50 protein-coding genes (1 of these 50 cut by a window edge) are annotated in these 55,897 nt (G+C 75.1%); 34 read left to right on the top strand and 16 right to left on the bottom strand.

Annotated features, from left to right (window positions below; genetic code table 11):
• Both QSK52_RS35975 and QSK52_RS35970 read left to right on the top strand, forming a co-directional pair.
• Nucleotides 1–900, top strand: partial view of an HAD-IIA family hydrolase gene (locus QSK52_RS35975; protein ID WP_285740475.1) — the 3' portion only. Its footprint begins 144 nt before the window's first position; the window shows 900 of its 1,044 coding nt (coding positions 145–1,044); the start codon falls outside the window, past its left edge; its stop codon occupies nt 898–900.
• Nucleotides 901–988: 88 nt separating this feature from the next.
• Nucleotides 989–1,594 carry a hypothetical protein gene (locus QSK52_RS35970; protein WP_285740474.1) on the top strand — a complete coding sequence of 202 codons (606 nt, stop codon included), beginning with the start codon at nt 989–991 and terminating at the stop codon, nt 1,592–1,594.
• 31 nt (nt 1,595–1,625) lie between these two features.
• Here the strand turns inward: QSK52_RS35970 and QSK52_RS35965 are convergent, their stop codons facing one another.
• Complete coding sequence (locus QSK52_RS35965) at nt 1,626–1,973, bottom strand: alkyl sulfatase C-terminal domain-containing protein (RefSeq protein WP_285740473.1); 348 nt, start codon at nt 1,971–1,973, stop codon at nt 1,626–1,628.
• A 143-nt stretch (nt 1,974–2,116) separates the two neighbouring features.
• Here QSK52_RS35965 and QSK52_RS35960 point away from each other — a divergent pair, with 143 nt between their 5' ends.
• The 4 genes from QSK52_RS35960 to QSK52_RS35945 all read left to right on the top strand — a co-directional run bounded on the left by QSK52_RS35960 (nt 2,117) and on the right by QSK52_RS35945 (nt 5,685).
• Nucleotides 2,117–3,700 (top strand): hypothetical protein, encoded by a 1,584-nt coding sequence (locus QSK52_RS35960; RefSeq protein WP_285740472.1) that lies wholly within the window; start codon nt 2,117–2,119, stop codon nt 3,698–3,700.
• Entirely contained in the window at nt 3,693–3,851 is a 159-nt protein-coding gene (locus QSK52_RS35955) for a hypothetical protein (RefSeq protein WP_285740471.1), read from the top strand. The genes QSK52_RS35960 and QSK52_RS35955 overlap by 8 nt, the downstream gene beginning before the upstream one ends.
• A gap of 36 nt (nt 3,852–3,887) precedes the next feature.
• Nucleotides 3,888–4,694, top strand: a complete 807-nt coding sequence (locus QSK52_RS35950) for a TlyA family RNA methyltransferase (protein ID WP_285740470.1) — start codon at nt 3,888–3,890, stop codon at nt 4,692–4,694.
• Nucleotides 4,695–4,785: 91 nt separating this feature from the next.
• Nucleotides 4,786–5,685 carry an NAD kinase gene (locus QSK52_RS35945; RefSeq protein WP_285740469.1) on the top strand — a complete coding sequence of 300 codons (900 nt, stop codon included), beginning with the start codon at nt 4,786–4,788 and terminating at the stop codon, nt 5,683–5,685.
• A 56-nt stretch (nt 5,686–5,741) separates the two neighbouring features.
• On the opposite strand, the gene QSK52_RS35940 is transcribed toward QSK52_RS35945, so the two are convergent.
• Complete coding sequence (locus QSK52_RS35940) at nt 5,742–7,217, bottom strand: PLP-dependent aminotransferase family protein (RefSeq protein WP_285740468.1); 1,476 nt, start codon at nt 7,215–7,217, stop codon at nt 5,742–5,744.
• Nucleotides 7,218–7,330: 113 nt separating this feature from the next.
• On the opposite strand from QSK52_RS35940, the gene QSK52_RS35935 reads away from it, so the two are divergent.
• From QSK52_RS35935 to QSK52_RS35925, 3 genes are all read left to right on the top strand, one after another.
• The gene (locus QSK52_RS35935) at nt 7,331–8,026 is read left to right on the top strand and encodes a YczE/YyaS/YitT family protein (RefSeq protein ID WP_285740467.1); all 696 of its coding nucleotides are present in this window, start codon (nt 7,331–7,333) and stop codon (nt 8,024–8,026) included.
• A 64-nt stretch (nt 8,027–8,090) separates the two neighbouring features.
• Entirely contained in the window at nt 8,091–9,824 is a 1,734-nt protein-coding gene (gene recN, locus QSK52_RS35930; protein ID WP_285740480.1) for a DNA repair protein RecN, read from the top strand.
• A gap of 127 nt (nt 9,825–9,951) precedes the next feature.
• Nucleotides 9,952–11,112, top strand: a complete 1,161-nt coding sequence (locus QSK52_RS35925; protein ID WP_285740466.1) for a glycosyltransferase family 4 protein — start codon at nt 9,952–9,954, stop codon at nt 11,110–11,112.
• Between the two features lie 24 nt (nt 11,113–11,136).
• On the opposite strand, the gene QSK52_RS35920 is transcribed toward QSK52_RS35925, so the two are convergent.
• Nucleotides 11,137–13,062 (bottom strand): glycoside hydrolase family 15 protein, encoded by a 1,926-nt coding sequence (locus tag QSK52_RS35920; protein WP_285740465.1) that lies wholly within the window; start codon nt 13,060–13,062, stop codon nt 11,137–11,139.
• Nucleotides 13,063–13,440: 378 nt separating this feature from the next.
• On the opposite strand from QSK52_RS35920, the gene QSK52_RS35915 reads away from it, so the two are divergent.
• The 10 genes from QSK52_RS35915 (at nt 13,441) to QSK52_RS35870 (ending at nt 25,458) form a co-directional block, all read left to right on the top strand.
• On the top strand, nt 13,441–15,069 hold the full coding sequence (locus QSK52_RS35915; RefSeq protein WP_285740464.1) for a CTP synthase: 1,629 nt from the start codon (nt 13,441–13,443) through the stop codon (nt 15,067–15,069).
• A gap of 116 nt (nt 15,070–15,185) precedes the next feature.
• A complete protein-coding gene (locus QSK52_RS35910; RefSeq protein WP_285740463.1) occupies nt 15,186–15,803 on the top strand; it encodes an NUDIX domain-containing protein in 618 nt (205 codons plus the stop codon).
• A 279-nt stretch (nt 15,804–16,082) separates the two neighbouring features.
• Nucleotides 16,083–17,978: a tetratricopeptide repeat protein gene (locus QSK52_RS35905; protein WP_285740462.1), complete on the top strand. Its 1,896-nt coding sequence runs from the start codon at nt 16,083–16,085 to the stop codon at nt 17,976–17,978.
• A gap of 239 nt (nt 17,979–18,217) precedes the next feature.
• Nucleotides 18,218–19,333 carry an alanine dehydrogenase gene (gene ald / locus QSK52_RS35900; protein WP_285740461.1) on the top strand — a complete coding sequence of 372 codons (1,116 nt, stop codon included), beginning with the start codon at nt 18,218–18,220 and terminating at the stop codon, nt 19,331–19,333.
• A gap of 450 nt (nt 19,334–19,783) precedes the next feature.
• Nucleotides 19,784–20,845 carry a ParA family protein gene (locus QSK52_RS35895; RefSeq protein WP_380276494.1) on the top strand — a complete coding sequence of 354 codons (1,062 nt, stop codon included), beginning with the start codon at nt 19,784–19,786 and terminating at the stop codon, nt 20,843–20,845.
• A 41-nt stretch (nt 20,846–20,886) separates the two neighbouring features.
• A complete protein-coding gene (locus QSK52_RS35890) occupies nt 20,887–21,351 on the top strand; it encodes a hypothetical protein (RefSeq protein ID WP_285740460.1) in 465 nt (154 codons plus the stop codon).
• A 58-nt stretch (nt 21,352–21,409) separates the two neighbouring features.
• On the top strand, nt 21,410–22,207 hold the full coding sequence (locus tag QSK52_RS35885; RefSeq protein WP_285740459.1) for a segregation and condensation protein A: 798 nt from the start codon (nt 21,410–21,412) through the stop codon (nt 22,205–22,207).
• Between the two features lie 185 nt (nt 22,208–22,392).
• A complete protein-coding gene (scpB, locus tag QSK52_RS35880; RefSeq protein WP_285740479.1) occupies nt 22,393–22,989 on the top strand; it encodes an SMC-Scp complex subunit ScpB in 597 nt (198 codons plus the stop codon).
• Nucleotides 22,989–24,263: a pseudouridine synthase gene (locus tag QSK52_RS35875; RefSeq protein WP_285740458.1), complete on the top strand. Its 1,275-nt coding sequence runs from the start codon at nt 22,989–22,991 to the stop codon at nt 24,261–24,263. The genes scpB and QSK52_RS35875 overlap by 1 nt, the downstream gene beginning before the upstream one ends.
• Nucleotides 24,264–24,480: 217 nt before the next feature.
• Nucleotides 24,481–25,458, top strand: coding sequence for a helix-turn-helix domain-containing protein (locus tag QSK52_RS35870; RefSeq protein WP_285740457.1), 978 nt, complete (start codon nt 24,481–24,483; stop codon nt 25,456–25,458).
• 66 nt (nt 25,459–25,524) lie between these two features.
• Here QSK52_RS35870 and QSK52_RS35865 read toward each other — a convergent pair whose 3' ends face one another.
• Genes QSK52_RS35865 through QSK52_RS35855 form a run of 3 tightly spaced genes read right to left on the bottom strand, consistent with a single transcriptional unit; the run spans nt 25,525 to nt 29,544 of the window.
• Complete coding sequence (locus tag QSK52_RS35865; protein ID WP_285740456.1) at nt 25,525–25,887, bottom strand: DUF952 domain-containing protein; 363 nt, start codon at nt 25,885–25,887, stop codon at nt 25,525–25,527.
• A gap of 49 nt (nt 25,888–25,936) precedes the next feature.
• Nucleotides 25,937–27,514: a mucoidy inhibitor MuiA family protein gene (locus QSK52_RS35860; protein WP_285740455.1), complete on the bottom strand. Its 1,578-nt coding sequence runs from the start codon at nt 27,512–27,514 to the stop codon at nt 25,937–25,939.
• Nucleotides 27,511–29,544 (bottom strand): DUF4139 domain-containing protein, encoded by a 2,034-nt coding sequence (locus tag QSK52_RS35855; RefSeq protein ID WP_285740454.1) that lies wholly within the window; start codon nt 29,542–29,544, stop codon nt 27,511–27,513. Before QSK52_RS35855 ends, QSK52_RS35860 begins: the two co-directional genes overlap by 4 nt.
• Before the next feature lie 190 nt (nt 29,545–29,734).
• Between QSK52_RS35855 and QSK52_RS35850 the strand changes: the two genes are divergently transcribed.
• The 3 genes from QSK52_RS35850 (at nt 29,735) to der (ending at nt 33,239) form a co-directional block, all read left to right on the top strand.
• Nucleotides 29,735–30,820: a prephenate dehydrogenase gene (locus QSK52_RS35850; RefSeq protein WP_285740453.1), complete on the top strand. Its 1,086-nt coding sequence runs from the start codon at nt 29,735–29,737 to the stop codon at nt 30,818–30,820.
• 117 nt (nt 30,821–30,937) lie between these two features.
• The gene (gene cmk, locus QSK52_RS35845; protein ID WP_285740452.1) at nt 30,938–31,654 is read left to right on the top strand and encodes a (d)CMP kinase; all 717 of its coding nucleotides are present in this window, start codon (nt 30,938–30,940) and stop codon (nt 31,652–31,654) included.
• A gap of 130 nt (nt 31,655–31,784) precedes the next feature.
• The gene (gene der / locus QSK52_RS35840; RefSeq protein ID WP_285740451.1) at nt 31,785–33,239 is read left to right on the top strand and encodes a ribosome biogenesis GTPase Der; all 1,455 of its coding nucleotides are present in this window, start codon (nt 31,785–31,787) and stop codon (nt 33,237–33,239) included.
• Nucleotides 33,240–33,301: 62 nt separating this feature from the next.
• Here der and QSK52_RS35835 read toward each other — a convergent pair whose 3' ends face one another.
• Nucleotides 33,302–33,919, bottom strand: coding sequence for a hypothetical protein (locus QSK52_RS35835; RefSeq protein ID WP_285740450.1), 618 nt, complete (start codon nt 33,917–33,919; stop codon nt 33,302–33,304).
• Nucleotides 33,920–33,933: 14 nt separating this feature from the next.
• Nucleotides 33,934–34,794: a hypothetical protein gene (locus QSK52_RS35830; protein WP_285740478.1), complete on the bottom strand. Its 861-nt coding sequence runs from the start codon at nt 34,792–34,794 to the stop codon at nt 33,934–33,936.
• Between the two features lie 646 nt (nt 34,795–35,440).
• Between QSK52_RS35830 and QSK52_RS35825 the strand changes: the two genes are divergently transcribed.
• Complete coding sequence (locus tag QSK52_RS35825; protein ID WP_285740449.1) at nt 35,441–36,211, top strand: transglycosylase family protein; 771 nt, start codon at nt 35,441–35,443, stop codon at nt 36,209–36,211.
• A gap of 231 nt (nt 36,212–36,442) precedes the next feature.
• Complete coding sequence (locus tag QSK52_RS35820) at nt 36,443–36,799, top strand: transglycosylase family protein (protein WP_285740448.1); 357 nt, start codon at nt 36,443–36,445, stop codon at nt 36,797–36,799.
• 20 nt (nt 36,800–36,819) lie between these two features.
• Here QSK52_RS35820 and QSK52_RS35815 read toward each other — a convergent pair whose 3' ends face one another.
• The 3 genes from QSK52_RS35815 to QSK52_RS35805 form a co-directional block, all read right to left on the bottom strand.
• A complete protein-coding gene (locus QSK52_RS35815) occupies nt 36,820–37,446 on the bottom strand; it encodes a DUF4865 family protein (RefSeq protein WP_285740447.1) in 627 nt (208 codons plus the stop codon).
• A 52-nt stretch (nt 37,447–37,498) separates the two neighbouring features.
• On the bottom strand, nt 37,499–38,089 hold the full coding sequence (locus QSK52_RS35810) for a TetR/AcrR family transcriptional regulator (protein WP_285740446.1): 591 nt from the start codon (nt 38,087–38,089) through the stop codon (nt 37,499–37,501).
• An 86-nt stretch (nt 38,090–38,175) separates the two neighbouring features.
• On the bottom strand, nt 38,176–38,994 hold the full coding sequence (locus tag QSK52_RS35805) for an MBL fold metallo-hydrolase (RefSeq protein ID WP_285740445.1): 819 nt from the start codon (nt 38,992–38,994) through the stop codon (nt 38,176–38,178).
• Nucleotides 38,995–39,367: 373 nt separating this feature from the next.
• Between QSK52_RS35805 and QSK52_RS35800 the strand changes: the two genes are divergently transcribed.
• From QSK52_RS35800 to QSK52_RS35785, 4 genes are all read left to right on the top strand, one after another.
• Nucleotides 39,368–40,063 carry an alpha-ketoglutarate-dependent dioxygenase AlkB family protein gene (locus QSK52_RS35800; RefSeq protein ID WP_435053454.1) on the top strand — a complete coding sequence of 232 codons (696 nt, stop codon included), beginning with the start codon at nt 39,368–39,370 and terminating at the stop codon, nt 40,061–40,063.
• A gap of 166 nt (nt 40,064–40,229) precedes the next feature.
• Nucleotides 40,230–41,093 carry an acyl-CoA thioesterase gene (locus QSK52_RS35795; RefSeq protein WP_285740443.1) on the top strand — a complete coding sequence of 288 codons (864 nt, stop codon included), beginning with the start codon at nt 40,230–40,232 and terminating at the stop codon, nt 41,091–41,093.
• An 86-nt stretch (nt 41,094–41,179) separates the two neighbouring features.
• Nucleotides 41,180–41,992: a DUF1684 domain-containing protein gene (locus QSK52_RS35790; RefSeq protein WP_285740442.1), complete on the top strand. Its 813-nt coding sequence runs from the start codon at nt 41,180–41,182 to the stop codon at nt 41,990–41,992.
• A gap of 135 nt (nt 41,993–42,127) precedes the next feature.
• Complete coding sequence (locus QSK52_RS35785; protein WP_285740441.1) at nt 42,128–43,168, top strand: LacI family DNA-binding transcriptional regulator; 1,041 nt, start codon at nt 42,128–42,130, stop codon at nt 43,166–43,168.
• Here QSK52_RS35785 and QSK52_RS35780 read toward each other — a convergent pair.
• Nucleotides 43,131–43,607 (bottom strand): winged helix-turn-helix transcriptional regulator, encoded by a 477-nt coding sequence (locus QSK52_RS35780; RefSeq protein ID WP_435053453.1) that lies wholly within the window; start codon nt 43,605–43,607, stop codon nt 43,131–43,133. The genes QSK52_RS35785 and QSK52_RS35780 overlap by 38 nt on opposite strands.
• A gap of 96 nt (nt 43,608–43,703) precedes the next feature.
• Here QSK52_RS35780 and QSK52_RS35775 point away from each other — a divergent pair, with 96 nt between their 5' ends.
• Nucleotides 43,704–44,054, top strand: a complete 351-nt coding sequence (locus tag QSK52_RS35775; protein ID WP_285740440.1) for a DoxX family protein — start codon at nt 43,704–43,706, stop codon at nt 44,052–44,054.
• 59 nt (nt 44,055–44,113) lie between these two features.
• On the opposite strand, the gene QSK52_RS35770 is transcribed toward QSK52_RS35775, so the two are convergent.
• From QSK52_RS35770 to QSK52_RS35760, 3 genes are all read right to left on the bottom strand, one after another.
• Nucleotides 44,114–45,106, bottom strand: coding sequence for an aminoglycoside phosphotransferase family protein (locus QSK52_RS35770; RefSeq protein ID WP_285740439.1), 993 nt, complete (start codon nt 45,104–45,106; stop codon nt 44,114–44,116).
• A 58-nt stretch (nt 45,107–45,164) separates the two neighbouring features.
• Nucleotides 45,165–45,533, bottom strand: a complete 369-nt coding sequence (locus QSK52_RS35765; protein ID WP_285740438.1) for a hypothetical protein — start codon at nt 45,531–45,533, stop codon at nt 45,165–45,167.
• A 202-nt stretch (nt 45,534–45,735) separates the two neighbouring features.
• Nucleotides 45,736–48,633, bottom strand: coding sequence for a glycosyl hydrolase (locus tag QSK52_RS35760; RefSeq protein ID WP_285740437.1), 2,898 nt, complete (start codon nt 48,631–48,633; stop codon nt 45,736–45,738).
• A gap of 308 nt (nt 48,634–48,941) precedes the next feature.
• Here QSK52_RS35760 and QSK52_RS35755 point away from each other — a divergent pair, with 308 nt between their 5' ends.
• From QSK52_RS35755 to QSK52_RS35740, 4 genes are all read left to right on the top strand, one after another.
• Nucleotides 48,942–50,246: an ABC transporter substrate-binding protein gene (locus QSK52_RS35755; RefSeq protein WP_285740436.1), complete on the top strand. Its 1,305-nt coding sequence runs from the start codon at nt 48,942–48,944 to the stop codon at nt 50,244–50,246.
• Between the two features lie 92 nt (nt 50,247–50,338).
• Entirely contained in the window at nt 50,339–51,298 is a 960-nt protein-coding gene (locus QSK52_RS35750) for a carbohydrate ABC transporter permease (protein WP_285740435.1), read from the top strand.
• A gap of 4 nt (nt 51,299–51,302) precedes the next feature.
• On the top strand, nt 51,303–52,193 hold the full coding sequence (locus QSK52_RS35745; RefSeq protein WP_285740434.1) for a carbohydrate ABC transporter permease: 891 nt from the start codon (nt 51,303–51,305) through the stop codon (nt 52,191–52,193).
• Between the two features lie 57 nt (nt 52,194–52,250).
• Complete coding sequence (locus tag QSK52_RS35740; protein WP_435053451.1) at nt 52,251–53,702, top strand: GH1 family beta-glucosidase; 1,452 nt, start codon at nt 52,251–52,253, stop codon at nt 53,700–53,702.
• A gap of 22 nt (nt 53,703–53,724) precedes the next feature.
• Here QSK52_RS35740 and QSK52_RS35735 read toward each other — a convergent pair whose 3' ends face one another.
• A complete protein-coding gene (locus tag QSK52_RS35735; protein WP_285740432.1) occupies nt 53,725–54,600 on the bottom strand; it encodes an NmrA family NAD(P)-binding protein in 876 nt (291 codons plus the stop codon).
• A gap of 204 nt (nt 54,601–54,804) precedes the next feature.
• On the opposite strand from QSK52_RS35735, the gene QSK52_RS35730 reads away from it, so the two are divergent.
• Nucleotides 54,805–55,695: a LysR family transcriptional regulator gene (locus QSK52_RS35730; RefSeq protein ID WP_285740431.1), complete on the top strand. Its 891-nt coding sequence runs from the start codon at nt 54,805–54,807 to the stop codon at nt 55,693–55,695.
• Nucleotides 55,696–55,897 lie beyond the last annotated feature (202 nt).

The following is a 55,897-nucleotide window of genomic DNA, read 5'->3' as shown; positions in this document are numbered from 1 at the left end:
GAGCGGGCGCGGGCGGCCGGGATGCGGCTGGCGTACGTCACGAACAACGCGTCGCGGCCGCCGCGGGTGGTGGCCGGGCACCTGACGGAGCTGGGCGTGCCGGCCGAGCCCGCGGACGTGATCAACTCGGCGCAGGCGGCGGCGCGGCTGGTGGCGGAGAAGGTGCCGGCCGGGTCGCGGGTGCTGGTGGTCGGCGGGGCGGGGCTGGTGGAGGCGCTGGAGGAGCGCGGGCTGGTGCCGGTGCGTTCGCTGGAGGACGACCCGGCGGCGGTGGCGCAGGGCTACGACCCGTCGGTGGGCTGGACGGACCTGGCGGAGGCCGCGTACGCGGTGGGCCGGGGGCTGCCGTGGGTGGCGTCGAACACCGACCTGTCGATCCCGACGGCGCGCGGCGTCGCGCCGGGCAACGGGACGCTGGTGGCGGCGGTGCAGGCGGCGACCGGCGTGGTGCCGGAGGTGGCGGGCAAGCCGCTGCCGCCGATGCACCGGGAGACGGTGCTGCGGACGGGCGCGAAGCGTCCGCTGGTGGTCGGGGACCGGTTGGACACCGACATCGAGGGCGCGTTCAACGGCGGGGTGGACTCGCTGCTGGTGTTCACCGGCATCGCCACGCCCGAGCAGGTGCTGGCCGCCGCGCCCGAGCACCGTCCGACGTACCTGGCGGAGGACCTGCGGGGCCTGCTGGAGGCGCAGCCCGAGGTGGCGGCGTTGGGCGGCGGCCGGTTCGGCTGCGGCGGCTGGACGGCGGCCGCGGACGGCGGCGTGCTGGCGCTGGACGGCGCGGGCACCCGGATCGACGCGCTGCGGGCGCTGTGCGCGGCGGCCTGGACGTGGGCGGACGCGCACGACGCCGCCGCGGACTCGGCGAAGGCGCTGGCGGCTCTGCCCGCGGCGGGCTGACGGCCGGTGGACGGCGGGCCGGAGCGGGTAGGCCCCGGGGCGGCTCGAGTCGTCCTCCGGGGGTGGGACGGTGCGCGGACGGGGAGGCGTGGCGGCAGCGGTCGGCTGCGCGGTGCTGCTGGTGTCGGCGCTGGCGGGGTGCACGTCCGGGCCGAGTCCGGCGTCCGACTCGGCCTCCGGGGAGGCGTCGCTCTCGGTGGACGACGCCGTGCGGCTGATGTCGGAGGAACTGGTGGGCGAGCCGGTGCTGCCGGATTCGGTGCACCAGGCCGGTCTGCTGGGCGGCGCCCGGCTCTTCGCCTGGACGCTGTCGGACGGTCGGCGCTGCCTGGGCGCGCTCCATCAGGGGGCGTTCCTCTGCCTGCACGCGGCTGCCGACCCGCCGGTGTCCGGGCCGCTGGTCCGGATCACCTCCAGCGCGCTGTACGAGCGGCGCTGGCTGCTGGTGCTCGACGTGGACGGGGAGCGGGTGGCGGGCGCCTCCTGCGGCGCGCAGCCGGAGACGCTGTTCGACCTGGGCGCCGACCAGGTGGCGGGCGGCGTCCGCCGCACCTACGTCCTGATGGGCGAGTCCCTGCCGGTGGGCCCGATGACGCCGCGGGTGCTCCGGGACGACGGCACGGCGCAGAGCGTGGAGCCGCTGGAGTGGTCGGGCCCGGCGTCCGCCCCGGGACTGGAGCGGCAGGCCTGCTGACCTGCCGTTCCCGTCCGGCCGGGCCGGGGGTTCAGAGCAGGGTGCGCAGGCGCAGCAGGTCGCGGAAGCTCGCGTCGAGCTTGAGGCGGCCGGTGGCCCAGGCGGTGGGGAAGGAGAGCCGGCCGTCGACCAGGGCGACCAGGTCGTCGCCGGTGGTGGTGAGCCTGATGTCGGCCTTGGCGGCGGGCGGGCCGGGGGCGTCGGTGATGCCGGTGAGCTGCCCGTCGGCGAGGCGGCCGGTGAAGGTCAGGTCGAGGTCGGTGAGGTGGCAGCTGAGGGAGCGGTCGAGGGCGGCCGCCTTGCGGATGTCGCCGCCCGCGGCCGCCAGGTTGCGGCTGAGCTGTTCCAGCGCGGTGCGGCACTCCTCGGTGGTGGCCATGTGTGCGGCTTGCTCCCGTCGGTGGTCGTTCGGCGCTCCACGCTAGCGCAGCACCGTACGGCGACGGCCGGGAACGGGTAGCGTCGGTGCGGGAAGCCGTGCGGACGGCCGGTCGGAGAGCCGGCCGCAGAGGAGGCAGACGGATGCTGCAGGACGCGGTGCGGGGTGTGCGGGGCGTACTGGTGGCGGCGGCGGAGATCGCCGAGGAGGCTGGCCGCCGGGTGCTGGACACGGCCGGGGGGCTGATCCAGCAGGGTGGTGAACTGCCGCCCGGCGTCGAGCAGTTGCGCGTCCTCGCCGGGGAGGTGGTGACGGCCGGACGGGCCGGGGTCGACCTGGTGGCCGGGGTGGCCCGGGGCGAGGTGGAGCGGGTCTTCGAGAAGGTCGGCGACCAGGTGGTGAAGGTCGGCGTCGTCCTGAGCTTCCTGGAGTCCAAGCTCCGGGAGGTCGAGGAGCCGACCACCGCCGGGGAGACCGGGGAGACCGGGAAGCCCGAGGAGGAGCCGGAGGAGCGCCCCGTGGTGCGCCCGGCGGCCCGGGCCCAGGGCCTGTTCGACGCGGGCTGGGACGCGGAACCGGACGCCCCGGAGGAGGGCCCGGTGGAGGGCCTGGCGGAGGGCCTGGTGGAGCCGGAGAGCCTCCTGCAGCCGGAGGGCGCCTCGGCGGCCGCGGAGCGGAAGGCGGCGACGGCCCGCAGGACGGCCGCCCGCAAGCAGGCGGCCGGTTCGGCGTCGGACGTGCAGAAGGCCGCGGCGCGACAGGCCCCGGCGGTGGGCGGCGAGGGCTCGGCGGACGGCGCGCCCGCGGGCCCGCGACGGGCCCCGGCCCGCAAGGCGGCCGCCCGCAAGGGCGCGGCGGCCAAGCAGGCGACGGCGAAGCGCTCGGTGCCGCGCAAGCCCGCGGCCGGGTCGGCTGCGCCCTCGCCGCGGGTGGTGGCGGAGAAGGCGGCTGGGGAGGCGTCGGCTGCTCGGCCGTCGGTTCCGGCCGAGGCGTCTCCGAGTGCGCCGCTGCCCGCGAAGAAGACGGCGGCGAAGAAGTCGGCGGCGAAGAAGGCGGCTGCGGGGGAGTCCGTCGCGCAGTCGACGGTTTCGGCCGAGGCGTTCCCGAGTGCGCCGCTGCCCGCGAAGAAGTCGGCGGCGAAGAAGGCCCCGGCGAAGCGTTCGGCGTCCCGTGGGTCCGTAGCCGGGTCGGCTGCGCCCTCGCCGCGGGTGGTGGCGGAGAAGGCGGCTGGGGAGGCGTCGGCTGCTCGGCCGTCGGTTCCGGGCGAGACGTCTCCGAGTGCGCCGCTGCCCGCGAAGAAGACGGCGGCGAAGAAGTCGGCGGCGAAGAAGGCGGCTGCGGGGGAGTCCGTCGCGCAGTCGTCGGTTCCGGCCGAGGCGCTCCCGAGTGCGCCGCTGCCCGCGAAGAAGTCGGCGGCGAAGCGTTCGGCGTCCCGCAAGTCCGCGGCCGGGTCGGCTGCGCCCTCGCCGCGGGCGGTGGCGAAGAAGGCGGCGGTGAAGAAGGCGGCCGGGGAGTCCGTCGCGCAGCCGTCGGTTCCGGCCGGGGTGTCTCCGAGTGCACCGCTGCCTGCGAAGAAGGCGGCGGCGAAGAAGGCGGCGGCGAAGCGTTCGGCGCCGCGCGGGTCCGCGGCCGGGTCGGCTGCGCCCTCGCCGCGGGCGGTGGCCGAGCGCGCTGCCGCGTCCGCGGAGGGCGGCGTGGAGCCCGGGGCGGGTGGTGGCGGTGAGTGAGGGGGTCGTCCGTACGGGCGTGGCCGAGGTGGACGGGGCGCTGGACCGGCTGGGGGAGGCGGACGGGGTAGGGGCGGAGCGGTGCGCCGAGGTGTACGAAGATGTCCATGCGCGGCTCGCCGCGACGCTCGCGGCGCTGGACCGCGGGTGAGGTCCGTCCGATGTGGGAGCTGACGTAGCAGTGGCAGTGGCACGACGCCGTCTGGACGCGGAGCTGGTGCGCCGCAAGCTGGCCCGTTCGCGGGAGCACGCGAGCGAGTTGATCGCGGCGGGCCGGGTGACGGTGGGCGGGGCGGTGGCGACGAAGCCCGCGACGCAGGTGGAGACCGCGGCGGCGGTGGTGGTCGCCAAGGACGACGCGGACCCGGACTACGTGTCGCGCGGCGGGCACAAGCTGGCGGGCGCGTTCGCGGCGTTCGTGCCGCAGGGCCTGGTGGTGGCGGGCCGCCGGGCGCTGGACGCGGGCGCGTCGACCGGCGGGTTCACCGACGTGCTGCTGCGGGCGGGGGCGGCGCACGTGCTGGCGGTGGACGTCGGCTACGGGCAGTTGGCCTGGTCGTTGCAGAGCGACGAGCGGGTGACGGTGATGGACCGCACCAACGTGCGGGAGTTGACGCCGGAGCTGATCGGCGGGGAGCCGGTCGACCTGGTGGTGGGCGACCTGTCGTTCATCTCGCTGGGCCTGGTGCTGCCCGCGCTGGCGGGCTGCGCGGCGCCGGACGCGGACCTGGTGCTGATGGTGAAGCCGCAGTTCGAGATCGGCAAGGAGCGGCTGGGTTCGGGCGGGGTGGTGCGCTCGCCGGAGCTGCGGGCGGAGACGATCCGGCAGGTCGCGGGGCAGGCCCTGGCGGTGGGCCTGGGGGTGCGGGCGGTGGCGGCGTCGCCGCTGCCGGGGCCGTCGGGGAACGTGGAGTACTTCCTGTGGCTGCGCCGGGATGCGGAACCGCTGGATCCGGCGGCGGCGGACCGGGCCGTGGCCGAGGGGCCCCAGTAGGGTACTTGGCAGGCGTCCGGGCGTTGCGCAGACTGGCAGGTCGTGGCCGGGTCGCGGTGGCCCGGCGGGCGTAGGGAGAGGGCAGCGGGGAATGAGCGATCGTCGAACGGTCTTCCTGATCGCGCACACCGGCCGGGACGCGGCGCTGCGCAGCGTCGAGGGCCTGGTGGACGGCCTGCTGCGGGCGGGGATCCGGATCCGGCTGCTGGAGGCCGAGGCGGTGGGCCTGGACCTGCCGGACGGGGTGGAGCTGGTGCCCGGCGGGCACGGCGCGGCGGACGGTTGCGAGCTGATCCTGGTCGCGGGCGGGGACGGCACGCTGCTGCGCGGTGCGGAGCTGGCCCGCGAGTCGGGGCTGCCGATGCTCGGGATCAACCTGGGCCGGGTGGGTTTCCTCGCCGAGGCGGAGCGCGACGACCTGGCGACGGTGGTCGACCGGGTGGTGGCCGCCGACTACGAGGTCGAGGAGCGGATGACCATCGACGTGCTGGTGCGCACCAACGGTGACGTGCTGCACGAGGACTGGGCGCTGAACGAGGCCTCGGTGGAGAAGGCGGCCCGGGAGCGGATGCTGGAGGTGGTCACCGAGGTGGACGGCCGTCCGGTGTCGAACTTCGGCTGTGACGGGGTGGTGCTGTCCACGCCGACGGGCTCCACGGCGTACGCGTTCTCCGGGGGCGGGCCGGTGGTGTGGCCGGAGGTGGAGGCGCTGCTGATGGTGCCGATCAGCGCGCACGCGCTGTTCGCCCGCCCGCTGGTGACCTCGCCGGACTCGGTGCTGGCGGTGGAGGTGCAGCCGAAGACCCCGCACGGGGTGCTGTGGTGCGACGGCCGCCGCTCGGTCGAACTCCCGGCCGGGGCGCGGGTGGAGGTGCGCCGCGGCAAGACCCCGGTGCGGCTGGCCCGGCTGCACCGGGCGCCGTTCACGGACCGGCTGGTCGCCAAGTTCGCGCTGCCGGTGACGGGTTGGCGCGGCCGCTCGGCGCACTGACGCGGTAGCGGCCGCTCGGAGCGCGGCGGGGGCCGGTCGGAGCGCGGCGCGGCCGGTCAGAGCGCGGCGGGGGCCGGGTCGTCGCCGGAGAGGCGTTCGGTGCGGGCCAGGGCGGCGGCCCCGGCGATCCGCCGCAGCGCGTCGGGGACGTGCGCGGCGGGCAGGGTGAGCGGCAGCCGCAGGTGCTCCTCGAAGGCGCCGTCGACGCCGAAGCGGGCGCCGGAGGCGATCCGGACGCCGGTGCGCTCCCCGGCCCGGGCCAGCGCGGTGGTGGGCAGGCCGGGGGTGGCGGCCCACAGCGCGAGGCCGCCGGGCGGCGGGGTGAACCGCCAGCCGGGGAAGTGCCGGGGCACCTCGCGGGCGAACGCCTCGGCGGTGGCCCGCAGCGCCGCGTGCCGTTCGGCCCGGATCGCGGGCAGGTGGTCGGTCAGCAGCCGGGCCGCGATCAGCTGGTCGAGGACGGGCGTGCCGAGGTCGTACAGCGCCCGGTCGGCGGCCAGCTTCCGCACCAGCGAGGGCTGGGCGCGCAGCCAGCCGATCCGCAGGCCGGGCCAGAGGATCTTGCCGGCCGAGCCGACGGTGATCACCTGGGCGTCCCGGTCGAGCGCGGCCAGCGGCCGGGGCAGGTCGCGTTCCGCGACGCCCCAGCCGAGTTCGGCGCAGGTCTCGTCGGCGATCACGGTGGTGCCCGCGGCCCGGGCGTGGGCGAGCAGGGCGCGGCGCTGCTCCTCGTCGACGAGCGCGCCGGTGGGGTTCTGGAAGTCGGGGATGACGGAGGCCAGCCGGGGCGCGGCGCCGCGCAGCACCCGCTGCCACTGGGCGAGGTCCCACCCGGCGGGCCCGCCCCCGTCGCCGTCGTGCAGCGGGACGGGCACCAGGCGGGCCCCGGCCCGGTCCAGGGCGCGCAGCGTGTTGGCGTAGCTGGGGGCCTCGACGGCGACCCGGTCGCCGCGCGACAGCAGCGCCTGGTGGGCCAGGTGCAGGGCGCTCATCGCGCCGGTGGTGACCAGCACCTGCTCCGGGTTGGTGGGCAGGCCGCGCTCGGTGTAGCGGCGGGCGACGGCCTCGCGCAGCACCGGCAGCCCGGTCGGGTAGTTGCCGTGCCCGCCGGTGTACGCGGGAAGCTGGGCGACGGCGTGCGCGGCGGCCTCGGCGAGCTGGGCGGGGGCGGTGGGCGCGGCCAGGCCGAGGTCGAGGACGGCGCCCTGCTCGGGGGAGACGGGGTGCAGCGCGTCGGCGGGCGGCGCGGTGCCCTCGGGCAGGGCCGTCCAGGAGCCCGCGCCGCGCCGCGAGCGCAGGTAGCCGTCGGCGCGCAGGGCCTCGTACGCGGCGGCGACGGTGGTGCGGGAGAGGTGGAGCTCGGCGGCGAGTTCGCGTTCGGCGGGCAGCCGGGTGCCGACCGGGAGGCGGCCGTCGGCGACCAGCCGGGAGACCTGGGCGGCCAGGGCGCGGTAGGCGGGGCGGCGGCCGTCGGCGGCGGGCAGCTGGCGGGCGAGGGCGTGCGGGGTGAGGGTGCTGTGCCACTCGGACATCGCGAATCGGTCCACCTGGTTCGGATTGGCCCTTTCGGGCCGCGTTTTGGACTGCCCATAGTGGCGTGCAGTGCCGGAGAACGGCAAGCACCACACGAGAAGAGGTCCACCCGATGGCGGTCAGCCTGTCCCCGTCCCCGCTCCCGACCCGCACGGCCCCCGCCGCCGACGCGCCCCGCCGCCTGCCCCGCCGCCTCTCCCAGCTCGCCGTCGGCCTGGTGCTGTACGGGGTCTCGATGGGCCTGGTGCTGCGCTCCTCGCTCGGCGGCAACCCGTGGGACGTCCTCCACCAGGGCCTGGCCCGGCACCTCCACCTCAGCGTCGGCGCCTGGGTGACGCTGGTGGGCGCGCTGGTGCTGCTGCTGTGGATCCCGCTGCGGCAGAGGCCCGGCGTCGGCACGGTCGGCAACGTGCTCGTCCTCGGCGTCGCCATGGACGCCACCCTCTCCGTCGTCCCGCACCTGCACGCCCTCGCCGTCCGCGTCCCGCTGCTGGCCGCCGGGATCCTGCTCAACGCCCTCGCCACCGGCCTGTACATCGGCGCCCGGCTCGGCCCCGGCCCCCGCGACGGCCTGATGACCGGCCTGCACCGGCGCACCGGCCGTTCCGTGCGGCTGATCCGCACCTGCATCGAGTTGACCGTCCTGACCGCGGGCATCGCCCTCGGCGGCACCTTCGGCCTCGGGACGGTCGCGTACGCGCTGGCCATCGGCCCGCTGGTGCAGTTCCTCCTGCCGCGGCTGACGGTGCCCGGCGGGACGGCCCGGCACCGGCCCGGAACCGGGGGCGGGGCCGCCACTCAGGTGTGAAACCGGGGGCGGTCGTCGCAAAGCGACGGTGGAACCTCGTAAGGTCGTCTCCGTGTTGGACGAGATGCGGATACGGGATCTGGGTGTCATCGACGATGCGGTGGTCGAACTGGCCCCCGGCTTCACCGCCGTCACCGGCGAGACCGGCGCGGGCAAGACCATGGTGGTGACCAGCCTGGGCCTGTTGCTCGGCGGCCGGGCCGACCCGGCGCTGGTGCGCAACGGCTCCGAACGGGCCGTGGTGGAGGGGCGGTTGACCCTCGACCCGGACTCGCCGGTGGTCGCGCGGGCGCTGGAGGCCGGTGCGGAGCTGGACGACGGCGAGCTGCTGGTCAGCCGCACCGTCTCCGCCGAGGGCCGCTCCCGGGCGCACGTCGGCGGCCGGTCGGTGCCGGTCGGGCTGCTCGCCGAGCTCGGCGAGGACCTGATCGCCGTGCACGGCCAGACCGACCAGCAGCGCCTGCTGCGCCCCTCCCGGCAGCGCGCCGCGCTGGACCGGTACGCGGGCGAGGCCGTCGCCGAGCCGCTGGCCCGCTACCGCGAGGTGTACCGGCAGCTGCGCGAGGTCTCCGCGACGCTGGAGGAGCTGACCACCCGGGCCCGCGAGCGCGCCCAGGAGGCCGACCTGCTGCGCTTCGGCCTGGAGGAGATCGCCGCCGCCGAGCCGGTCGCCGGGGAGGACGCCGAGCTGGCCGTCGAGGCCGAGCGGCTCGGCCACGCCGACGCGCTCTCCTCCGCCGCCACGCTCGCGCACGCCGCCCTCGCGGGCGACCCGGCCGACCCGGAGGCCGTCGACGCGGGCACCCTGCTCGCCCAGGCCCGCCGCGCCGTCGACGCGGTCCGCCACCACGACGAGCGCCTGGCGTCCCTCGCCGACCGGCTCGGCGAGTGCGGCTACCTGCTCGCCGACGTCGCCGGGGACCTCGCCGGGTACGCCGACGACCTGGACGCCGACCCGGTCCGGCTGGCCGCCGTCGAGGACCGCCGGGCCGTCCTGGCCCACCTGGTGCGCAAGTACGGGGGCAGCGAGGGCACCCTCGCCGAGGTGATCGCCTGGGCCGAGGCCGGCTCGGTGCGGCTGCTGGAGCTCGACGGCGACGACGAGCGGATCGACGAACTCGGCGCCCGGGAGACCGAGTTGCGCACCCAGCTGGCCGACCTGGCGGCCGAGGTCTCGCAGGCCAGGCACGCCGCCGCCGACAAGTTCGCCGCCGCGGTCTCCGACGAGCTCGCCGAACTCGCCATGCCGCACGCCCGGGTGACCTTCGCGATCAGCCAGGTCGACGACCTGGCGGGCATCGAACTGGAGGGCCGCAGCGTCGCCTACGGCCCGCACGGCGTCGACGAGGTCGAGGTGCTGCTGGCCCCGCACCCCGGCGCCCAGCCCCGTCCGATCGCCAAGGGCGCCTCCGGCGGCGAGCTGTCGCGCGTCATGCTGGCCGTCGAGGTGGTGTTCGCGGGCGCGGACCCCGTCCCCACCTACCTGTTCGACGAGGTCGACGCGGGCGTCGGCGGCAAGGCCGCCGTCGAGATCGGCCGCCGCCTGGCCAAACTCGCCCGCAGCGCCCAGGTCGTGGTGGTCACCCACCTCCCGCAGGTCGCCGCGTTCGCGGACCGGCACCTGGTGGTCGAGAAGACCAACGACGGCACCGTCACCCGCAGCGGCGTCAAGACCCTCGACGACGAACAGCGGGTGCGCGAACTGTCGCGGATGCTCGCCGGGTTGGAGGACTCCGAGCTCGGCCGGGCCCACGCCGAGGAGCTGCTGGAAGCCGCCCGCACCGCCCGGGCCCGCTGACCCGCCGCGCGGGGCGGCACCGCCGCGGGCGACGCGCCCGCGGCGGTGCCGACTGTCCAAGAGGCGGACCGACCTGGCATCGTGGCGAGCGGACACCAGCTGACAACGAGTCGGAGCGAGAACAGACGTGGACCATTCCGCCGCCCGGGCCGCCGCGGCCCCCCAGTTGCACGTGGTGCTGGTCCTGGCCGCCGCGACCGGCGGAATCGGCGCCCACGTGCGCTCCCTGACCAGGGGCCTGGTCGCGCACGGCGTCACGGTCACGGTCTGCGCGCCCGAGGGCACCGACCGGCTGTTCGGGTTCTCCGCGGCCGGGGCCCGCCTGCACACCGTCGACATCACCCCCACCTCCGGCGCTCGCAGCGACGCCACCGCGATCGGCGAACTGCGCCGCGCCTTCACCGGCGCCGACGTCGTGCACGCCCACGGCCTGCGGGCCGGGCTGCTGTCCGACCTGGCGCTGCGCACCGCGGGCCGCTTCCCCGGCATCCGGCCCGAGACGCCGCTGGTGGTCACCTCGCACCACGCGCTGCTCACCACCGGGCTCGACCGCCGCCTGCAGCGCCTGATGGAGCGCCGGGTGGTGCGGGCCGCCGACCTGCTCCTCGGCGCCTCCTCCGACCTGGTCGCCCGGGCCCGCGAGCTCGGCGCCACCGACGCCCGCCTCGGCCCGGTCGCCGCCCCGCCGATGCCGCCCGGCACCCTGGACCGGGAGGCCGCCCGCAAGGTGCTGCCCGGCGGCGACGACGGCCGTCCGGTGGTGCTGGCGATCGGCCGGCTCGTCCCGCAGAAGTGCTTCGGGCTGCTGCTCGACGCCGTCCCGCACTTCACCGCGCCCGGCGCCCCCGCCCCGCGCGTCCTGCTGGCCGGGGACGGCCCCGAGCGGCAGGGCCTGCGCGAGCGGGTCGCCGCCGAGCAGCTGCCCGTCGAGCTGCTCGGCTACCGCGCCGACATCCCCGACCTGCTGGCCGCCGCCGACCTGGTGGTGCTCTCCTCCCGCTGGGAGGCCCGCTCGCTGGTCGCCCAGGAGGCGATGCGGGCCGGCGTCCCGGTGGTGGCCACCGCGGTGGGCGGCGTGCCCGAACTGGTCGGCGACGCCGCCGTGCTGGTGCCCTTCGCCGACCCGCGGGCGCTGGGCGGCGCCGTCCGCGGGCTGCTCGCCGACCCGGCCCGGCGGGCCGAGCTCGCCGCGGCCGGCCGGGCCCAGGCCCGCACCTGGCCGGACGAGGCGGCGACCGTCGCCCAGGTGCTGTCCATCTACGACGAGCTGGTGCAGCGCCGGGGCTGAGGCCCCGGGAGCCGGGACCGGAACCTAGGAGAGGTTGAGGCCGCCGGCCGCGGTCAGCCGCAGCGCGGTGTCGATCAGCGGGACGTGGCTGAACGCCTGCGGGAAGTTGCCGACCTGGCGGCGGGCCCGCGGGTCCCACTCCTCGGCGAGCAGGCCCAGGTCGTTGCGGAGCGCCAGCAGCCGTTCGAACAGCTCGCGGGCCTCGCCGACCCGGCCGATCATCGCCAGGTCGTCGGCCAGCCAGAACGAGCAGGCCAGGAACGCCCCCTCGTGCCCGGACAGCCCGTCGACGTTGTTGCCGTCCTCGTCGTGGGTCGGGTAGCGCAGCACGAAGCCGTCCTCGGTGGCGAGTTCGCGCTGGATCGCCTCGATGGTGCCGATGACCCGCTTGTCGTCCGGCGGCAGGAAGCCGACCTGCGGGATCAGCAGCAGCGAGGCGTCCAGCTCCTGGCCGCCGTAGTACTGGGTGAAGGTGTTGCGCTGCGGGTCGTAGCCGCGGGCGCACACGTCGGCGTGGATCTCGGCGCGCAGCTTCGTCCAGCGCTCGACCAGGTCGGACGGCGGGTCCTCGCTCTGGGCCAGCAGCTTGAGGGTGCGGTCGACGGCGACCCAGGCCATCACCTTGGAGTGCACGAAGTGCCGGCGCGGCCCGCGGACCTCCCAGATGCCCTCGTCCGGGTTGCGCCAGTGCTCCTCCAGGTACTCGATCAGGCGCAGCTGCAGGTGGTGGGCGTGGTCGTGCCGGGACAGGCCGGACATGGTGGCCAGGTGCAGCGCCTCGACGACCTCGCCGTACACGTCCAGCTGCAGCTGCCCGGCGGCGCCGTTGCCGACCCGGACGGGGCGGGAGCCCTCGTAGCCGGGCAGCCAGTCGAGTTCGGACTCGGTGAGCTCGCGCTCCCCGGCGATGCCGTACATGATCTGCAGGTTCTCCGGGTCGCCGGCCACCGCGCGCAGCAGCCACTCGCGCCAGGCCCGGGCCTCCTCGCGGTAGCCGGTGCGCAGCAGCGAGGACAGGGTGATCGCGGCGTCGCGCAGCCAGGTGTAGCGGTAGTCCCAGTTGCGCTCGCCGCCGAGGTCCTCGGGCAGCGAGGTGGTGGGGGCGGCGACGATGCCGCCGGTGGGGGCGTAGGTGAGCGCCTTGAGGGTGATCAGCGAGCGGACCACGGCCTCCCGGTAGGGGCCCTGGTAGGTGCACTGGGCGACCCAGTCGCGCCAGAACCGCTCGGTGGAGGCGAGCGCGCCCTCGGCGTCCGGCGGGGCCGGGGCGGGTTCGTGCGAGGCCTTCCAGGTCAGCCCGAAGGCGATCCGCTCGCCCGCGGTGACGGTGAAGTCCGCGTACGTGGTCAGGTCGCGCCCGTAGGTCTCGGCCCGGCCGTCCAGCCACACCGAGTCGGGCCCGGCGACGGCGACGGTGCGGTGCCCGACCTCCGGGTGCTCGACCCGGTGCACCCAGGGGACGATCCGGCCGTAGCTGAAGCGCATCCGCACCGCCGAGCGCATCCGGACGGTGCCGGCCACGCCCTCGACGATCCGGATCATCTGCGGCACGTCGGGCGTGCCGAGCAGGTGGCGCGGCGGCATGAAGTCGATCACCCGGACGGTGCCGCCCTGGGTGTCCCACTCCTGCTCCAGCACCAGCGAGTCGCCCCGGTAGCGGCGCCGGTCGCAGGGCAGTGCGGGCGCGGCGGCGGTGACCGGCGGGACCCGCAGCTCGCCGGTGTCCAGCAGGGCCGAACGGGGCTCGGCGGGGGCGGCGGGCGGCGGCCCGACCGGCGTGGCCGGGCCGATCCGCCAGAAGCCGTGCTCGTCGGTGCCCAGCAGGCCGGCGAACACCGCGGGGGAGTCGAACCGGGGCAGGCACAGCCAGTCGACCGCGCCGTCCCGGCTGACCAGCGCGGCGGTCTGCATGTCCCCGATCAGCGCGTAGTCCTCGATGCGACCGGCCATGGTTCTCCGTTCCGTGCGGGCCCCGCGGCGGACGGTGCGCACAGGGTCGGGCGAGGATGTCGACGTTTGAGCAGAATACGTTGATTCGGGTGGTTGGGTCGTGCGCACGCGCCCCCGGCGCCCGCCCGTGCGCGCCGGGCAGCGCCCGGGGAAACCCCCGTCCGAGCAGCCCCGATGCGCCGTCCGGCCGAGCGGCGCGGGGCCGGGGCACCCGGACGCGGGCGAGCAGTCGCCGGGGCACTGATACGCTGGTATCCCGTGGAACTGGTGGGAACGAGGGCCGGGAGCCCCTCCACCGGCGTCACCCTCCGACACGCGACCCACGGGAGCCCCCTCTTGGCACAGCCCCATTCCGGCAAGTCGGCCAACGGCCGTGCCGTGACGACCAAGCACCTCTTCGTCACCGGGGGTGTCGCCTCTTCGCTCGGCAAGGGCCTCACCGCCTCCAGCCTCGGTGCCCTGCTCAAGGCCCGCGGCCTGCGGGTGACGATGCAGAAGCTCGACCCGTACCTCAACGTGGACCCGGGCACCATGAACCCGTTCCAGCACGGTGAGGTCTTCGTCACCGACGACGGCGCCGAGACCGACCTCGACATCGGCCACTACGAGCGCTTCCTCGACACCAACCTGCACGGCTCGGCGAACGTCACCACCGGCCAGGTCTACTCCACCGTGATCGCCAAGGAGCGGCGCGGCGAGTACCTCGGCGACACCGTCCAGGTCATCCCGCACATCACCAACGAGATCAAGTCCCGGATCCGCCGGATGGCGACCGAGGACGTCGACGTGGTCATCACCGAGGTCGGCGGCACCGTCGGCGACATCGAGTCGCTGCCGTTCCTGGAGGCCGTCCGCCAGGTCCGCCACGAGGTCGGCCGGGACAACGTCTTCTTCGTGCACGTCTCGCTGCTGCCGTACATCGGCCCCTCCGGCGAGCTGAAGACCAAGCCCACCCAGCACTCGGTGGCCGCGCTGCGCAACATCGGCATCCAGCCCGACGCGATCGTGCTGCGCGCCGACCGCGAGGTGCCGCAGGCCATCAAGCGCAAGATCTCGCTGATGTGCGACGTCGACGAGGAGGCCGTGGTCGCCGCGATCGACGCCAAGTCGATCTACGACATCCCCAAGGTGCTGCACGGCGAGGGCCTGGACGCGTACGTGGTGCGCCGCCTGGACCTGCCGTTCCGCGACGTGGACTGGACGGTCTGGGACGACCTGCTGCGCCGCGTCCACGAGCCGCAGCACGAGGTCAAGGTCGCCCTGGTCGGCAAGTACATCGACCTGCCGGACGCCTACCTCTCGGTCACCGAGGCGCTGCGGGCCGGCGGCTTCGCCAACAACGCCCGGGTGCAGATCAAGTGGGTCACCTCGGACGACTGCGTCACCCCCGAGGGCGCGCAGGAGCAGCTCGGCGACGTGGACGCGGTCTGCATCCCCGGCGGCTTCGGCGACCGCGGCGTGGACGGCAAGGTCGCCGCGATCACCTACGCCCGCGAGAACAAGGTGCCGCTGCTGGGCCTGTGCCTGGGCCTGCAGTGCGTGGTCATCGAGGCCGCCCGCAACCTGGCCGGGCTGCCGGAGGCCAACTCCACCGAGTTCGACCCCGCCGCGAAGTACCCGGTCGTCTCGACGATGGCCGAGCAGCTGGCCATCGTCGACGGCAAGGGCGACCTGGGCGGCACCATGCGCCTGGGCCTGTACCCGGCGAAGCTCGCCGAGGGCTCGATCGTGCGCGAGGTCTACGGCGGCGAGCAGTACGTCGAGGAGCGCCACCGCCACCGCTACGAGGTCAACAACGCCTACCGCGCCGACCTGGAGAAGACCGGCCTGCAGTTCTCCGGCCTCTCCCCGAAGGGCGACCTGGTCGAGTACGTCGAGTACCCGCGCGAGGTCCACCCCTACCTGGTCGCCACCCAGGCCCACCCCGAGCTGAAGTCCCGCCCGACCCGCCCGCACCCGCTGTTCGCGGGCCTGGTCGCGGCGGCGATCGACCGCAAGGTCGGCTGACGCCCCTCCTGGAGTGACCGAACGCCCGTCGGGAACCGTCCCGGCGGGCGCTTCGGCGTGTCGCGGGGCGGGCGTCCGGTAGATTGTGTCTATCTGACGAGAAGGGGTGGTGTCCGGTGGCCGGGATTCACGACGTGGCCGAGGAGTGGGACGTCCGGGACGGGAGCACGCCCTTCCGGGGCAAGGTGACCGGCGTGCGCAGCGAGCAGGTCCGGATGCCCGACGGCAACTGGGCCCAGCGCGACTACCAGCTGCACCCCGGGTCGGTCGCGGTGCTCGCGCTCGACGACGAGGGCCGCGTGCTGACCCTGCGCCAGTACCGGCACCCCGTCCGGCACCGGCTCTGGGAGCTCCCGGCGGGGCTGCTGGACGTCCCCGGCGAGAACCCGCTGCACGCGGCGCAGCGGGAGCTCTTCGAGGAGGCCCACTGCAAGGCCGGGCAGTGGCGCGTGCTGGTCGACTTCTACACCTCGCCCGGCGGCAGCGACGAGGCGGTCCGGATCTTCCTCGCGACCGACCTGTCGGAGGCGGACGGCGAACGCTACGAGGCGCACGGCGAGGAGCTGGAGCTGGAGGCGGCCTGGGTGCCGCGGGAGGAACTCGTCCGGCTGGTCCTGGCGGGCGCGCTCCACAACCCGACCCTGGTCACCGGCGTCCTGGCCCTCAGCGCGACCGGCGGGGAGCTGGAGGCGCTGCGGCCCGCGGACGCGCAGTGGCCGGCCCGGCCGTACTGAAGAGGGCTGCGCGCTTCGGGAGTCGCACGTCAGCGAGGTCGCGGGATGGTGCAAGTGATTCTCCTGCTTCGCGATCCGGCTGCGGGGGATCGGTTGGCCGCGCCGTTCCCCGCGCCCCTGTCGGTGCGCTCCCTGGCTTCCCCGGTTGGGCCGGCAAGGTGATTCGGCCATTGGTCATACCGGGGCGTCTCGGCGGGGCGGGGTGGGCGAACTACGCTTCGCGGACAGGGCCCGGTGGGCGGGTCCGGGGCGCTGGGCGACGGGTCGGGAGTGGCGCTGGTGGCGAGGAAGACGGCGGCGGTGGCCGAGGCGGCCGGGATCTTCGACGCGCTGCCCGCGGGTGCCCGGCCGTTCGCCGGGCGGGGCGGGGAGCTGGCCGCGCTGACCGTCGCGGCGGGGCGGCCCGCGCAGGGGCGCGGGCGGTTGCTGGTGCTGGCGGGGCGGCCGGGTTCGGGCCGCACCGCGCTGGCGGTGCGGTGGGCGAGGTCGGTGGCCGGGGACTACCCGGACGGGCTGCTGTACGCGCGGCTGTCGGCGCCGGACGGCGGCCGGGTGGGGGCCGGGCGGGCGGCGCGGGTGCTGCTGGACCAGCTGGGGGAGCGGCCGGGGGCGGCGCTGCTGCCGGGCGCGGCGGAGGAGGACCCGGCGTGCGAGGCGCTGCGCGAGGCGCTGGGGCAGCGCAAGGCGCTGGTGCTGCTGGACGACGTCAAGGACGCCGGGCAGGTGTGGCCGCTGCTGGCGGAGAAGACCTCCTCGCTGCTGCTGGCGACCACCGCGGGGCCGCTGATGGGCATCGACGGGATCGACCCGGTCATCCTCGGCGGGATGGACCACCGGGCGGCGGTGGAGCTGCTGGGCGAGCTGGTCGGCGGGACGCGGATCTCCTGCGACCCGGTCGGCGCCGCGGACCTCGCCGAGGCGTGCGCCAACCGCCCGGCCGCGCTGCGGCTGGTCGCGGGCTGGCTGCGCACCGAGCCCCGGCTGGCGGTGACCGACGCGGCGGCCCGGCTGCACGCCGTCCCACCGCCCGCGCCGGTGGTGGTGGAGGGGCCGGTGCGGCCGACCGACCCGCAGCGGGAGACGGTGCCGGTGGTGGAGGGCGACCCGCTGCGCGGGGCGTTCGAGCTGGCGTACCGGCGGCTGCCCGCGGCCCGGGCCCGGCTGCTGCGGCTGTGCACGCTGGCGCCCGGCCAGCAGGTGGACCTGCGCACCGCCTCGGCGCTGGTGGGCTGCCCGGCCCCGGAGGCGGGGGCCTCGCTGGCGGCGCTGGCCGAGCTGGAGCTGCTGGAGCGCGAGCCGGACGCCGCGGACGGCACCGAGCGCTACCGCGTCCCGGGGCGGCTGTACGGGCGGCTGGTGGAGCTGCGCGGCGAGAGCGACCGGCCCTCCGAGGTGGAGCTGGCCCGGGCCCGGCTGCTGGAGCGGCTGGTGCGGCTGGTCGACTCGGCGCGGCTGCTGCTGGACCCGGCGGCCGGACCCAACCCGGACCCGCTGCCGGGGCCGCTGCGGCTGCGCACCGCCGCGCACGCCGAGGGCTGGCTGCTGGGGGAGCGCGAGCAGCTGCTGGCCGCGGTCGCCGACGCGGTCGGGCAGGGCGACCTGGACGGGACGGCGGGCCGCCTGGTGACCGCGCTGCTGCGCACGCTGCCGCTGACCGGCGGGGCCGCGCCCGCGGACCTGCACGCCCTGCACGAGTCGGTGCTGAAGGTCGCCGAGCGGCAGGGCAACCCGCGCCGGGCCGCGGCCGCGCTGCTGAACCTGGGCGACCTGCAGGCCGCCGCCGGGCGGTGGGAGCAGGCGGGCGAGCGCTACCGCCGCGCGGTGGACCTGGCCCGGCGGGCGGGCGACGAGGCGGGCTGCGCCCGGGCGCTGGAGGGCGTGGGGCACGGCCACCGGGCGCTCGGCGACCCGCTGCGCGCCGCCGACGCGTACGGGCGGGCGCTGGCGCTGCGGCAGGAGCTGGGCGACCAGGCGGCCGAGGCCCGGCTGCTGGTGCGCCTGGCCGAGGCGCACACCGGGCTGCGGCGCTTCGAGGAGGCGCTGCGGGAGTACCGCTCGGCGGCCGCGGTGCTGCGCCGGGCGGGCGACGGGGCGGGCGAGCGGGAGGTCGCGGCGCTGGCGGCGAGGCTGCAGCAGCACCTCGGCCGGGAGGGCCTCCGTCCGCTTTCGGAGTAGTGTCGTATCTGCGGAGTTCGCCCCGCAATGTGGCCCCGGAGCGCGTGCAAGCCTACGAACCTGCCAATGGGTCCGACTGATTTGGTCACTTTGGAAGGCTGACACGCCGACTGGGCTTCATTACACTCGAACTCAGTCGCGCATAGATCTATGCACCGGCCTGTCCGTTGTGCCCTCCGTGTGCGTCGCCGCCGGTCTTCCCCGGTAGGTATTCCCCATGGCAAGAGGACGTGTTAGCCGTGAAGGTCGGCATCCCCCGCGAGGTCAAGAACCACGAGTACCGCGTGGCCATCACGCCCGCCGGCGTGCATGAGCTGGTCCGCAACGGACACGAGGTCGTCATCGAGGACAACGCCGGTGTCGGCTCCTCGATCCCCAACGAGGAGTACGTGGCCGCCGGTGCCACCATCCTCCCCACCGCCGACGAGGTGTGGGCCGCGGCCGACATGATCCTCAAGGTGAAGGAGCCCATCGCCTCCGAGTACCACCGGCTGCGCAAGGGCCAGACCCTCTTCACCTACCTGCACCTGGCCGCCGACCGGGCCGGCACCGACGCGCTGCTGGCCTCCGGCACCACCGCCATCGCCTACGAGACGGTGCAGCTGCCCAACGGCGCGCTGCCGCTGCTGGCCCCGATGTCCGAGGTCGCGGGCCGGCTGGCCCCGCAGGTCGGCTCCTACCACCTGATGCGCCCGGCCGGCGGCCGCGGCGTGCTGCCCGGCGGCGTGCCCGGCACCCACCCGGCCAAGGCGGTCGTCATCGGCGGCGGCGTCTCCGGCTGGCACGCGGCCACCATCGCCATCGGCATGGGCTACGACGTGACCCTGCTCGACCGCGACATCAACAAGCTGCGCGAGGCCGACAAGGTCTTCGGCACCAAGGTCAAGGCGATCGTCTCCAACTCCTTCGAGCTGGAGAAGGCCGTCGTCGAGGCCGACCTGGTGATCGGCGCCGTGCTGATCCCGGGCGCCAAGGCCCCCAAGCTGGTCACCAACGAGCTGGTCGCCAAGATGAAGCCGGGCTCCGTGCTCGTCGACATCGCCATCGACCAGGGCGGCTGCTTCGAGGACTCGCACCCGACCACGCACGCCGAGCCGACCTTCCAGGTCCACAACTCGGTCTTCTACTGCGTGGCCAACATGCCGGGCGCCGTCCCGAACACCTCCACCTACGCGCTCACCAACGCGACCCTGCCGTACGTGGTCGAGCTGGCGAACCGGGGCTGGAAGGAGGCGCTGCGCCGCGACGCCGCGCTCGCCAAGGGCCTGAACGTGCACGAGGGCCAGATCACCTTCCCGGCCGTCGCCGAGGCCTTCGGCCTGGAGTCGGTCTCCCTGGAGAGCGTGCTCGCCTGACGTCGCCTCACCCGCTGTCGCCCCCGGCCGTCCTTCCCCTTGGCGCCGGGGGCTTCGGCATGCCCGCGCGGACGGGCGGGTACCTCCCGGGTGACCGCCGCCGGTCAATTCCGGTGCGGTTTGTCACCCGCTCTGTCGACAAGGACACCTGACGGGTCCTCACGGCCCGGTGCCCGCGCGGAAACGTTAGGGTCGTGTCTTGACACGGGGTGGGTGAACGGCCGACACAAGCGGCCCACTACCGTGGATTGTGTTGCTGCCAATGCCCGAAACGGCCTAGAGTCGCAAAACGTTGGCATGCTGCCACGCTGACGAATCGACATAGAGTCCTGGATGTCCAAGGAGGTAAGACGACTTGTGAATGAGTCGACATTTGCTCCCGGGGGTGGTCAGCCAGGACTGGCGGAGCTCTCCGCCGGGCAGCCGAACGAGGAGGCCCGGCAGGCCACGGTGGGCGCGCAGGAGGTCGGCTCGGTCGCGGTCCGCACCTTCGAGGCGCGCCAGAGCGCGGCAGCCGCCGCCACCGACTACGACGCCGACTTCGCGGCGTACGGACTGGCCTACAACGAGCTCGGCTACGGGCCCTACGACGACCCGGACGCCGAGTACGAGCCCGACCCCGAGTACGCCGCCACCCTGGCCCCCGACGCGGCCCGCCAGCGCCGCGAGCGGGTCGGCCCGACCGGCCGCCCGCTGCCGTACTTCCCGATCCCCGCGCCGCTCGCCGAGCACGGCCCCGCGCAGATCATCGCGATGTGCAACCAGAAGGGCGGCGTCGGCAAGACCACCTCCACCATCAACCTGGGCGCGGCGCTCGCCGAGTACGGCCGCCGGGTGCTGCTGGTGGACTTCGACCCGCAGGGCGCGCTCTCGGTCGGCCTCGGCGTCAACCCGATGGAGCTGGACGTCACCGTCTACAACCTGCTCATGGAGCGGGGCCTGACGGCCGACGAGGTGCTGCTGAAGACCGCCATCCCCGGCATGGACCTGCTGCCGTCCAACATCGACCTGTCGGCCGCCGAGGTGCAGCTGGTCAGCGAGGTCGCCCGCGAGTCGGCGCTGGCCCGCGCGCTGAAGCCGCTGCTGCCCGACTACGACTACGTCATCATCGACTGCCAGCCCTCGCTGGGCCTGCTCACCGTCAACGCGCTGACCGCCGCGCACAGCGTGATCGTCCCGCTGGAGTGCGAGTTCTTCGCGCTGCGCGGCGTCGCGCTGCTCACCGAGACCATCGAGAAGGTCTGCGAGCGGCTCAACCCCGACCTGCGCCTGGACGGCATCCTGGCGACCATGTACGACTCCCGCACGGTGCACTCGCGCGAGGTCCTCGCCCGGGTCGTCGAGGCGTTCGGCGAGCACGTCTTCCACACCGTCATCGGCCGGACCGTCCGGTTCCCGGAGACCACCGTGGCCGGTGAGCCGATCACCACCTACGCCACCAACTCGGTCGGCGCCGCCGCCTACCGCCAGCTCGCCAGGGAGGTGCTCGACCGGTGCCGCCCCGCCGAGTGAGCCTTCCGGGGGCCGACGAACTGTTCCGGGCAACCGGCGGAATGGCCCTGTCGCCCTCGCTCGCGCGCAACGGCAACGGCAACGGCTCCGGCAGCGTCCCCGGCTCCGCCCCCACCGGGCAGGAGCCCCCCGGGGACGGCCCGGGCGCCGCCCCCGCGCCGCGCACCGTCGACGTGCCGGCCGCCAGGCCGGAGGCCGCCCCGGCGGCCCCTGCGGGGCGCGCGGAGGACCCCGCAGAGGCCCGCCGACCGGCCCCGGCCACGGTGCGCGGCCGCGGACGGGCCCGGCGGCCCTCCGGGCGGGAGCGGCACGACGAGAAGATCACCGTGTACGTGTCCGCCGAGGAACTGATGGACCTGGAGCACGCCCGCCTGGTGCTGCGCGGCGAGCACGGCCTGGCCGTCGACCGCGGGCGGGTCGTCCGCGAGGCGATCTCGGTGGTCCTGGCGGACCTGGAGCAGCGCGGCGAGGCGTCGATCCTCGTCCGGAGGCTGCGCGGGCGCTGAGCCGCGGGGCGCGGTTCCTCGCGCCCCCGGCCGCGCCGGTCTGCCACAATGGTCCGTTATGGCGTTCCAGGTCCGGTTGGAGAACTTCGAGGGACCGTTCGACCTGCTGCTCGGGCTGATCGCCAAGCACAAGCTGGACGTCACCGAGGTGGCGCTGTCGAGGGTCACCGACGAGTTCGTCGCGCACATCAGGGCGATGGGACCGGAGTGGGACCTGGACGCGGCGACCGAGTTCCTGGTGGTCGCGGCCACCCTGCTGGACCTCAAGGCGGCCCGGTTGCTGCCGGTCGCCGAGGTCGAGGACGAGGAGGACCTGGCGCTGCTGGAGGCGCGCGACCTGCTGTTCGCGCGGCTGCTGCAGTACCGGGCGTACAAGAAGGTCGCGGCGCTGTTCGCGGAGCGCTGGGAGGCCGAGGCGCTGCGGCGGCCGCGGACCGTCGCGCTGGAGCCGCAGCACGCGCTGCTGCTGCCCGAGGTGGTGCTGTCGATCGGCCCGGAGCGGTTCGCGCAGCTCGCCGCCCGGGCGTTCGCGCCCAAGCCGAAGCCGGTGGTGTACGTGGACCACATCCACACGCCGCCGGTGAGTGTGCGCGAGCAGGCCGAGCTGGTGGCGCGGCGCCTGGGCGAGCTCGGCGAGGCCACCTTCGGGCAGCTGGTCGCGGACGCCGAGAACGCGCTGGTGGTGGTGGCCCGGTTCCTGGCGCTCCTGGAGCTGTACCGCGAGCGGGCGCTGGACTTCGAGCAGCCGCAGGCCCTGGAGGAGCTGGTGGTGCGCTGGACCGCCGCCTCGGGGCAGCGGGTCGAGGTGACCGACGAGTTCGACCGCCCGGCGGGCGGGGAAGGCGGTGCGCGATGACGGAGCGGCCCGCGCGCAGGGCCCTGGGCCTGCCGGGCGCCCCCCGGCCCGGCGAGTGGCAGGAGTCGGCGTACCCGGACGGTGCGCGCGTCGAACCGGTGGAGCGCGTCCTGGCGCTGCCCGACGGGCCCCCGGGCGAACCGTCGGACGGGCTGCCGCTGCGGGCGGCGCTGGAGGCGGTGCTGATGGTCGCCGACGAGCCGGTCGCGGAGGCCAGGCTGGCCGGGGTGCTGGACGCCTCCAAGGACGAAGTGGCCGCAGTGCTGAGGGAGTTGGCGGGCGAGTACACCGCGCAGGGGCGCGGTTTCGAGCTCCGGCAGGTGGCCGGGGGGTGGCGGTTCTACAGCCGCGCGGAGTGCGCGGCGGCGGTCGAGCGCTTCGTCCTGGACGGGCAGCAGGCCCGGCTGACGCAGGCCGCGCTGGAGACGCTGGCGGTGGTCGCGTACCGGCAGCCGGTGTCGCGCGGGAGGGTTTCCGCGGTCCGTGGTGTGAACTGCGACGGCGTGATGCGTACCCTGGTACAGCGAGGACTGGTCGAAGAAGCCGGCACCGAGCCCGAGACCGGAGCGATCCTGTATCGGACGACGAACTACTTCCTGGAACGGATGGGGCTGCGCGGCCTGGACGAGCTGCCGGAGCTCGCGCCCTTCCTGCCCGAGGTCGACGACGTGGAAGCGGAGTCCCTGGAGGGCACGATGATCGCGCAGGCGGTCGCCGCCGCACAGGAAGGGCCGAGGCCGAACCAGGCCGACCAGACGGATATCGACGTACGGACATTTTGATGCGTAGCAGTGGCAACGGTGGCAACGGCAGGAACAGCGGCAGCCAGGGCCGGGGCGGGCAGGGCGGCCGAGGCGGCCAGCAGGGCGGGGGCCGGGGCGGATCGTCGTCCTACGGCAGCGGCGGCGGCCAGGGCGGCCGCGGCGGGCAGTCCTCGCGCGGCGGCTCGGGCTCGTACGGCGGCGGGCAGGGCGGCCGCGGCGGCTCCGGCCGCGGCGGGGCGGGCTCCTCGTACGGCGGCGGCTCCTCGCGCGGCGGGTCGGGCTCCGGCTCGGGCTCGTACGGGCGCGGCGGCGAGCGGCGCGAGGAGCGGCGGCAGCCGCGTCCGGAGGAGCGCCGCTACGACCGCCCCGAGTACGGCGGCGGGCCGAACGCGACGCCCGGGCGCGGGGCGTACGACTCCCGCAAGCCCGGGGCGGCGCCCCGGCCGCGGCGGGAGGGGCAGGGCGCGCCCGGCGACCCGCGGCGCCAGCCGCAGCGCTCCCGGGAGCTGCAGGGCCGGATCGAGGACCGGGTGCTGGCCCGGCACGAGGGCCCCGGCAAGGAGGTCGGCGAGGACGGCGAGCGCCTGCAGAAGGTGCTGGCGCGGGCCGGCATGGGCAGCCGCCGGGCCTGCGAGGAGCTGATCGCGCAGGGCCGGGTCGACGTCAACGGCGAGACCGTGCTGGAGCAGGGCCGCCGGGTCGACCCGGTGAAGGACGAGATCAAGGTGGACGGCCTGACCGTCGCCACCCAGTCGTACCTGTTCTTCGCGCTGAACAAGCCGGCCGGCGTGGTCTCCACCATGGAGGACCCCGAGGGGCGGCAGTGCCTGGGCGACTACGTGACCAACCGGGAGACCCGGCTGTTCCACGTCGGCCGCCTGGACACCGAGACCGAGGGCATCATCCTGCTCACCAACCACGGCGAGCTGGCCCACCGCCTCACCCACCCCCGGTACGGCGTCACCAAGACCTACCTGGCCGCGATCCAGGGCCCGCTGCCGCGCGACCTCGGCCGGACCCTGGCCAAGGGCGTCGAGCTGGAGGACGGCTGGGCCCGGGCCGACAGCTTCAAGGTGGTCTCCAACCTCGGCAAGAACTACCTGGTCGAGGTGACCCTGCACGAGGGCCGCAAGCACATCGTGCGCCGCCTGCTGGCCGAGGTCGGCTTCCCGGTCGACAAGCTGGTGCGCACCGCGTTCGGCCCGATCACGCTGGGCGACCAGAAGTCGGGCTGGCTGCGCCGCCTGACCAACCCCGAGGTCGGCACCCTGATGCGCGAGGTCGGCCTGTAGCAGCCGCCCCCCGGAGCCCGTCCGCCGCACCCGGCGGGCGGGCTCCGGCGCGCGTGCGGACGGTCCGGCAGGGGCTTGACATGTGAGGCACACCGCACGGCCTTGCTATCGTTCCGCCCGGTGGCAGAAGATTGCCACCGAAGTTCGCTCCGGCGCGTGGCGGAAGTGCGCCACCGGGTCAGGCCACCGGGCGGCGGCGGGGGAAGGAACCACCACCATGCTGGACGCATTCACCGTGCTCGGCCTCGGGCTCTCCGACGGCCAGGTGTACGCCGCGCTGGTCGTCGCGCCGCAGTCCACCGCCGAGGAGCTGGCGGAGCACTGCGGGCTGACCCTGGAGCAGTGCCGCGAGGCCCTGGACCGGCTCGCCGAGCAGGGCATGGCCACCCGCGCCCCGGTCGACCGGGAGCGCTACCTGTCGGTCGCCCCCGACGTCGCCATCGGCACCCTGATCGGCCACCGCGAGGCCGAGCTGCGCTCCGCCCGCGCCGAGATGCACCGGCTGATGGACGCCTTCCGCGAAGCCTCCCGGTACACCGACCCGGCGCACTCGGTCGAGGTCCTCACCGGCGGCGAGGCCATCGCCCAGCGGCTGGAGCACCTGATCGAGTCCAGCCAGTACCAGATCCGCGGCTTCGACTGCCCGCCCTACGTGCAGGACCCCACCGTCGAGCAGCCCCGGCAGCGGGCCAAGCTCAAGTCCGGGGTGCGCATCCGCACCGTCTTCGACAAGGAGGCGATCGCCTGGCCCGGGCGGCTGGAGCAGGAGATCCTCACCGGCGTCGAGGACGGCGAGGAGGCCCGGGTCCGCCCGGTGCTGCCGATGAAGATGATGATGGCCGACGACAAGATGGCGATCATCCCGATCAGCGTCGGCGACAGCGTCCTGGACGCCGCCTACGTGATCCACCCCTCCGCGCTGCTGCAGGCCCTGGACGCGCTGTTCGAGGCCGAGTGGGAGCGCGCCGTGCCGCTGCAGACCGTCCTCGGCGACGGCGAGGGCCCCGGGCCGGACGCCGACCACCTCAAGCTGATCGGCCTGCTCGCCGCCGGGCTCACCGACGAGTCGATCGCCCGCTCGCTCGGCTGGAGCGCCCGCACCACCCAGCGCCGCCTGCAGGGCCTGATGCGCGAACTCGGCGCCACCACCCGCTTCCAGGCCGGGATGGCCGCCCGCGAGCGCGGCTGGCTCTGAGCGGCCCCCGGCCCCGGCCCCGACGGGCCGCCACGGGCCCCGGGGCGCCCCCGGGGCCCCGCGGGGTCAGCTCCAGGGCCGCAGGGCCGCCCAGCGCCCGTCCGGGCCGCGCTCCAGCTTCTCCAGGCCCAGCACGGCCGTCCGGTTCAGCCGCCCGTAGATGTGCGGGAACAGCACCCCCTCGGTGGCGCCCGGGGGCGGCCCGCCGGTGGCCGCCTCCCACTTCACCATCGGCTCGACCAGGCGCTCCTCGATCAGCAGCGCCATCAGCGGGTCCGGCGCGTCCCGGAAGAACAGGTTGGCCACCGCCAGCGCCGTCGGCTCGTCCGGCGAGCAGTGCAGGAAGCCCTCGGTCAGCAGGGACGCGGCGGTGTACGGCCGACCCGGGTCGCGCAGCCAGTCGTCCAGCGGGGCGAGATGGTAGATCATGGCTCTTTTGTACCCTCCGTGGACCGGGCGGCGGGGCCAAGGGCGCGGCTCACAGGCCCGCCACCTTCGCCGTCGCCGCGATCTCGTACACCAGCGTCACCGTCCGGCGGCCGCCCGGCGGCAGCGGGACCTCCCAGCGGGCGATGCCCTCCGCGTCCAGTTCGTCCGGGGGCGGGGAGCAGTGCTCCTTGCGCAGCCGGACCTGGACCGCCGACACCTCCGAGACCGGGATGCGCTCGCGGACCGTCACGACCCGCTCGGCGTCCTCGCCCGGGGCGGAGAAGCGCGACAGGTGCAGGCGCACCGTGCGGGTCACCAGCGTCCGCTGGCCGGCCAGGCCCGCGCCCTCGCGGCGCTCGTCCGACTCCCGGACCACCCGCAGGCCGTCCGAGGAGCCGAAGGCCAGGCGCACCGGGGCGCCCGCCGCCGTGAACTCCAGGGCGCCCCGGCCGGTGTAGCCCGAGCCGCGGACCAGGTCCACCGGGCCCGCCAGCAGCGCGTGGCCCGCCGCGTTGCGGAAGTGCACCACCTCCGTCACCGCCTCGGACAGCTCCGGCGCCGCCGCGAACTCGCTGCGCGCCGCCGCCTCGAACGCGCTCACCGGCACCCGGTGCGCCCGGCCGTCCGCGGCCACCGACACCGGGCCGTCCACCCGCAGCACCCGCACCTCGCCGCCGTCGTCCACGCCCGGCAGGCCCGGCTCCAGCGGGCCGGCGTCGGAGACCGCCTGCTCGCGCAGCTCCACCTCCACCGTCCGCTTCTCCTGCGCCGAGCGCTCCCGCAGCACCAGCCGGTCCTCGACCAGCACCGGGGGCTCGCCCGCCAGCGCCGACCGCGCCGTCGACAGCGTCAGCCGCACCCCCGACCAGTCCTCGCCGGTGCGCTGCCACACCACCGCGTCGCTCTCCAGCCGCAGCGTGCCGCCGACCAGCTCCGCCCGGTACGCCGGACGCCACAGCGCGCACGCCGTCAGGTGGCCCACCCGGGCCAGGAACCGGCCCGCGCGGGTGCACTGCACCGACAGCTCCACGAACGCCAGCAGCTCGGCCGGCTCCCGCTCCGCGAGGTCCAGCGCCTCCTCGGCCCGCGCCAGCTCCTGCGCCAGCTCCGCCGAACGCCGCCGCGAGGCCCGCAGCCGCTCGCCGCACGACTCGCGCTCCGCGTCCACCCGGTCCAGCTCGCGCGACCAGCGGGCCTGCTCCAGCTCGCCGCAGCCCGCGCCCTCGCCGATCTCCCGCAGCAGGTCCGCCGCCAACTGGCCCAGCAGCGCCAGCCTGGCCTGCAGCCGCTCCTGGCGGGCCGACTCGGCCAGGTGCTCGCGCTCCAGGCCGTGCACCCGGCGGCGCAGCTCCGAGTCGTCCGGCCCCGGCGGCAGCGGCGCCGCCGGCTGCCAGGACCGCACCAGCCGCACGTCCAGCACCTTCGCCGCGTCCGTCGGCGCGCCCTCCCCGTCCAGCACCGCCGCGTGCAGCGTGCGGTCCACCGCCAGCGCCGTCACCGGGCCCAGCCGCAGCCGGTGCACGCCCGGCGCCAGCTCCAGCTCCGCCGTCCGCTCCAGCTGCGCCCGGTCCTCCAGGCACGTCACCGCGGTCACCGGGAGGGGAAAAGTCTCCTCGTACACGTTCAACTCCTCCGATTCCCGCCGACCACGGCCTTGGCGGCCGGGATGCGGATCACGTAACCGCCCGTCAGCTCCACCGAACCACCCGGCGGCACCACCACCCGCCGCAGCCGCGCCGAGGACGGCACCTGCGCGGACGGCTCCGCGGGCGGCGACCAGCCCGGCCGCTCCTCGATCCGCACCTCCGGGTCGCCCGACACCGGGACCCGCTCGCGGACCTCCACCGACGCCTCGTGCGGCAGCCGGTTCACCAGCTCGATCCGCACCGCGTGGTCCAGCACCGTCGTCGAGTTCAGCACCCCCGACGTCGACTCCCGCACCTCGACGTGCCGCGCCACCCGCAGCTCCTCCGCCCGGCCCAGGCCCAACTCCCGCACCCCGCCCGGCGCCAGCGTCGGCAGCCCCGCCGTCAGCAGGAAGTCACCGTCCACCGTCACCTCCACCGGGCCGGCCAGCAGCGCGTGCGCCGTCGCGTTCGACAGCTCCAGCACCGCGTACACCGCCTCCTCCACCGACGGGACGCACACGTAGCTCGTGCGCACCCCCACCGGCAGCTCCGCCACCGTCACCGTGTGCCACACCCCGTCCGAGGGGACGTGCGCGGGCGCCTGCGCGTCGAAGCGGTGGTCGAACGAACCCGCCGACGCCCGCGGCCAGGACCCGTACCGCGGCAGCGGCAGCCGGCTCACCTCCTCCGCCCCGCGCAGCGCACCGCCCGGGCGGGACGGCGACGGCTCCGGGAACAGCCGGCCCCGGCGCAGCGGCTCCTGCTCCGGGCCCGCCAGCACCAGCGCCGCGTAGTCCAACTGCTCGGACGACGGGCGCGGGTCCGGCACGGCGGCCTCCGCGGGCGGGGGCGGCACGGCGCCCGGCGGCGGGGCGAACGCCGCGCTGCGCGGCGCGGCCGAACCGTACGCGGCGCCCGGCGGCACCGGGCCCGACGGCGCGGGCGGCGGAGCGGCGGCGGCCACCGGCATCGGCATCGGCGCGGCCGCCATCGGCGGGGCCTGCGGCACGAAGGACGCACCCGGGGCCGCCGGGGCGCCGCCCGCGCGGGCCGCGCGGGCGACGGGCCGCGGCGGGCCCGCGGACACCGCCACCGGGAGCGGCGGCGGCTCCGGTTTCGAGCGCTGCGCGTCCTCCCAACCGTCGAACAGCCCCGCCAGGCCCGCCGGTTGCGCCCGCCACCCCGAGGGCGCGGGCGCCGCCTGGCGGCGGCCGATCCGCAGCGAGGCCAGCTCCGGCAGGCCGCCCCCGCCCACCAGGCTCGCCGTCGACAGCGCCAAGCGCACCCCCGACCAGTCCTCGCCCGTCCGCTGCGCCACCGACGCCCGCAGCACCAGCCGCGCCGAACGCTCGCCCCGGTGGTGCGCCAACCGGTACGTCGGCACCCACACCGCGCCCGGCACCGCGTACTCCACCTCCAGCTCCACCGGGCCCTCGCCGCGCACCGTCAACTCCGCGCAGGCACCCGTCTCCACCCCGCCCGGCTGCTCGGCGCTCGACCCGGCCCGCACCCGCGCCGCCGCCACCTCGAAGGCGTGCTCCGCCAGCCGCAACTGCTGGGCCAGCTCCACCGAGCGCTCCTGCAGCACCTCCAGCCGGGCGTCCACGAACTCCGCCAGCGCCAGCACCGCGTCCGCCGGGGCCCGCCGGTGCCCGTCCTCCCGGCGCCGCTGCGGCGGTACCGCGCGCAGCGCCGCCACCTCGGCGATCCGCGCCCGCAGGCGGTCCCGGCGCTCCTCCAGCCGCTCGACCTCGGCCTGCAGCTCGGTCAACTCCCGATCCCAGGACGGGCGTTCGTCCGGAGTGCGGACCCGCGCCGGGTAGCCCAGCCGGGCCTCGGCGACCCGCCCCGCACCCGACAGCACCCGCACCCGCAGCGAGCCCTCCGCGGCCAGCCGCGGCAGCCCCGCCACCCGCACCCGGCCGTCCGCCGGGAGCACGCCCGACGCCCGGCGGCGGCACACCGCGCCCACCGCGTGCACCACCACCGAGTCCAACCTCGACTCCCACACCGCCCGCTGCCCCGCCACCTGGCCCCCTTCGCCACCGGCCCGCTCCCCGGACCCGGGCGCCCAGTCTGCACCCAACCCCCGTCACCGCACCCGGATTTCCGCTGCGCGTCGGCCCCGCGGCCCGCCCGGGCGGTGTGCGCGGGAGCGCACGCGTACGAGAGGATGAGCCCAGCAGACGCGAACCGCACCCGGGAGACGAGAAGCCGCCATGCGCACAGCCGCCGTCATCGGCACCGGACTGATCGGCACCTCCGCCGCGCTCGCCCTCACCCGCCGCGGGATAAGCGTCCACCTGGAGGACGCCGACGCCGACGCCGCCCGCACCGCCGCCTCCCTCGGCGCGGGCACCACCGAACCCGCCGACGCCCCCGTCGACCTCGCCGTCATCGCCGTCCCCCCGGCCCTGGTCGGCAAGGTCCTCGCGGACTGCCAGCGGCGCGGCCTCGCCCGCTGCTACACCGACGTCGCCAGCGTCAAGGCCGGACCGCGCAGCGAGATCACCGCGCTCGGGCTCGACACCGTGCACTACATCGGCTCCCACCCGATGGCCGGACGCGAGCGCTCCGGGCCGCTCGCCGCCACCGCCGACCTCTTCGAGGGGCGGCCCTGGGTGCTCACCCCCACCGCCGACACCGACACGGAGACGCTCAACGCCGCGCTCGAACTCGTCGCGCTGTGCGGGGCCATGCCGATCGTGATGGACGCCGCCGACCACGACCGGGCCGTCGCCCTCGTCTCGCACGCCCCGCAACTGCTCTCCTCGCTCGTCGCCGCCCGGCTGGAGCACGCCGAGGAGACCGCCGTCCGGCTCTCCGGGCAGGGCGTGCGCGACGTCACCCGCATCGCCGCCTCCAACCCCGCGATGTGGATCGACATCCTCTCCGCCAACGCGGGCGTCGTCGCCGACGTCCTGGACGACCTCGCCACCGACCTCGCCGCGACGGTCGCCGCGCTGCGGGCCCTGCAGGCGGCCGACGAGGGCACCCGCCGCGAGGGCGCGGCGGGCATCGAAGCGGTCATGCGACGCGGCAACACCGGCCAGGCCCGCATCCCCGGCAAGCACGGGGCCCCGCCCACCCGCTACGAGACGGTCACCGTCGTCCTCGGCGACCAGCCCGGCGAGCTCGGCCGCCTCTTCGGCGAGGTCGGCGCGCTCGGGGTGAACATCGAGGACGTGACGATCGAGCACTCGACGGGGCAGCAGGTCGGTCACGTGCAGCTCGCGGTCGCTCCGGTGGCGGCGCGGGGGTTGGCGGCGGGGTTGCGGGAGCGCGGGTGGGGGGTTCGGGAGTAGGCGGGGGGTCCGCTGCGCGGGGCTCGGGGGAGGGGCGGTGGCGGGGGGAACGGGGGCGGGCGGGCGTCCATTAACCTTGAGGGTGAGTCGTTGTGCCCTGAGAGAGAGGTTCGCCCCGTGGACAGTGTCGACCGAGCGTCGAGCGGCCCGGTCGTCGTCGCCATCGACGGACCTTCGGGGTCCGGGAAGTCGACCGTGTCGCGGGCGGTGGCCGCGCGGCTGGGGCTGAGCTTCCTGGACACCGGTGCGATGTACCGGGCGATGACCTGGTGGATGCTCGCCAACGGGGTGGACGTCGAGGACGCGGAGGCGGTGGCCATCGCCTGCGGGAAGCCGGTGATCGTGTCCGGGACGGACGCCGAGGGGCCGACCATAACGGTGGACGGGCAGGACGTGTCCGGCCCGATCCGCGGACCCGAGGTGACCGCCAAGGTGAGCGCCGTGGCGGCCGTTCCGGCGGTGCGGGCGCGGCTGGTGGAGCTGCAGCGCGGCTGCGCCTCGCACGCCGGGCGCGGCATCGTCGCCGAGGGCCGGGACATGGGCTCCGTGGTGTTCCCGGACGCCACCGTGAAGGTGTTCCTGACCGCCTCCGAGCTGGCCCGGTCCGAGCGCCGCGCCGCGGAGCTGCGGGCGAAGGGCGTGGACGAGGCGACCATCACCGCGATGGCCGCCGACCTGGCCCGCCGGGACGCCGCGGACTCCTCGCGGGCGACCGCCCCGCTGACCCGGGCCGCCGACGCGGCCCTGGTGGACACCAGCGAACTCACCCTCGACCAGGTGATCGACACGATCGCCGCCCTGGTGGAGGAGAAGGCCGGTCTGACCGCCGCCTGAGGCGGGCGGGAACGGAACGGCGACGACGCACGTCCGACCGCGCGAGATCCGCGCGGTCCGCGCTGCCCTCCGGGCAGGTACGCACGGCACGCCCCTGGGAAGGGCCGGGCCGGGAAACGGAAAACGGAACATGAGCAACGACACCACCGCCCACCACGGCGAGCTGGGTGACGCCGAGTACGCCGAGTTCATGGCGCTGGCCGCCGAGGAGGGCTTCGACGGCGACGAGGTCGACGCCGAGCTGGAGGGCCACGGCCCGCTGCCGGTGCTGGCCGTCGTCGGCCGCCCGAACGTCGGCAAGTCGACCCTGGTCAACCGCATCATCGGCCGCCGCGAGGCGGTCGTCGAGGACCGGCCGGGCGTGACCCGCGACCGGGTCAGCTACGAGGCGATGTGGGCCGGGCGCCGGTTCAAGGTCCTCGACACCGGTGGCTGGGAGATCGACGTCCTCGGCCTCGACGCGATGGTCGCCGGGCAGGCCGAGCTCGGCATCGAGCAGGCCGACGCGGTGCTGTTCGTGGTGGACGCCAAGGTCGGCGCCACCGACACCGACGACGCCCTGGTCCGGCTGATCCGCCGCTCCGGCAAGCCCGTGGTGCTGTGCGCCAACAAGGTCGACGGCCCGTCCACCGAGGCCGAGGCCGCGTACCTGTGGTCGCTCGGCCTGGGCGAGCCGTACCCCGTCTCGGCGCTGCACGGCCGCGGCTCCGGCGACCTGCTGGACGCGGTGCTGAAGGTGCTGCCGGAGGCGCCGCCGCAGCTGTTCGGCGACGGGCAGGCGCCCGGCGGGCCGCGCCGCGTCGCGCTGATCGGCCGGCCGAACGTCGGCAAGTCGAGCCTGCTGAACAAGGTCGCCGGCGAGGACCGGGTGGTCGTCAACGAGCTGGCCGGCACCACCCGCGACCCGGTCGACGAGCTGATCGAACTCGGCGGCAAGACCTGGAAGTTCATCGACACCGCCGGTATCCGCCGCCGCGTCCACCTGACCGCGGGCGCGGACTTCTACGCCTCGCTGCGGACCTCCGCGGCGCTGGACAAGGCCGAGGTCGCGGTCGTCCTGATCGACGCCAGCGAGACCCTCGCCGAGCAGGACACCCGGATCATCTCGATGGCCGTCGAGGCCGGGCGCGCCGTGGTCATCGCCTACAACAAGTGGGACCAGCTGGACGAGGAGCGCCGCTTCTACCTGGAGCGCGAGATCGAGCGCGACCTGGTGCAGGTGCAGTGGGCGCCCCGGGTGAACGTCTCGGCGAAGACCGGGCGGCACATGGAGAAGCTCGTCCCGGCGATCGAGACCGCGCTGGCCGGGTGGGAGACCCGCATCCCGACCGCCCGGCTGAACGCCTTCCTGGGCGAGCTGGTGGCGGCGCACCCGCACCCGATCCGCGGCGGCAAGCAGCCGCGCATCCTGTTCGGCACCCAGGCGGGCACCCGTCCGCCGCGGTTCGTGCTGTTCGCGTCCGGCTTCCTGGAGGCGGGCTACCGCCGCTTCGTCGAGCGCCGCCTGCGCGAGGAGTTCGGCTTCGTGGGCACCCCGATCTCGATCTCGGTCCGGGTCCGCGAGAAGCGCGCCAAGAAGAAGTAGCGGGGAAGTGACGAGGAGGGGCCGCGGACACCGTCCGCGGCCCCTCCTCGTCACTTCTGCCGTCAGGCGTCCCGGCCCGGGGGCAGTGACAGCACCGAGCGGTGCCGGCCGCCCGCGGTGCCGCCGGCGGCCGGGACGCCCAGGTAGCCGGTGGCGACCCAGCCCTGGCCGTTGGCCTGGGCGGCGGAGGTCTGCGCGGGCATGAACTGGGGCGCGCCCGGGGCCTGTCCGGCGTGCGTCTCGAAGGACTGCTGCTGCGGGGACCCGGACGGCTGGGGCTGCGGTTCGCGGACCGCGAAGCCGGTGAACCTCATCCCCTCCTCGCCGGAGCGGTCGCCGGGCAGCGCCCGGAACATCCGGCGGTACTCGGAGTACAGCGTGTCGTAGATCGGCGTGGTCGACACCGGGTGCTCGGCGTCGTAGGACGGGCGCATGTTCGGGATCGACCGGCCGGCGCCGCCGGGGCCGGACTGGACGGAGGGACGGCCGGGGGACGCGAGCTCGTAGCTGTACACGTAGGAGCCAACGAGCGAGACCGGCTTGGGATGCGGGGGCGCGGCCCCCAGTCCTATGCCGGTGGTGGTGCTGGTGTCCTGGTCAACGGCCGTCCGGGCGGGCGGGACGGTGGGCGGGGCGGGGGCGTGTCCGGCGGCGGCCGGGTCGTTCACGGGGTCGGTCATCGGCGCGTCCCCGCTCAGGTGCCGGCCAGCGGGAGCATCCCGGCGGCGAGCAGGCCGCGGGCCGCGGCCCGGTCCATGGCGATCCGCAGCAGGTCCTCGCGGGGCTGGCGGCCGATGGTGCCGGCCGGCACCGCGTACATGATCACCTCGGACTTGCGGGCCGCCGCGGCCCGCCAGCCCGGGGTGACCTGGAGCGGCTGGTGGGCCTGCCACCAGGCGGCCGAGCCGCCGGTCGCCGAGGGCTGCAGGATCGCGTGCAGCTGCCCCATCGCCATCAGCACCGACCAGCCCGCCCGCGGGCGGGCCGGGGGCTGGTTGACGTCCTGGACGATCTGGAAGCCGTGCTCGGTCAGCAGCGAGAGGAACTCGTCCTCGCCGAGGGCGCTGCCCGGTCGGCCGACCGGCCCGGTCGGCTCGACCACCAGCGCGGCGTGCTGGGTGTCGCCGCACAGCACGATCCCGCAGGTCACGCCGAGGACCGCGGGCTGCGGCTGACCGGGCGGGGCGGTCGGCGGGGCGGTGATCGGCTCCGGGATGCTCACCTCCACCGCCGGTTCCGGCGCGGTCGGCGCGGGCGCCACGGCCCCGGCGGGCAGCGCGGCGTCCGCGCCCTGGCTGATCGACTCCACGGCGCCGCGCAGCTGCTGCTCGTCCACCGGCACCACCTGGGACGGCACGCAGCGGGCGTGCGCGAAGGCCAGCACCGCGGTCTCCTCGCCGACGAACAGGACGGTGCTGGTCGGCTCGTGCAGCGAGTCGCCCGGTTGTCGGCAGGAGGTGCAGTCGTACGCGTCGGGCGCGTGGGCGCCCGCGAGCAGGCTCTCGGCCTCGTCGTCGCCGATCTCGGCGCGTACGTCCTCGCTCACCTCAAGCATGCGCGGCACTGATGACTCCTCGTTCGCCCTGACGTTCCAGGTGCTGGTTCCGGTGCCCCCGGGCGGGACGTCCCGGGCGCGCGGCGCGGGGAGCGCCGACCGCCATTACCAACGGGAGGTTGTGGCTGGGGTCACGGGTGAGCGGCCGGGCGACGGGATTTGCACGGCTCCTGATCGCCGTGTGTGCGCGGAGGATCACATTCTGTCGACGCTGTGCCCGACCTCACACGGGTCAAACTGTGGCCGGGGTCATATTCCCATATGGTTTGATCTTGGAAGAAGCGGATGAAACGGACATTTCTCTTCGATTGCCGTGATCGATACCGCCGGTAACGCCGCTTTGACCTGGGATGACCGGAAAGTGTTTGGCGCTGCGGAGCCCGAATCGTAGGTTTTTGCCCGGTGCAACGAGCACCTCCCGGGTTCACCCCCGACGCACGGCCCGCCTCCGGCTCACCCCGGAACACGGGCCCGGCGCCCACGGCGCGACGGCAGCCAGCCGCCGCCGGGGATGCGGACAGGTGGCCGGGGCGGCAAGCGGCACGTCCGACACGTGCACGGCCCGCCCACCGGACTTGGCGAGCGAACACGGCCCAGCTGGGGCCTGGTTCCGCCTGCCCATCCCGGGAATGTCGAGAGGAATCTCATGACCTTCCGTAACGAGACCGCCGCTGCCACCACCGCCACCAAGCGCAACCGCGTCCGCGCGGCCGTCGTCGGCGGCGCCCTGCTCGCCGTCCCGGTGGCCGGCCTCGTCACGGCCAACTCGGCCTCCGCCGCGGACGTCTCCACCTGGGACAAGGTCGCGATGTGCGAGTCGACCGGCAACTGGTCGATCAACACGGGCAACGGCTTCTACGGCGGCCTGCAGTTCACCTCCTCCACCTGGGCCGCCTTCGGCGGCACCGCCTACGCCCCGCAGGCCAACCTGGCCACCAAGGCGCAGCAGATCGCGATCGCCGAGAAGGTGCTCGCCTCCCAGGGCCCCGGCGCCTGGCCCGTCTGCTCCGTCCAGGCCGGTCTGACCAAGGGCGGCGCCCCGGCGCAGGTCGACACCTCCTCGTCGTCCAGCAGCTCGACCTCCTCGAAGTCGACCTCCTCCTCCTCGAAGTCGACCTCCTCGAAGTCGAACACCGCCACCTCGGACGACACCGCCAAGGCGTCCCGCTCCGAGTCCCGCGCCCAGGCCCCCAAGGCCGCCGCGCAGGAGGCCCCGAAGCAGACCTGGAAGAACAAGTCCGCTGCGGCGACCGGCACCAACACCTCCGGTGGCAGCTACACCGTGAAGTCCGGCGACACCCTGTCCAAGATCGCGGACAGCCTGGGCGTCGACTGGCACACCCTGTACAGCAACAACTCCGGTGTCGTCGGCGGCAACCCGGACCTGATCTACCCGGGCCAGGTCCTGTCGGTCTGACCCACCCCCGGAAGCACCGCTTCCACCGGGACCGCCCGCCGGTCCCACCCTGTCGGCGTGAAGCCGCCACCCCCGGCCGTGGGGTGGCGGCTTCCGCCGTTCCCGGGACGAGGCGGTGCCGGGGCCGTCGCGGGGCCGGTGCCGTCGTGGGTCCGGGGCGGTGCCGGGGGCGCCACCCGCTCGGCGGTGTCCGGAGGGTGGGGCGGCGGGTGCCGTGCGTAGCGTCGGGGGATGCGGATACCTCGCTCGTACGGACGGGGGCTGGCCGTGCTAGGCCTGCTGCTCCCCGCCGCCGTCGCCCTGACCGCCGGTACGCCCGCCGCCGCCCGCCAGAGCACGCCCGACCTGGTGTGGGACCGGCTCGCCGACTGCGAGAGCGACGGCGACTGGCAGGCCGACACCGGCAACGGCTACTACGGCGGCCTGCAGATCTGGCCGCCCACCTGGCGCGAGGCCGGGGGCCTGCGCTACGCCGACCGGCCCGACCACGCCGGTCGGCGCCAGCAGATCGCCGTCGGCGAGGAGATCCTGCGCCTCCAGGGCTGGCAGGCCTGGGGCGGGTGCGCGCGGGAGATCGGGATGCTGTAGCCGGCCGCCCCGGCCGCCGGCTACCAGGCGCGGCCCTCGGGGAGGGCGGACAGCTCCGGGGCGGAGAGGTGCGGGACGCGGAAGACCGCCGTCGAGCCGTCCGGGGCGGCGGGGTCGTCCGGGGCGGCGGGGACGGCGGTCCGGAGGACGAAGCGCAGCAGCTCCCAGCGGTCCGGGTCGAGGGCGAGGACGGCGGTGTGCACCTCCGGGTGGCGGGCCAGCTCGCGCACCTCCTCGGTGGCGCGCTCCACGTGCGCGGCGAGGGCCAGCGGGTCCGGGTCGGTCGGGACGGTGCTCAGGCGGCGGGTCGCGACGGGCGGGACGGGGACGGCGGCGCGGGCCGGGCCGGAGAAGTGCGCCAGCACCGTCCAGTGCCGGACGGTCGGTCGGCCGAAGTCCCGGACGATGTTCTCGAAGCCGCCGCCGCCGACCAGGAAGCGGGCCGCCGCGCCGTCCGAGCGCCACACGTAGAACGGCGCGTACTGGTTGACCGGCGAGCCGTCCGCGCCGCGCTCGCGCAGCAGCCACGCCTTGAGGCCGAGCCCCGGGCGGTCGTCCAGGAGCGGGGCGCCCGCCTCGATCCGGCGGCGGATCACGGCGAGGTCGTAGTCGGCGGGCAGGGTGATCTCGTACTGCTTGGCGAGCACGGGCCGTCCTTCGGGGAGGGGCGGGGAGGGGGCGGGGAGGGGGCTGGGAGGGTCAGCGGGTCGGGGAGAGCAGGGCGAGCAGGCCGCTGACGGCCTGGTCGAACGGGCCGGGGTCGCCCGCCGCGCGGGCCAGCACGTAGCCGCCCTGCAGGACGGCGACCACGGTCGCGGCCGTGCCGGACGGGTCGAGGGAGGGCGGCAGCTCCCCGTTCGCCCGCCCCTCCGCCAGGACCTCCGCGAGCCGCCCGCGCAGCCAGCCGAGGGTCTCCTCGACCGGGGCGCGCAGCACCGGGTCGGCCATCACCTCCGGGTCCTGGGTCAGCCGCCCGACCGGGCAGCCGCGCAGCACGTCGCGCTCGCGGTGCAGGTACGCGGCGACCCGCTCGACCGCCGTGCCCGGGCCGGACAGCAGTCCGTCGGCGAGGGCCCGCAGCTCCCCGGCGGTGCGGGTGATCGCGGCGAGGGCGAGGTCGGGCTTGCCCGCGAAGTGGTGGTACATGCTGCCCTGCCCGGCGCCCGCGCGCTGCTGGATGGCCCTCGGGCTGGTGCCGGTGTAGCCGCGCTCCCAGAGCAGTTCGCGGGTGGCTTCGACGAGGCGGTCGGCGGTGGTGGGCGCTTCCTGGGTCACGACGGCACTGTACATACCAGTAGGTACAGTCGGGAAGGGGGTGACGCGCGGTCAGGAGGCTCCGGGTGCGGGGCCGGGGGCGGAGGCGGGGCCGGGGGCGTTCAGGCGGCGGCGGGTTCGCCGCGGGCGGCCCGGACGGCCGGGGGGACGGCGGAGGGCAGCGCGGCGGACGGGTAGCGGTGCAGCAGGGCGGCGGTGACCGCGTCCGGGTCGACCGGCTTGCCGAGTTCGGTGGTGAACGCCCGCAGGTAGTCGCCGGTCCAGGCGATCGGGTCGGGGACCGCGGCGTCCGCGGGTACGGGGGTGGTCAGGTGGCGGTGGCCCGGGACGGTGCGCAGCGGCTCCAGCGCCGTCATCTCGTCCAGCAGGTCGATCCACGCCTCGCGCTGCGAGGCCAGCGGGGTCGCGGCCAGCCACGGGTGCACGTTCAGCCAGAGCAGCGGGCCGCCGAGCAGCGTCCGGCTGCGGTGCTCCCACAGGTAGTGCAGGTCGGGCAGTCCCAGGGACGCCCCGCGCAGCTCCAGCCGGTGGTCCTCCAGCTCGACGGCGTCACCCTCCAGCGGCTCCAACGCGACCAGGCGGGACGGGAGTTCGTCCCCGAGACCGGCCCAGGCGGCGCGGACCGCGAGGTGCTCGCGCTCGATCCGGTCGCGGACCGGGGGCGGGGCGAGGAAACGGGCCTCCGGGAACGCGTCGCGCAGCACCTCCGCCGCCAGCCAGCAGTCCGGCGCGTGGTGGGGCACCAGGACGGTGCTCAGCCGACGGCCCGAACGCTCCACCTCCCGGGCCAACCGTCGCCCGTCCGAGAGCCGCAACCCCGTGTCGACCAGGACCGAGCGGTGCTGACCGAGGACCAGCACCGCGGTCTTGTGCAGGGAGGGCGCGGGAAGGTCGACCACGCGGAACTCCAGCGGATGCATCGTGCAACCTCCTCCGGGCGGGGACGGCCCCCACACCAGGGTCCGACGGGAGGGCGGTGGGCGCATGCGGGGGGTGGAAGTGCCTGCGGCGGGCTGGGGAGGGGATCGCCTGCGGCGGGCTGAGGGGGGAGCGGCTGGGTTGGGAGGGCGGTGGGCGCATGCGGGGGGCGGGGATCGCCTGCGGCGGGCTGAGGGGGGAGCGGCTGGGTTGGGAGGGGCGGTGGGCGCATGCGGAGGTGGAAGTGCCTGCGGCGGGCTGGGGCGGGGATCGCCTCAGGCAGGTTGGGGGGCGCCTGCGGCGGGTTGGGAGGGGGCCGGTGGGCTGCGGGGGTGGGGTTGCGGTGGGCCGGGGGTGTGGGTGGTGGGTGGCAGCATGGGGGGCATGCGCGGTGGCGGGGTGTTCGTCGGGGAGCTGTTCGGGCGCGGGCGCGAGGAGCCTGCGGACGGCGTCGTGCTGCTGCCGGGGTGGCTGACGGCCGAGGAGCAGCGGGAACTGGTCGCGGCTTGCCGGGAGTGGGCGCGTCCCCCCGCCGGGATGCGCACGGTGGTGCTGCCCGGCGGCGGGGTGATGTCGGTGCGGACGGTCTGCCTGGGCTGGCACTGGTACCCGTACGGCTACGCGCGGACGGTGGTGGACGGGGACGGGGCGCCGGTGAAGCCCTTCCCGGAGCGGCTGGGGGCGCTGGCCCGGCGGGCGGTGGCCGAGGCGTACGGGGAGCGGGCGGGCGCGGTCGCGGGGGCGGCGGGGTTCGCGCCGGACGTCGCGCTGGTGAACCACTACCCGCACGGGGCGCGGATGGGACTGCACCAGGACCGGGAGGAGCGGGTGGACGCCCCCGTGGTGTCGCTGTCGCTGGGGGACGAGTGCGTGTTCCGGCTGGGGAACCCGGAGGGGCGGGGCCGGCCCTGGACGGACCTGCGGCTGTGCAGCGGCGACCTGCTGGTGTTCGGCGGGGCCAGCCGCTTCGCGTACCACGGCGTGGTGCGGACGCTGCCGGGCACCGCCGACCCGGCGCTGGGCCTGACCGGGCGGCTGAACATCACCGTCCGGCAGTCCGGGCTGGAGTAGCCCCCCGCGTGCCGTCCGGCGGTCCGGGCGGGGCGGCCGGGCGCCCGCGCGCCGGGGAGCGGGAATGCCCGGCGGGCGCGGAGACTTGTGCTGGACGGACGAGGCGTTCGGCGGCACACCCCTGCCCGTCGGCCGTCCGTCCGGACGTCCGGAGAGGGAGCGATACATGGGAACCCCCGTCGACCAGCTCGTCGACCTGCTCGACTTGGAGCGGATCGAGCTGAACATCTTCCGCGGCCGCAGTCCGGAGGAGTCGCTGCAGCGCACCTTCGGCGGGCAGGTGGCCGGGCAGGCGCTGGTCGCCGCGGGCCGGACGGTCGAGGAGGACCGGCCGGTGCACTCGCTGCACGCGTACTTCCTGCGCCCCGGCGTGCCCGGCGTGCCGATCGTCTACCAGGTCGAACGGACCAGGGACGGGCGCTCGTTCACCACCCGCCGGGTGCTCGCCATCCAGGGCGGGCGGACGATCTTCGCGCTCACCGCCGACTTCCACCGGCCCGAACCCGGCGGCATCGAGCACCAGTTCCCGATGCCGGACGTCCCCGACCCGGAGAGCCTGCCCAGCGCCCTGGACGAGGTCGGGGCCCGGCTCGGCGAACTGCCCCCGTTCATCAGCCGCCGCCAGCCCTTCGACATCCGCTACGTGAACCGGCTGAAGTGGACGCGAGAGGAGCTCGACGGCGTCGAGGCCCGCAGCGGCGTGTGGCTGCGCACCAACGGCGCGCTGCCCGACGACCCGCTGATCCACGTCTGCGCGCTCACCTACGCCAGCGACATGACGCTGCTGGACGCCGTCCGCGCCCCCGTCGAACCGCTGTGGGGCGAACGGAACTTCGACATGGCCTCGCTGGACCACGCGATGTGGTTCCACCGCCCGTTCCGCGCCGACGACTGGCTGCTGTACCGGCAGGAGTCGCCGATCGCGCACGGCGCCCGCGGCCTGGCCCGCGGCGAGATCTACGACCGCCAGGGGCAGTTGGTGGTCTCGGTGATGCAGGAGGGATTGTTCCGCCCGCTCGCCCGACCCTGAACGGGCCCGCGGGGCACGGGGGTGGTGACCTGACCGAGCTACCGGCGGAAGCGGCCGGGGAGCAGAGCGACTTGGGAGGCAGTCCGATGACCGACACCGCAGCCGAAGCCTGGCAGCGCTGGACGGAGGCCCGGAGCGCCGCGGCCGGCGCGCCGCACGGGCCGCTGGCCCTGACCGGCACCCACTGGCTGGAGCCCGCCCCCGCGGAGGTCCCCGGCCTGCCCGGCCGCTGGTGGGCCGAGGACGGCGCGGTCTGCGCCGAACTGCGCGCCGGGGACGGCGTCCACGTCGAGGGCGAGGGGGCGGGCCGCGAGGCGACCGGCCGCCTCGCGCTGCGCCCCGACACCGACCGGCACCCGCAGAACGCCGTCCTGGGCGACAAGCGGCTGGTCCCGATCGAGCGGGAGGGCGAGCTCGCCCTGCGGGTCTTCGACCCGGACGCCCCCGCCCGGGCCGCGTTCGCGGGCATCTCGGTCTACCCGTACGCCCCCGACTGGGCGGTGCCCGCCGTGTTCACCCCCTTCGCGGACGGCGCGCAGGCCCTGCTGGTGGAGAACGCCGACGGCAGGGCCCGCCCGCTCACCGTCGCCGGGCAGGTCGCGTTCACCCTGGCCGGGCGGCCGCACACGCTCACCGTCAGCGGCACCGGTGCGCCCGACGGCTCGGCCGGGCGGCTCAGCGCCGTCATCGCGGACGGCACCAGCGGCCGGGAGACGTACCGCTTCCGCTTCCTCACGCTGCCCGCGCCCGACGCCGACGGGCACACCGTGCTCGACTTCAACCGGGCGTTCCTGCCGCCCTGCGCGTTCGCCGACCACTTCATCTGCCCGTTCCCGCCGCCCGGCAACCGGCTGGAGGTCGCCGTGGAGGCGGGGGAGCGGCAGGTGGTCACGGTGTGAGCCGGGGCGGGAGCGCGGCCGTCCCGGTTTCTGAGAGCGCTCTCCGGGCGGGACAGCGGGCGGCTAGGCTGCTCGCAGCAGGAACGCGATCACGTGCGTGCGGCTGTGCGCGCGGAGGGTGGAGAGGAGCCCCGGGTGACCGAGTCCGAAGCGGGAGCGGGCGGGCGTCCGACCCTGGAGTCGGTGGCCGAACTGGCCGGCGTCTCCCGGGCCACCGCCTCCCGGGTGGTCAACGGCGGCGCGGGCGTACGGGCGGCGCTGCGCGAGAAGGTCGAACGGGCCGTCGCCGAACTCGGCTACGTGCCCAACCTGGCCGCCCGCACCCTGGTCACCCGGCGCAACCGGGCGATCGCCGTGGTCATCGCCGAACCCGAGGCGCGGTTCTTCTCCGACCCGTTCTTCGCCCAGCACCTGCGCGGCATCAGCCGCGAACTGGCCGCCGCCGACAACCAGATGGTGCTGCTGCTGGCCGAGGACGAACGGGACCACGAGCGGATCGGTCGCTACCTGTCCGGCGGCCACGTCGACGGCGTCCTGCTGTTCTCCCTGCACCGCTCCGACCCCACCCCCGAGACGGTGCACCGCCTCGGCCTGCCCTTCGTCATCGGCGGCCGCCCCGGCTGGCCCGGCGCCGAGTCCGCCCGCGACCTGGTCTACGTCGACAACGACAACCGCGGCGGCGCCCGGCTCGCCGTCCAGCACCTGCGCTCCATCGGCCGCGAGCGCATCGCCACCATCACCGGCCCGCTCGACCAGACCTCCTCCGTCGACCGCCTCGACGGCTACCGCGACCTGCTCCCCGACGGGGACGAGGACCTGATCGCGGTCGGCGACTTCACCGCCGACGGCGGCATCCGCGGCATGAGCGAACTCCTCTCCAGGCGACCCGACCTGGACGCGGTGTTCGTGGCCTCCGACGTGATGGCCTCCGGCGCGATCCGGGTGCTGCGGGCGGCCGGGCGGCGGGTGCCGGAGGACGTCGCGGTGGTGGGCTTCGACGACGTCGAGTCGATCGCGGCCTGGACGGAACCGAGGCTCACCACGATCCGGCAGGAGATCGAGGAGATGGGGCGGCTGATGACGCGGCTGCTGCTGCGACGGCTCAACGACCCGGGGGCGTCGGCGCCGTCGTCGGTGATCATTCCGACGCACCTGGTGGTGCGGGAGTCGGCCTGAGCGGCTGTCGCTCGATCGAGTTCGGTGTCCGCGGGCCCGCGTCCGCTCTCCCGGTCGCCCCGGTCGCCCCGGTCGCCTCGGTCGCCCCGGCCGCCTCCCGGAAGCTGACGACCGCCTCGCCGTTCTCCCGCGCCCATGCGGTGAGCATCCTGATGGGCTCCTCCAGGGTGCGCCCGAGATCGGTCAGGCAGTACTCCACGCGCGGCGGCGCCTCGGCGTACGCGTGCCGCTCGACGAGCCCGTTCGCCTGGAGCCGGCGCAGCGTCTGGGTCAGCACCTTGCGCGAGATGCCGCCGCTCAGCTCGACCAGCTCGCCGTGGCGCAGCGGCCCGTCGGTCAGCGCGAAGAGCGTGACCACGGACCACTTGCTGGCGATGATCTCCATGGCCAGGAGAGCGGGGCAGTCGGCGAGGAAGACTGTTCCGGGGCGCAGGCTCATGGTCCCGAAGGTTACCTGGAGGTACCTGACGGCCGCCTATCGTCGTCGAGGTGCGCACGTCTTCTGCCCGCATCTCGCATGATGGAGGTTCCAGCCGTGTTCGTCTCCCTCGTCGCCGTCACCGTGTTCATGTCGGTGCTCCTCCTGGTGTCGGCCGGGGCCAAGTCCCTGCGGACGCGTCACATCACCGAGCAGATGTCGACGCTCGGAGTGCCGCAGGGCATGATGGCCCTCCTGATCGGCGCTCAGGTCGCGGGCGCGGCAGGTGCGGTCGCCGGACTCCGGTGGGGGCCCGTCGGGATCGCCGCCGCGATCGGCCTGACGCTCTACTTCGCCGGGGCGGTCGCCTCCCACCTGCGCGTCGGCGACCTCAAGGGCGCGCCGCCGGCAGCGGTCCTCACCGTGGTCTCCGTCGCCCTGATCGTGCTGCGCGCCGCCACCCTCTGACGGCGGGTGGCGTCGGCCGGGGCCGGGCCGGTCGGGAGGGGCGGCCGCGGTGGGCGCCGTCAGCCGTCGGGGTGCCGGAAGTGGGCCAGTACGGTGTCCAGGGCGGCCCGTCCGGCCGGGCCCCAGGTGGGTTTGCCGCCCGGGAGGCCGTGCAGGCCCGCGTGGCCGATGCCGAGCAGGACCAGGGCGCGCAGGACGGCCCAGCCGCGGGCGCGGCGGACGGTGGCGGCGGTGGCCTCCGACCGTCCGGCGGGCTGGGCGGCGCGCCAGCGGGCGAGGCAGCGGCGGTCGGCGCCGGGCGGGAGGAGCAGCCAGGCGGCGGAGAGGTCGCAGGCGGGGTCGCCGGTGCCGAGGGAGTCGAAGTCGACGATCCCGCCGAGCGCGCCGTCGACCACCACGACGTTCGCCGGGTGCAGGTCGGAGTGCAGCCACACCGGCGGGCCGGTCCAGGCGGGGGCGGCCAGCGCGTCCGCCCAGAGCGTGCGCAGGTCGTCGGCGCGGACGCCGGGGGCGAGTCCGTGCAGGGTCTGCTCGAACTCGGCGATCCGGCGCTCGACGTCGGCGGCGAGCGGGGCGAGCGGGCCGCAGCGCGGGGTGGTGGCGGGCGCGTCGGCGGGGGCCGGGCGGTGCAGCGCCAGCAGGAAGTCGGCGAGGGCCTCGGCGGAGCGCGGCCCGTGCTCGGGGGCGATCGGGGCGTGGTCGGCGGGCTCGCCCGGCACCCAGGAGAACACCGCCCACGGGTACGGGTACCCGGCGCCCGGCAGGCCGTCGCGCCGCGGCACCGGGACGGGCAGCGGCAGGCGCGGCGCCAGCTCGGGCAGCCAGCGGGTCTCGTTGGCCAGGCAGGCGGGCGTGTGCCTGTCCCGGGGGAGCCGGACGGCGTGCTCCTCGCCGAGCCGCCACATCCGGTTGCCCCAGCCGCCCTCGACCCGGCGCAGCGTCAACTCGGCCAGGTCCGGGTGCTGTTCGCGGAGCAGGGCGCGCACGGTGTCGGCGTCGACGTCGAGTCGGCCGTCGGTGCCGGGTGCCGGGGCGGGCGGTGGCGTGTCCATCGGGGACGACCCTACGCCCCTGCGGTGCGGCGGTTCCCGGGGGGCGTTCCGCCGGTCGTCAGCCGACGACGCGGTAGCTGACCGCCGGGTAGGGGAAGTTGGCCCAGTGCAGGCTGCCGAGGGCGTAGGACAGGTCGTCGGACCGGCCGGGTCGGCCGGTGGTGCAGTCGGCGTTGAAGAAGACCTGGATGTTCGCGGTGGTGAGGTCGACGGCCGAGGCCGCGGCGGTCGGGAGGTCGTGGCAGCCGGTGTCGGTGGTGTCCACGGCGTACTGGGTGCCCGTCAGGTTGCTGCCGGTGGCGAAGTAGGCGACGGCGGCGTGCGGGAGTTCGACGGCCGCCGCGGGCTGGGCGAGGGCGGCGCCGAGCAGCAGGGCCGCTCCGGTGGCGGCGGTCGCGGTGAGGGTCGTGGTGCGGAGGGCGGCCATCGGGGCTCCTTCGTCGCGGGCGTGGGGGCGCGGGTGCTCGGCGCGGTGGCGGTGGGGCCGTGGCGCGAGCAGGTCAGTTACATCTTCAACAACCTCTGGTGGTCCCCGCAAGGCCCCGGCCGGGACGTGCACGGGCCCGCCCGGCCCGCGGCGGACGTGTCGGGTCCGCTGCGGGCCGGGCGGGGTGGTGGGAGGGACGGGATCAGTCGAAGGGGATCCGCAGTACGGAGGCGCTGCCCTGGGACTGCGTGGCACCGGTGCGCAGTTGGGCCGGGGCGTTGCCGAGGGCGGGCCAGACCTCGACCTTGACGGTGCCGTTGCTCAGGTTGGCGAGCGGGGCGCCGGTACTGGACTGCAGGCCCGCGGCGGCCGCGCCGTAGCGCTCCCAGCCGGGGACGGGGTCGGTGGCGAAGTAGCGGTAGGTCTCGGTCCGGTCGACGGTTCCGTTGCCGTCGAAGTCGTAGGAGACGCGGGCCTGTTGGGCGAGGGCGACGGTGGTGCCCGCGTCCACGTACAGGTCGAAGTCGGTGCTGCCGCCGGGTCGGACGGTGCCGGTGAGGTGGTCGATGGTGTACGTCAGCGGCTGGTAGGGCGTGCCGTCGTGGTTGGCGCCGCCGCCGGAGGCGATGGTGCTGCTGGTCGCGCCGGTGCCGTAGGCGGTGGTGAGGGTGCCGCCGGGCTGCAGGTAGAGCGTGTTGGCGCGGGTCTGCGGGGCGGTGGAGGAGGCCGAGGGGGAGGGGGACGGGGAGGCGGACGCGGAGGTGGACGGGGAGGCGGACGGGGACGGGGAGCCGGTGGCGCCGCCGGTGCCGCCGTCGGGCTTGGTGCCGCGTTCGGAGGCGGTGGAGCGGGCCGGGACGGTCAGGGTGTAGCCGTCCGAGAAGCGCACGGTGCGGGCGGCGGTGGTGTAGTTGTGCGCCACGTGGGTGCGGGTGGTGCCGTTGACGAAGACCGCGGCGGTGGGGGTGTCGGCGGTGGTCGCCGGGTCCAGGGTGCCGAGGGTCGCCAGGTTGTAGATCCAGTGGTAGGTGTGGGCCCTGGACTCGCCCTCCTCCGGGGTGTAGCCGCCCTTCCCGGCGTCCCAGTCGGCCTTGGCCGCGGCCGGGTCGGTCAGCGCCTCGGCCTCCCACAGCAGGTCGCGCCAGTCGGTGAACGCGCCGCCGTTGTTGCTCCTCAACTCGGCCAGGTTGGCGGCCAGGTCGTCCTTGCGGCGGGCCAGGTAGAGCGAACCCGAGGTGACGGGGAGGAAGTTGATGCCGTGGATCATGCCGGGCGCGGCCGTCCACCAGGTGGAGTAGGCGGCGCCGGAGCCCCAGACCATGCCGACGGTGGAGTGCTGGAAGGAGGACGGGAAGACCTGGTGGTCGGCGTCGAACCAGTACTGCTGAACGGAGTTGGCCTCGGTGGTGTACAGGTAGACGCCGAGGTCGCGCAGCGAGGTGTCGCCGGTCGCGGCGCCGAACAGCAGCAGTCCGGCGCTGAAGTTCAGCGACTCGGAGGAGGACTCCTCGTTGTTGCCCGCGGCGAACCCGGCGTGGCCGGAGGCCCAGCCGTGGCCCTCGTACGGGTCGAAGTTGCGCAGCCAGGGGAAGCGGGCGTCGGTGCGGTCGGTGTTGGCGGCGTCCTTGGCCAGCAGCTTGACCATGCCGCCCCACTGGCTGTCCGCCGCCCAGGCGGTGTCGTAGCGGGCGACGGTGGCGGCGGCCTGCACGAAGTAGCCGTAGTGGAAGTGGTGGTCGTTGAGTTCGGCGTCGGTGCCGTAGGAGGCCGGGTAGCCGATCAGGGTCTTCCAGGTGGAGTCGTACGCGAAGCCGGGTGACCCGGTGCCCGCGAACCAGGTCTGCAGCTTGCCCTTCATCAGTCCGAGCAGCTTGTCGCGGGCCGCGGTGTCGCCCAGCTGGTCGGCGATCGGCACCAGTTGGGCCATCCGGCCGAGCGCCTTGCCGACCCAGTAGGTGTCGGTGGCGCCGCTGAACGGGTCGCCCGCGTCGGAGACCTGGTGCAGGTAGGCGTCCAGCGCGGTGCGGTCGTACGCGCCGACGTCGGGCAGCGAGGGCAGCACGCCGGTGACGGTCTGCACGGTGGAGAAGGACGAGCCCTGGCGGACCTTCATGGGGCCGCGCGGCGAGACGTAGCCCAGCGTCGTGAGGGCGTCCGGGGTGGCCTGCCACTGCTGCGGGTAGAGCGCGAGCAGGGTGCCGGTGCCGGTGCCCTCCTGGGCGGTGGTGGTGGCGGTGAAGGTGGTGGTGAGCCTGCCCGCGGCCTGGTCGTAGTTCCAGCCGACCCTGGTGTCGGTGACGAAGTTGTAGGCGTAGCTGCGGAACTGCGCGAGGTCGGCGGCGGAGGGCAGCAGCGCGACCGAGTAGTAGTCCTTGCTGCCGAGGTTCGCGGTCAGGGTGGTGCCGTTGACGCTCCAGCTGCTGCCGGTGGGCGCGAACAGGCCGTAGTGGTGGCCGCCCACGGTGATGCCGAGCACGCTGCCCTGGTTGCTGAAGACGGTGGGCGCCGAGGCGGTGGTGACCTGCGCGGCGCCGCCGGTGGCGTGCGCGTACACGTACGGCAGGCCGTGGCCGACGGTGGCGCTGAAGGTGTGCGCGCCGTCCGCCCAGTACGGGGTGACCGTCCAGTCGGACCAGCCGTCGACCTTGGTGTCGGGGGAGTTCAGGCCGGCCACGCCGAGGGTGAGGTCCCGGGTGTGGGTGTAGTCGTACTGGCGGCTGTCGGAGGTGACGGTCGGCACGGTCGGGTAGCCGACCTCCAGGCCCGCGGCCTGGGCCTTGAAGGTCATCGGGTGGGCGTACAGGTTCTCCGAGTACGGGTTGCCCGCGTAGCGCTGGTAGATCAGCGAGGACCACCAGTCGTTGGTCGGGGCAGCCTGCCCGGCCATCCGGGCGGTGACCTTCGGGGCGACGGGCGCGCCGTCGGAGTTGCTCGGGCCGACCGTGCCGGCCGGGCGGGTGTCGGTGTAGCCGCCGAGTCCGACCCGGACGGTGGCGGCGGAGGCGCTGCCGGCGCCCAGGGCCGCCGTCAGCGTGGCCGCGGCGGCCAGCGCCAGGGTGGTCAGGGCGGCCGTGGGGCCGCGCAGGGAGCGGAGCTTCATGATCGTGTCCACCTTGAGTGGGGGCGGGGTGGTGCCTTATGAGAGCGCTCTCAGCCAGCGGACCGTATTGGCGGCCCCGAAGGGGTGTCAACCGCTCCGACACACACTGATGCGTTCAGAAAACGAATGCCCAGGTCGGCGTCCTCCGGAGATTACGTTCAGGTTTCGAGGGCTTGACGGGCGAACTTCCGTCCCGGCAGTCTCTCGGCATCGGTTGAGAGCGCTCTCAGGAACGGGGCGTCCGCCGATCGGCACAGCTCCCTCTTCTGCACTCCACCCACGCTCCCGCCCCGCCTGGAGGCATTCGCATGGCTACCCCGAGAGTCCGCCGCTCCACCGCTGTCCTGGGCAGCACCGTCCTGGCCACCGCGCTCCTGCTCAGCGCCTGCAGCTCCGGCGGCAGCGGGTCCAAGGACTCCGCCGACGGCAAGGTGACCATCACGGTGGACCTGTTCGGCACCTTCGGGTTCAAGGAGGCCGGGCTCTACGACGAGTACATGAAGCTCCACCCGAACGTCACCATCAAGCAGACCGACACCCAGGACGAGGGCCAGTACTGGCAGGCGCTGCAGACCAAGCTCGCGGGCGGCGGCGGCCTCGCCGACATCCAGGGCCTGGAGGTCGGCCGGGTGGCCAGCGTGGTGCAGAAGCAGGCCGACAAGTTCACCGACCTCAAGACCCTCGGCCTCGGCGACGTCAACGACGGCCTGGTCCCCTGGAAGGGCGCCGCGGTCAAGACCGCGGACGGCAAGGTGCTCGGCGCGGGCACCGACATCGGCCCCGAGGCGATCTGCTACCGCACCGACCTGTTCAAGGCCGCCGGACTGCCCACCGACCGCACCGAGCTCGCGCAGAAGTGGTCCACCTGGCAGGGCTACCTCGACCTCGGCAAGCAGTACGCCGCCAAGGCCGAGGCGGGCAACGCCTGGACCGACAGCGCCGCGGGCATGTTCACCGCCGAGGTCGGCCAGCAGAAGGTCCGCTACTCCGACGAGTCCGGCAAGGCCGTCTACGACAGCAGCCCGGCCGTGAAGACCGCGTGGAGCGACGCCACCGCGCTGGTCGCCGACGGCCTGTCCGCCAAGCTCGCCCAGTGGACCCCCGAGTGGAACAAGGCGTTCTCCACCGGCAAGTTCGCCACCCTCTCCTGCCCCGCCTGGATGATCGGCTACATCAAGGGCCAGGCGGGCGACACCGGCGCGGGCAAGTGGGACATCGCCCCCGGCCCCGGCAAGACCGGCAACTGGGGCGGCTCCTACCTGGCCGTCCCGCGCACCGCCAAGCACCCCAAGGAGGCCGCCGAGCTGATCAAGTGGCTGACCGCCAAGGAGCAGCAGGCCACCCTGTTCACCAAGCAGGGCTCCTTCCCCTCCTCGACGGGCGCGCAGCAGGCCATCAAGGACGTCACCGACCCGTACTTCAACAACGCGCCGATCGGCCAGATCTTCAGCGAGTCGGCCAACGCCATGCCCGCCCAGGTGCTCGGCACCGACGACGGCGTGATCGGCAAGGCGTTCACCGACGCCCTCGGCGAGGTCGAGCGCACCGGCACCGCGCCCGACACCGCCTGGAAGCACGCCCTGGACAACGTCAAGAAGGCCAACGGCAACTGACGGTACGTCAGCTCAGGTAGTCACCTCGGGCAGCCCGCCCCGCCGCCCCCGTGGCGGCGGGGCCGGGCGGCCCCCGTCGAAGGACCCCGCCCATGGCCCTCAGCTCCACCGCCCGGCTGCCCGCCGCGAAGCCCGGCGAGCCCGCCCGGCCCGCCAGGCGGCCCGGCCGACTGCGCCGCCGGATCGCCCCGTACGGCTTCCTCGCCCCGTTCTTCGGGCTGTTCGCCGCGTTCGGGCTCTTCCCGCTGCTGTACACCGCCTGGGTGTCGCTGCACCGGGTCGAGCTGCAGACCTCCGACCGGATGGACTGGCTCGGCCTCCAGAACTACAGCCGACTGCTCTCCGACCCGTTCTTCTGGAACGCGCTGCGCAACACCTTCACCATCGGCGTGCTCTCCACCGTCCCGCAGCTGCTGATGGCCCTGGGCCTGGCCCACCTGCTCAACTACAAGCTCCGCGGCCGCACCTTCTTCCGCGTCGCGATGCTGATGCCGTACGCCACCTCGGTCGCCGCCGCGACCCTGGTCTTCGCCCAACTCTTCGGCCGCGACTACGGGTTGATCAACTGGGTGCTCAGCAGCACCGGGCTGAACCCGGTCGACTGGCAGGCCGACACCTGGGCCTCCCAGTTCGGCGTCTCGGCGATCGTCACCTGGCGCTGGACCGGCTACAACGCACTGATCTACCTGGCCGGCATGCAGTCCATCCCCGGCGAACTCTACGAGTCCGCGGCCGTCGACGGCGCCTCGCGCTGGCAGCAGTTCCGGCACGTCACCGTCCCCGGGCTGCGCCCCACCATCGTCTTCACCGTGGTCGTCTCCACCATCGGCGCGACCCAGCTGTTCGGCGAACCCCTGCTGTACGAGGGCAACTCCGGCGGCGGCATCTCGCACCAGTACCAGACCCTCGGCCTGTACCTGTACGAGCAGGGCTGGACGTTCTTCCACCTCGGCCGGGCCGCCGCCGTGGCCTGGGTGATGTTCCTGCTGATCGTGCTGCTCGCCCTGCTCAACGCGGCGATCGCCGCCCGCCGCAACCGTACGGACCGGTGACCCGATGACCCACGCGACCACTCAGGTACTCGACAAGTCCGTTGCCGCGCCGCGCAGTTCCGCGCGCAAGGCGCGCTCGCCGCTGCACGGCGGGCCGCTCGCCTACGCGGTGCTGATCGGCGCCACCCTGCTGGCCGTCTTCCCGTTCTACTGGACGCTGGTCGCCGCCAGCCGCTCCAACTCCGAACTCAGCTCCGCCACGCCTGCGTTGACCCCCGGACCGAACCTGTTCCACAACATCGGCGAGGCCCTGCAGCAGGCCGAGATCGGCAAGGCGTTGCTCAACTCGCTGATCGTGGCGAGCGTGGTCACCGCCGGAGTGGTGCTCTCCTCCACCCTCGCCGGGTTCGCCTTCGCCAAGCTGCGCTTCCGCGGCCGCGGCGCCCTGCTCGCGCTCACCGTGGGCACCATGATGATCCCGCCGCAGCTCGGCGTGATCCCGCTGTTCATGGTGATCGTCAAGCTCGACCTGCAGAACAAGCTGCCCTCGGTGATCCTGCCCTCGCTGGTCTCCGCGTTCGGCGTCTTCTTCATGCGCCAGTACCTGGTGCAGGCCCTGCCGGACGAACTCGTCGAGGCCGGGCGGATGGACGGCGCCTCGCTGCTGCGGATCTTCCGCTCGATCGTGCTGCCCGTCGCCCGCCCCGGCATGGCCGTGCTCGGCATGCTCACCTTCATGGCCACCTGGAACGACTTCTTCTGGCCGATCGTCGCCCTCAGCTCCCAGAACCCCACCGTCCAGGTCGCGTTGAAGTCGCTCGGCCAGGGCTACGTCCCCGACCAGTCCGTGGTGATGGCCGGCACCCTGATCGGCACCCTGCCCGTCCTGGTGGTGTTCGGCCTGCTCGGCCGGCAGATCGTCGGCGGCATCATGCAGGGCGCCGTCAAGGGCTGACCCGTCGTGGCGCCCGATGGGACGACACACCCTCAACTCCTTTGGATGGAACGCGACATGACCGTCGAGACTCTTCCCGTGACCACTGCCTCCACTGCCTCCGCCGCCCCCGCCCGCTTCCCGGCCGGATTCGTCTGGGGCGCCGCCACCGCCGCGTACCAGATCGAGGGCGCCGCCGACCAGGACGGCCGCACCCCGTCCATCTGGGACACCTTCTCCCGCCGCCCCGGCGCCGTCCGCAACGGCGACACCGGCGACATCGCCGCCGACCACTACCACCGCTACCGCGACGACGTCGCCCTGATGTCCGAACTCGGGCTGCGCGCCTACCGGTTCTCGCTCGCCTGGCCGCGCGTCCAGCCCGGCGGCCGCGGCCCCGCCAACGAGGCCGGACTCGACTTCTACGACCGCCTGGTCGACGAACTCCTCGGCGCCGGGATCACCCCCGTCGCCACCCTCTACCACTGGGACCTGCCCCAGGAGCTGGAGGACGCGGGCGGCTGGACCGACCGCGGCACCGCGTACCGCTTCGCCGAGTACGCGGGCATCGCGGCCCGCCGCCTCGGCGACCGCATCCCCACCTGGACCACCCTCAACGAGCCCTGGTGCAGCGCCTTCCTCGGCTACGGCAACGGCGTCCACGCCCCCGGCCGCACCGACCACGCCGCCGCCCTGGCCGCCCACCACCACCTGCTGCTCGCCCACGGCCTCGGCGCCGCCGCGCTGCGCGCCGAACTCCCCGACACCGCCCAGGTCTCGCTCACCCTCAACCTGGCCGCCGTCCGCCCGCTGTCCACCGACCCCGCCGACCTCGACGCCGCCCGCCGGATCGACGGCCTCGCCAACCGGATCTTCCTCGACCCGGTGTTCCGCGGCAGCTACCCCGAGGACGTCCTCGCCGACACCGCGCACGTCACCGACTGGTCCTTCGTCCGCGACGGCGACCTCGCCGAGATCTCCCGCCCCATCGACTCGCTGGGCATCAACTACTACACGCCCACCGTCGTCGCCGCCGAGGAGCACTCGGAGACCGCCGCGGACGGCCCGCGCGGCGACGGCCACCAGGGCGGCAGCCCCTGGCCCGCCGACCAGGGCATCCGCTTCCTGCCCGCCCCCGGCACCCGCACCGCCATGGGCTGGCCGGTCGACGCCGACGGCCTGTACGAACTCCTCACCCGGCTGCGCGACGACCTGCCCGGCGTCCCGCTGCTGGTCACCGAGAACGGCGCCGCCTACGAGGACTACACCGACCCCACCGGAGCCGTCCACGACCCCGAGCGGATCGACTACCTGCACAGCCACCTCGCCGCCGTGCACCGCGCCATCACCGACGGCGCCCCCGTCCGCGGCTACTTCCTGTGGTCGCTGCTCGACAACTACGAATGGGCGTACGGCTACAGCAAGCGCTTCGGCATCGTGCACGTGGACTTCGCCAGCCAGCGCCGCACCCCCAAGGACAGCGCGCACTGGTACGCCCGGGTGATCCGGGACGGGGCGCTGCCGCAGTAGCGGCGGCGGGGCGCGGGGCGGCTCAGGCCCCGGGCGGCGGGGTCGTGAACGTGGTGGCGAACTCCGCGGCGAACGCGGCGAACGAGCGGGCCGGGCGGCCGGTCAGCTTCTCCACGTCCGGGCTGACGTCCGCGGCCCGGCCCGCCGCGTAGTAGCCGTACAGCTCGACCAGGCCCTCCGCGTTCCACCGCGGGTACCCGGCGCCGACCAGCGACTCCAGCGCCTGCTCCGGGCTCGGCGACACGTACCGCACCGGGTGGCCGACCGTCTCCGCCAGGACCTCCGCCAGCGCGTCGTGGGTCAGCGAGTCGGGCCCGGTCAGCGTGTACACCGCGCCCTGGTGGCCGTCCTCGACCAGGACCGCCACCGCGGCCGCCGCCACGTCCCGGGCGTCCACGTACGAGACCGCGCCCCGGCCGCCCGGGACCGCGAGGACGCCCGTGCGGACCGAGGCCGCCATGCCCAGGAAGTTCTGGAAGAAACCGTTCGGCGTCAGCACCGTCCACGGCAGGCCGCTGGCCCGCAGGTGCGCGAAACCGGCCACGTGCGCGTCCACGAAGCGCGCCCCGGTCGGACCGCCGTCCGCGCCCGCCGCCGCGTGCAGCACCACCCGCGGCCGACCGCCCGAACGCACCGCCGCGTCGATCACGTTCCGCTCGTGCTCCACCATCGCCGACTGCGCGGCCACCAGCAGGTACACCGTCTCCGCGCCCGCCAGCGCCGCGTCCAGCGAGGCCGGGTCGGCGAAGTCCGCGACCACCGCCTCGACCCCGGCGTCCCACCCGGCCGGCACCGAGGCCGCGTCCCGGACCAGCGCCCGCACCGGCACCCCGCGCTCCCGCAGGCCGCCGACCACCGCCGAGCCCACCGTCCCGGTCGCACCCGTCACCACGATCATGACTTCTCCCTGGTTCCTCCGTCCCGTCCGCTGACGTGACGTCAGATCAAAGATCCGGTCAACCCGCCCTGTGATCAAGGCCGTTCCGGCACACAATCCAGTAGCCGTACTCATCGATTAGCCGCGGCCGAGCCGGGCCCGGACGGGGTGGACCCGGTCGGACCCGGCTCGGCCGGACCGAACGAACCCGGGGGTGCAACGCCGGTGGACCTCACCGAGATCGAGACCTTCCTCGCCCTGGCCGAGGAACTCCACTTCGGGCGCACCGCCGAGCGGCTGCACCTGTCCCAGTCCCGGGTCAGCCAGCTCATCCGCTCCCTGGAACGGCGCATCGGCGCACCCCTGTTCACCCGCACCAGCCGCCGCGTCGCGCTCACCCCGCTCGGCGCCCACGCCCACCGCACCCTCGGTGAGGCCCACCGCGGCCTGCGCCGCAGCTACGACGAGGCCGTGGCCATCGCCCGCGGCGTCACCGGCACCCTGCGCCTGGGGTTCCTCGGCTGCCTCAACGGGCCGCCGCTCACCGACACCGTCGCCGCCTTCACCCGCCGCCACCCCGCCTGCCGGGTCGACGTCACCGAAGTGCCCTGGGCCGAGCCGTACGCCGCGCTGCTGGGCGGCGAGGTCGACCTGCTGCTCACCCTGCTGCCGGTCGACGAGCCGGGCCTCACCGTCGGCACCGTGCTGGTCTCCCACCCGCGGGTGCTCGCCCTGCGCGCCGACCACCCGCTCGCGGCCCGGAGCGGGATCGACGTCGAGGAACTCGCCGACTGGCCCGTCCTCGACTGCCCCGCCGAGACCCCCGACACCCTCCGGCACGCCGTCACCCCGCCGTTCACCCCCCGCGGCCGCCCGCTGCGGCGCCGCCCCGGCGGGCGCACCTACCAGGAGGCGCTGCACCTGCTCGCGGTCAGCGACACCGTCTGGCCCACCCACCGCGGCCTGTTCCTCGGCCACCGGCACCCCCGGGTCCTGGCCCGCCCGCTCACCGGCCTGCCCGCCGCGAACGGCGCCCTGGTCTGGCGCGAGGACACCGGCACCGCGAAGGTGCACGCCTTCGCGGCGTTCGCGGCGGAGCTGGCGGGGGTGGCCTGAGCGGCGTCCGGCTCCCTCGTCGTGCAGTGGAGTCGACCGGTCCGGAAAATGCGGTGACGGTGGCGGCGGGACGTCCCTAGGGCGTGTTTTGAAAGTGCTGATCACAGCCGATCGTTGATGGCTGCGACCAGCACGGTCCTGGTGTCGCGATGGCTCCGTGCCGCGAGCCCGGCCCGCAAAAGAACGCGACACCGCGCGCGGG

Source organism: Kitasatospora phosalacinea, from assembly GCF_030268885.1.
Taxonomy (GTDB): domain Bacteria; phylum Actinomycetota; class Actinomycetes; order Streptomycetales; family Streptomycetaceae; genus Kitasatospora; species Kitasatospora phosalacinea_C.
The sequence above is the reverse complement of the archived record's forward strand: the minus strand, read 5'-3'. Positions and strand labels throughout refer to the sequence as shown.

Bases quoted from the DNA above. Each gene is read 5' to 3' on its own strand.
- QSK52_RS35965 (WP_285740473.1), bottom strand. From the start codon at position 1,973: ATGGCCACCACCGAGGAGTGCCGCACCGCGCTGGAACAGCTCAGCCGC.
- QSK52_RS35960 (WP_285740472.1), top strand. From the start codon at position 2,117: ATGCTGCAGGACGCGGTGCGGGGTGTGCGGGGCGTACTGGTGGCGGCG.
- QSK52_RS35945 (WP_285740469.1), top strand. From the start codon at position 4,786: ATGAGCGATCGTCGAACGGTCTTCCTGATCGCGCACACCGGCCGGGAC.
- QSK52_RS35940 (WP_285740468.1), bottom strand. From the start codon at position 7,217: ATGTCCGAGTGGCACAGCACCCTCACCCCGCACGCCCTCGCCCGCCAG.
- QSK52_RS35935 (WP_285740467.1), top strand. From the start codon at position 7,331: ATGGCGGTCAGCCTGTCCCCGTCCCCGCTCCCGACCCGCACGGCCCCC.
- recN (WP_285740480.1), top strand. From the start codon at position 8,091: ATGCGGATACGGGATCTGGGTGTCATCGACGATGCGGTGGTCGAACTG.
- QSK52_RS35920 (WP_285740465.1), bottom strand. From the start codon at position 13,062: ATGGCCGGTCGCATCGAGGACTACGCGCTGATCGGGGACATGCAGACC.
- QSK52_RS35890 (WP_285740460.1), top strand. From the start codon at position 20,887: ATGGCCCTGTCGCCCTCGCTCGCGCGCAACGGCAACGGCAACGGCTCC.
- QSK52_RS35885 (WP_285740459.1), top strand. From the start codon at position 21,410: ATGGCGTTCCAGGTCCGGTTGGAGAACTTCGAGGGACCGTTCGACCTG.
- scpB (WP_285740479.1), top strand. From the start codon at position 22,393: ATGGTCGCCGACGAGCCGGTCGCGGAGGCCAGGCTGGCCGGGGTGCTG.
- QSK52_RS35875 (WP_285740458.1), top strand. From the start codon at position 22,989: ATGCGTAGCAGTGGCAACGGTGGCAACGGCAGGAACAGCGGCAGCCAG.
- QSK52_RS35870 (WP_285740457.1), top strand. From the start codon at position 24,481: ATGCTGGACGCATTCACCGTGCTCGGCCTCGGGCTCTCCGACGGCCAG.
- QSK52_RS35865 (WP_285740456.1), bottom strand. From the start codon at position 25,887: ATGATCTACCATCTCGCCCCGCTGGACGACTGGCTGCGCGACCCGGGT.
- QSK52_RS35850 (WP_285740453.1), top strand. From the start codon at position 29,735: ATGCGCACAGCCGCCGTCATCGGCACCGGACTGATCGGCACCTCCGCC.
- der (WP_285740451.1), top strand. From the start codon at position 31,785: ATGAGCAACGACACCACCGCCCACCACGGCGAGCTGGGTGACGCCGAG.
- QSK52_RS35835 (WP_285740450.1), bottom strand. From the start codon at position 33,919: ATGACCGACCCCGTGAACGACCCGGCCGCCGCCGGACACGCCCCCGCC.
- QSK52_RS35830 (WP_285740478.1), bottom strand. From the start codon at position 34,794: ATGCTTGAGGTGAGCGAGGACGTACGCGCCGAGATCGGCGACGACGAG.
- QSK52_RS35825 (WP_285740449.1), top strand. From the start codon at position 35,441: ATGACCTTCCGTAACGAGACCGCCGCTGCCACCACCGCCACCAAGCGC.
- QSK52_RS35820 (WP_285740448.1), top strand. From the start codon at position 36,443: ATGCGGATACCTCGCTCGTACGGACGGGGGCTGGCCGTGCTAGGCCTG.
- QSK52_RS35810 (WP_285740446.1), bottom strand. From the start codon at position 38,089: ATGTACAGTGCCGTCGTGACCCAGGAAGCGCCCACCACCGCCGACCGC.
- QSK52_RS35805 (WP_285740445.1), bottom strand. From the start codon at position 38,994: ATGCATCCGCTGGAGTTCCGCGTGGTCGACCTTCCCGCGCCCTCCCTG.
- QSK52_RS35800 (WP_435053454.1), top strand. From the start codon at position 39,368: ATGGGGGGCATGCGCGGTGGCGGGGTGTTCGTCGGGGAGCTGTTCGGG.
- QSK52_RS35795 (WP_285740443.1), top strand. From the start codon at position 40,230: ATGGGAACCCCCGTCGACCAGCTCGTCGACCTGCTCGACTTGGAGCGG.
- QSK52_RS35790 (WP_285740442.1), top strand. From the start codon at position 41,180: ATGACCGACACCGCAGCCGAAGCCTGGCAGCGCTGGACGGAGGCCCGG.
- QSK52_RS35780 (WP_435053453.1), bottom strand. From the start codon at position 43,607: ATGAGCCTGCGCCCCGGAACAGTCTTCCTCGCCGACTGCCCCGCTCTC.
- QSK52_RS35770 (WP_285740439.1), bottom strand. From the start codon at position 45,106: ATGGACACGCCACCGCCCGCCCCGGCACCCGGCACCGACGGCCGACTC.
- QSK52_RS35765 (WP_285740438.1), bottom strand. From the start codon at position 45,533: ATGGCCGCCCTCCGCACCACGACCCTCACCGCGACCGCCGCCACCGGA.
- QSK52_RS35760 (WP_285740437.1), bottom strand. From the start codon at position 48,633: ATGAAGCTCCGCTCCCTGCGCGGCCCCACGGCCGCCCTGACCACCCTG.
- QSK52_RS35755 (WP_285740436.1), top strand. From the start codon at position 48,942: ATGGCTACCCCGAGAGTCCGCCGCTCCACCGCTGTCCTGGGCAGCACC.
- QSK52_RS35750 (WP_285740435.1), top strand. From the start codon at position 50,339: ATGGCCCTCAGCTCCACCGCCCGGCTGCCCGCCGCGAAGCCCGGCGAG.
- QSK52_RS35745 (WP_285740434.1), top strand. From the start codon at position 51,303: ATGACCCACGCGACCACTCAGGTACTCGACAAGTCCGTTGCCGCGCCG.
- QSK52_RS35740 (WP_435053451.1), top strand. From the start codon at position 52,251: ATGACCGTCGAGACTCTTCCCGTGACCACTGCCTCCACTGCCTCCGCC.
- QSK52_RS35735 (WP_285740432.1), bottom strand. From the start codon at position 54,600: ATGATCGTGGTGACGGGTGCGACCGGGACGGTGGGCTCGGCGGTGGTC.